This window comes from Myxococcus sp. AS-1-15 (genome assembly GCF_020037055.1).
In the GTDB taxonomy this organism is placed as follows: domain Bacteria; phylum Myxococcota; class Myxococcia; order Myxococcales; family Myxococcaceae; genus Myxococcus; species Myxococcus fulvus.
The window spans coordinates 282843-337176 of the sequence record NZ_JAIQDF010000002.1; the positions used below are offsets into that span (position 1 = coordinate 282843).

General features: G+C 69.3%; 53 protein-coding genes and 9 tRNA genes (2 of these 62 only partly in view). 32 read left to right on the plus strand and 30 right to left on the minus strand.

Annotated elements, in window-relative coordinates; genetic code table 11:
* The 5 genes in view from K8625_RS06775 to ileS are tightly spaced (at most 36 nt apart) and all read left to right on the plus strand, a layout consistent with a single transcriptional unit that may run on beyond the window.
* Positions 1–471, plus strand: partial view of a TadE/TadG family type IV pilus assembly protein gene (locus tag K8625_RS06775; protein ID WP_141324166.1) — the 3' portion only. It extends 1185 nt beyond the left edge of the window; the window shows 471 of its 1656 coding nt (coding positions 1186–1656); the start codon falls outside the window, past its left edge; its stop codon occupies positions 469–471.
* The gene (locus K8625_RS06780) at positions 468–1499 is read left to right on the plus strand and encodes a pilus assembly protein (protein ID WP_141324165.1); all 1032 of its coding nucleotides are present in this window, start codon (positions 468–470) and stop codon (positions 1497–1499) included. The genes K8625_RS06775 and K8625_RS06780 overlap by 4 nt, the downstream gene beginning before the upstream one ends.
* A 1-nt stretch (position 1500) precedes the next feature.
* The gene (locus K8625_RS06785) at positions 1501–1812 is read left to right on the plus strand and encodes a hypothetical protein (protein ID WP_223782213.1); all 312 of its coding nucleotides are present in this window, start codon (positions 1501–1503) and stop codon (positions 1810–1812) included.
* 12 nt (positions 1813–1824) lie between these two features.
* Positions 1825–2520 (plus strand): hypothetical protein, encoded by a 696-nt coding sequence (locus K8625_RS06790; RefSeq protein WP_223782214.1) that lies wholly within the window; start codon positions 1825–1827, stop codon positions 2518–2520.
* A gap of 36 nt (positions 2521–2556) precedes the next feature.
* On the plus strand, positions 2557–5457 hold the full coding sequence (gene ileS, locus K8625_RS06795; RefSeq protein ID WP_223782215.1) for an isoleucine--tRNA ligase: 2901 nt from the start codon (positions 2557–2559) through the stop codon (positions 5455–5457).
* 132 nt (positions 5458–5589) lie between these two features.
* Here the strand turns inward: ileS and K8625_RS06800 are convergent, their stop codons facing one another.
* The 7 genes from K8625_RS06800 to K8625_RS06830 form a co-directional block, all read right to left on the minus strand.
* A complete protein-coding gene (locus K8625_RS06800; RefSeq protein WP_223782216.1) occupies positions 5590–6249 on the minus strand; it encodes a Tfp pilus assembly protein FimT/FimU in 660 nt (219 codons plus the stop codon).
* A gap of 5 nt (positions 6250–6254) precedes the next feature.
* Positions 6255–7466 carry a prepilin-type N-terminal cleavage/methylation domain-containing protein gene (locus K8625_RS06805; protein WP_223782217.1) on the minus strand — a complete coding sequence of 404 codons (1212 nt, stop codon included), beginning with the start codon at positions 7464–7466 and terminating at the stop codon, positions 6255–6257.
* Complete coding sequence (locus K8625_RS06810) at positions 7463–7990, minus strand: prepilin-type N-terminal cleavage/methylation domain-containing protein (RefSeq protein ID WP_223782218.1); 528 nt, start codon at positions 7988–7990, stop codon at positions 7463–7465. Before K8625_RS06810 ends, K8625_RS06805 begins: the two co-directional genes overlap by 4 nt.
* Positions 7987–12237: a DUF4114 domain-containing protein gene (locus K8625_RS06815; protein WP_223782219.1), complete on the minus strand. Its 4251-nt coding sequence runs from the start codon at positions 12235–12237 to the stop codon at positions 7987–7989. The genes K8625_RS06810 and K8625_RS06815 overlap by 4 nt, the downstream gene beginning before the upstream one ends.
* Complete coding sequence (locus tag K8625_RS06820; RefSeq protein WP_141324158.1) at positions 12234–12710, minus strand: cytochrome c family protein; 477 nt, start codon at positions 12708–12710, stop codon at positions 12234–12236. The genes K8625_RS06815 and K8625_RS06820 overlap by 4 nt, the downstream gene beginning before the upstream one ends.
* 29 nt (positions 12711–12739) lie before the next feature.
* Entirely contained in the window at positions 12740–13486 is a 747-nt protein-coding gene (locus K8625_RS06825; RefSeq protein WP_223782220.1) for a hypothetical protein, read from the minus strand.
* A 191-nt stretch (positions 13487–13677) separates the two neighbouring features.
* Positions 13678–14388, minus strand: coding sequence for a Mut7-C ubiquitin/RNAse domain-containing protein (locus tag K8625_RS06830; protein WP_223782221.1), 711 nt, complete (start codon positions 14386–14388; stop codon positions 13678–13680).
* A gap of 211 nt (positions 14389–14599) precedes the next feature.
* On the opposite strand from K8625_RS06830, the gene K8625_RS06835 reads away from it, so the two are divergent.
* The gene (locus K8625_RS06835; RefSeq protein WP_223782222.1) at positions 14600–16177 is read left to right on the plus strand and encodes an endonuclease/exonuclease/phosphatase family protein; all 1578 of its coding nucleotides are present in this window, start codon (positions 14600–14602) and stop codon (positions 16175–16177) included.
* Positions 16178–16229: 52 nt separating this feature from the next.
* Here the strand turns inward: K8625_RS06835 and K8625_RS06840 are convergent, their stop codons facing one another.
* Positions 16230–16514: a hypothetical protein gene (locus K8625_RS06840; protein WP_223751423.1), complete on the minus strand. Its 285-nt coding sequence runs from the start codon at positions 16512–16514 to the stop codon at positions 16230–16232.
* Between the two features lie 212 nt (positions 16515–16726).
* Between K8625_RS06840 and lspA (K8625_RS06845) the strand changes: the two genes are divergently transcribed.
* The 6 genes from lspA (K8625_RS06845) to K8625_RS06870 all read left to right on the plus strand — a co-directional run bounded on the left by lspA (K8625_RS06845) (position 16727) and on the right by K8625_RS06870 (position 21657).
* Positions 16727–17353, plus strand: coding sequence for a signal peptidase II (gene lspA / locus K8625_RS06845; protein ID WP_223782223.1), 627 nt, complete (start codon positions 16727–16729; stop codon positions 17351–17353).
* 33 nt (positions 17354–17386) lie between these two features.
* Entirely contained in the window at positions 17387–17998 is a 612-nt protein-coding gene (gene lspA / locus K8625_RS06850; RefSeq protein WP_223751421.1) for a signal peptidase II, read from the plus strand.
* A 120-nt stretch (positions 17999–18118) separates the two neighbouring features.
* A complete protein-coding gene (locus tag K8625_RS06855; RefSeq protein WP_223782224.1) occupies positions 18119–19426 on the plus strand; it encodes a prolipoprotein diacylglyceryl transferase in 1308 nt (435 codons plus the stop codon).
* 41 nt (positions 19427–19467) lie between these two features.
* Positions 19468–20583 (plus strand): MXAN_5187 C-terminal domain-containing protein, encoded by a 1116-nt coding sequence (locus K8625_RS06860; protein ID WP_223782225.1) that lies wholly within the window; start codon positions 19468–19470, stop codon positions 20581–20583.
* Between the two features lie 11 nt (positions 20584–20594).
* Positions 20595–21098: an HAD family hydrolase gene (locus K8625_RS06865; protein WP_046710569.1), complete on the plus strand. Its 504-nt coding sequence runs from the start codon at positions 20595–20597 to the stop codon at positions 21096–21098.
* Positions 21099–21276: 178 nt separating this feature from the next.
* Positions 21277–21657, plus strand: coding sequence for a lipoprotein (locus K8625_RS06870; protein WP_046710570.1), 381 nt, complete (start codon positions 21277–21279; stop codon positions 21655–21657).
* Between the two features lie 7 nt (positions 21658–21664).
* On the opposite strand, the gene K8625_RS06875 is transcribed toward K8625_RS06870, so the two are convergent.
* The 5 genes from K8625_RS06875 to K8625_RS06895 all read right to left on the minus strand — a co-directional run bounded on the left by K8625_RS06875 (position 21665) and on the right by K8625_RS06895 (position 25682).
* Positions 21665–22387: a LytTR family DNA-binding domain-containing protein gene (locus K8625_RS06875; RefSeq protein ID WP_223751418.1), complete on the minus strand. Its 723-nt coding sequence runs from the start codon at positions 22385–22387 to the stop codon at positions 21665–21667.
* Entirely contained in the window at positions 22384–23454 is a 1071-nt protein-coding gene (locus K8625_RS06880; RefSeq protein WP_223782226.1) for a sensor histidine kinase, read from the minus strand. The genes K8625_RS06875 and K8625_RS06880 overlap by 4 nt, the downstream gene beginning before the upstream one ends.
* 64 nt (positions 23455–23518) lie before the next feature.
* Positions 23519–24433: an alpha/beta fold hydrolase gene (locus tag K8625_RS06885; protein WP_223782227.1), complete on the minus strand. Its 915-nt coding sequence runs from the start codon at positions 24431–24433 to the stop codon at positions 23519–23521.
* A 136-nt stretch (positions 24434–24569) separates the two neighbouring features.
* Complete coding sequence (locus tag K8625_RS06890) at positions 24570–25013, minus strand: NADAR family protein (protein ID WP_223782228.1); 444 nt, start codon at positions 25011–25013, stop codon at positions 24570–24572.
* 24 nt (positions 25014–25037) lie between these two features.
* A complete protein-coding gene (locus K8625_RS06895; protein ID WP_223782229.1) occupies positions 25038–25682 on the minus strand; it encodes a protein phosphatase 2C domain-containing protein in 645 nt (214 codons plus the stop codon).
* A 180-nt stretch (positions 25683–25862) separates the two neighbouring features.
* Here K8625_RS06895 and K8625_RS06900 point away from each other — a divergent pair, with 180 nt between their 5' ends.
* Positions 25863–26114 (plus strand): hypothetical protein, encoded by a 252-nt coding sequence (locus K8625_RS06900; RefSeq protein ID WP_141331850.1) that lies wholly within the window; start codon positions 25863–25865, stop codon positions 26112–26114.
* A complete protein-coding gene (locus tag K8625_RS06905; RefSeq protein ID WP_223751414.1) occupies positions 26114–27019 on the plus strand; it encodes a tetratricopeptide repeat protein in 906 nt (301 codons plus the stop codon). Before K8625_RS06900 ends, K8625_RS06905 begins: the two co-directional genes overlap by 1 nt.
* Before the next feature lie 9 nt (positions 27020–27028).
* Here the strand turns inward: K8625_RS06905 and K8625_RS06910 are convergent, their stop codons facing one another.
* From K8625_RS06910 to K8625_RS06920, 3 genes are all read right to left on the minus strand, one after another.
* Positions 27029–27952, minus strand: a complete 924-nt coding sequence (locus K8625_RS06910) for a hypothetical protein (protein WP_223782230.1) — start codon at positions 27950–27952, stop codon at positions 27029–27031.
* A gap of 28 nt (positions 27953–27980) precedes the next feature.
* Complete coding sequence (gene mgtE / locus K8625_RS06915) at positions 27981–29312, minus strand: magnesium transporter (RefSeq protein WP_223751412.1); 1332 nt, start codon at positions 29310–29312, stop codon at positions 27981–27983.
* Positions 29313–29493: 181 nt separating this feature from the next.
* Positions 29494–30861 (minus strand): hypothetical protein, encoded by a 1368-nt coding sequence (locus K8625_RS06920; RefSeq protein WP_223782231.1) that lies wholly within the window; start codon positions 30859–30861, stop codon positions 29494–29496.
* Positions 30862–31087: 226 nt separating this feature from the next.
* Between K8625_RS06920 and K8625_RS06925 the strand changes: the two genes are divergently transcribed.
* The 8 genes from K8625_RS06925 to K8625_RS06960 all read left to right on the plus strand — a co-directional run bounded on the left by K8625_RS06925 (position 31088) and on the right by K8625_RS06960 (position 32069).
* Complete coding sequence (locus tag K8625_RS06925) at positions 31088–31240, plus strand: hypothetical protein (RefSeq protein WP_170300441.1); 153 nt, start codon at positions 31088–31090, stop codon at positions 31238–31240.
* A 108-nt stretch (positions 31241–31348) separates the two neighbouring features.
* A tRNA-Gly gene (locus K8625_RS06930) sits at positions 31349–31420 on the plus strand.
* Positions 31421–31446: 26 nt separating this feature from the next.
* A tRNA-Gly gene (locus K8625_RS06935) sits at positions 31447–31518 on the plus strand.
* A 14-nt stretch (positions 31519–31532) separates the two neighbouring features.
* Positions 31533–31604, plus strand: a tRNA-Ala gene (locus K8625_RS06940).
* A 32-nt stretch (positions 31605–31636) separates the two neighbouring features.
* Positions 31637–31710: transfer RNA gene (locus tag K8625_RS06945), tRNA-Leu, on the plus strand.
* Positions 31711–31720: 10 nt separating this feature from the next.
* A tRNA-Pro gene (locus K8625_RS06950) sits at positions 31721–31796 on the plus strand.
* A 24-nt stretch (positions 31797–31820) separates the two neighbouring features.
* Positions 31821–31895: transfer RNA gene (locus K8625_RS06955), tRNA-Pro, on the plus strand.
* 103 nt (positions 31896–31998) lie between these two features.
* A tRNA-Ala gene (locus K8625_RS06960) sits at positions 31999–32069 on the plus strand.
* Positions 32070–32075: 6 nt separating this feature from the next.
* Here K8625_RS06960 and K8625_RS06965 read toward each other — a convergent pair.
* Positions 32076–32465 carry a VOC family protein gene (locus tag K8625_RS06965; RefSeq protein WP_223782232.1) on the minus strand — a complete coding sequence of 130 codons (390 nt, stop codon included), beginning with the start codon at positions 32463–32465 and terminating at the stop codon, positions 32076–32078.
* 87 nt (positions 32466–32552) lie between these two features.
* Positions 32553–33320 (minus strand): AraC family transcriptional regulator, encoded by a 768-nt coding sequence (locus K8625_RS06970; RefSeq protein WP_223782233.1) that lies wholly within the window; start codon positions 33318–33320, stop codon positions 32553–32555.
* Between the two features lie 206 nt (positions 33321–33526).
* Here K8625_RS06970 and K8625_RS06975 point away from each other — a divergent pair, with 206 nt between their 5' ends.
* The 3 genes from K8625_RS06975 (at position 33527) to K8625_RS06985 (ending at position 33945) form a co-directional block, all read left to right on the plus strand.
* The gene (locus K8625_RS06975) at positions 33527–33670 is read left to right on the plus strand and encodes a hypothetical protein (protein ID WP_223751408.1); all 144 of its coding nucleotides are present in this window, start codon (positions 33527–33529) and stop codon (positions 33668–33670) included.
* A gap of 109 nt (positions 33671–33779) precedes the next feature.
* Positions 33780–33852, plus strand: a tRNA-Glu gene (locus K8625_RS06980).
* An 18-nt stretch (positions 33853–33870) separates the two neighbouring features.
* Positions 33871–33945: transfer RNA gene (locus K8625_RS06985), tRNA-Arg, on the plus strand.
* A gap of 102 nt (positions 33946–34047) precedes the next feature.
* On the opposite strand, the gene K8625_RS06990 is transcribed toward K8625_RS06985, so the two are convergent.
* Genes K8625_RS06990 through K8625_RS07000 form a run of 3 tightly spaced genes read right to left on the minus strand, consistent with a single transcriptional unit; the run spans position 34048 to position 37064 of the window.
* Entirely contained in the window at positions 34048–35007 is a 960-nt protein-coding gene (locus K8625_RS06990; RefSeq protein ID WP_223782234.1) for an alpha/beta fold hydrolase, read from the minus strand.
* Between the two features lie 36 nt (positions 35008–35043).
* Entirely contained in the window at positions 35044–36201 is a 1158-nt protein-coding gene (locus tag K8625_RS06995; RefSeq protein WP_223749717.1) for an acyl-CoA dehydrogenase family protein, read from the minus strand.
* Between the two features lie 11 nt (positions 36202–36212).
* Complete coding sequence (locus K8625_RS07000) at positions 36213–37064, minus strand: IclR family transcriptional regulator (protein WP_141331840.1); 852 nt, start codon at positions 37062–37064, stop codon at positions 36213–36215.
* 106 nt (positions 37065–37170) lie between these two features.
* Here K8625_RS07000 and K8625_RS07005 point away from each other — a divergent pair, with 106 nt between their 5' ends.
* The 5 genes from K8625_RS07005 to K8625_RS07025 are packed head-to-tail and all read left to right on the plus strand — an operon-like array spanning position 37171 to position 43247.
* Positions 37171–37941 (plus strand): enoyl-CoA hydratase, encoded by a 771-nt coding sequence (locus tag K8625_RS07005; protein ID WP_223749718.1) that lies wholly within the window; start codon positions 37171–37173, stop codon positions 37939–37941.
* 1 nt (position 37942) lies between these two features.
* Positions 37943–39466 carry a 3-hydroxyacyl-CoA dehydrogenase gene (locus K8625_RS07010; RefSeq protein WP_223782235.1) on the plus strand — a complete coding sequence of 508 codons (1524 nt, stop codon included), beginning with the start codon at positions 37943–37945 and terminating at the stop codon, positions 39464–39466.
* Positions 39467–39471: 5 nt separating this feature from the next.
* Positions 39472–40668 carry a 3-oxoadipyl-CoA thiolase gene (locus K8625_RS07015; protein ID WP_223749720.1) on the plus strand — a complete coding sequence of 399 codons (1197 nt, stop codon included), beginning with the start codon at positions 39472–39474 and terminating at the stop codon, positions 40666–40668.
* A 32-nt stretch (positions 40669–40700) separates the two neighbouring features.
* Positions 40701–42119: an aldehyde dehydrogenase family protein gene (locus K8625_RS07020; protein WP_223782236.1), complete on the plus strand. Its 1419-nt coding sequence runs from the start codon at positions 40701–40703 to the stop codon at positions 42117–42119.
* A 33-nt stretch (positions 42120–42152) separates the two neighbouring features.
* A complete protein-coding gene (locus tag K8625_RS07025; RefSeq protein ID WP_223782237.1) occupies positions 42153–43247 on the plus strand; it encodes a Zn-dependent alcohol dehydrogenase in 1095 nt (364 codons plus the stop codon).
* 8 nt (positions 43248–43255) lie between these two features.
* Here the strand turns inward: K8625_RS07025 and K8625_RS07030 are convergent, their stop codons facing one another.
* From K8625_RS07030 to rraA, 9 genes are all read right to left on the minus strand, one after another.
* Positions 43256–43618, minus strand: a complete 363-nt coding sequence (locus K8625_RS07030; protein ID WP_223782238.1) for a hypothetical protein — start codon at positions 43616–43618, stop codon at positions 43256–43258.
* 92 nt (positions 43619–43710) lie between these two features.
* The gene (locus K8625_RS07035; RefSeq protein ID WP_223782239.1) at positions 43711–44628 is read right to left on the minus strand and encodes a transporter; all 918 of its coding nucleotides are present in this window, start codon (positions 44626–44628) and stop codon (positions 43711–43713) included.
* Positions 44629–44670: 42 nt separating this feature from the next.
* Positions 44671–45759, minus strand: coding sequence for a branched-chain amino acid ABC transporter permease (locus tag K8625_RS07040; protein WP_223782240.1), 1089 nt, complete (start codon positions 45757–45759; stop codon positions 44671–44673).
* Positions 45760–45780: 21 nt separating this feature from the next.
* The gene (locus K8625_RS07045) at positions 45781–46674 is read right to left on the minus strand and encodes a branched-chain amino acid ABC transporter permease (RefSeq protein WP_046710593.1); all 894 of its coding nucleotides are present in this window, start codon (positions 46672–46674) and stop codon (positions 45781–45783) included.
* Complete coding sequence (locus K8625_RS07050; RefSeq protein ID WP_223782241.1) at positions 46671–48491, minus strand: long-chain fatty acid--CoA ligase; 1821 nt, start codon at positions 48489–48491, stop codon at positions 46671–46673. Before K8625_RS07050 ends, K8625_RS07045 begins: the two co-directional genes overlap by 4 nt.
* Positions 48488–49258, minus strand: coding sequence for an ABC transporter ATP-binding protein (locus tag K8625_RS07055; protein WP_223749725.1), 771 nt, complete (start codon positions 49256–49258; stop codon positions 48488–48490). The genes K8625_RS07050 and K8625_RS07055 overlap by 4 nt, the downstream gene beginning before the upstream one ends.
* Before the next feature lie 17 nt (positions 49259–49275).
* Positions 49276–50082, minus strand: coding sequence for an ABC transporter ATP-binding protein (locus K8625_RS07060; protein ID WP_074948513.1), 807 nt, complete (start codon positions 50080–50082; stop codon positions 49276–49278).
* Entirely contained in the window at positions 50069–51316 is a 1248-nt protein-coding gene (locus K8625_RS07065) for an ABC transporter substrate-binding protein (RefSeq protein ID WP_223782242.1), read from the minus strand. The genes K8625_RS07060 and K8625_RS07065 overlap by 14 nt, the downstream gene beginning before the upstream one ends.
* A 370-nt stretch (positions 51317–51686) precedes the next feature.
* Complete coding sequence (gene rraA / locus K8625_RS07070) at positions 51687–52187, minus strand: ribonuclease E activity regulator RraA (RefSeq protein WP_223749727.1); 501 nt, start codon at positions 52185–52187, stop codon at positions 51687–51689.
* A 238-nt stretch (positions 52188–52425) separates the two neighbouring features.
* Here rraA and hemL point away from each other — a divergent pair, with 238 nt between their 5' ends.
* Both hemL and K8625_RS07080 read left to right on the plus strand, forming a co-directional pair.
* Positions 52426–53721: a glutamate-1-semialdehyde 2,1-aminomutase gene (gene hemL / locus K8625_RS07075; RefSeq protein ID WP_223749728.1), complete on the plus strand. Its 1296-nt coding sequence runs from the start codon at positions 52426–52428 to the stop codon at positions 53719–53721.
* Positions 53705–54334, plus strand: the 5' end (the start) of a protein-coding gene (locus tag K8625_RS07080) for a serine/threonine protein kinase (RefSeq protein ID WP_223782243.1). It continues 2112 nt past the right edge of the window; 630 of the gene's 2742 nt are visible here — the first part of the coding sequence; it begins with the start codon at positions 53705–53707; its stop codon lies beyond the right edge, outside the window. Before hemL ends, K8625_RS07080 begins: the two co-directional genes overlap by 17 nt.

The window sequence follows — 54334 nt, forward strand, 5'->3', positions numbered from 1 at the left end:
TCGTCGTGCCCGGGCATCTGGCCGCCGTTCCTCGACTACAACGTCGTGCGCATCAACAATGACGACAACAACTACGGGCAGCCGAAGAACTTCGCCGTCGTGCAGCGCGACCTGATGGCACGCAGGCTGGACCCGTGGGACCTGTCCTTCCGCTACCGCTTCGAGTCGGGCGGTGGGGGCAACGTGTATGACGCCCGCAGCTTCAACCTGGCGGACGGCACGCCCAACAACACGCAGACGGCGCTGTCCACGGGCATCGCCTACTACCACCGCGGGCAGAGCCTGGGCTTCCACCACTGGAGCGAGCCGCCCAACCTGCTCAACCCCTACTGGCGCGCCACGCTGGTGGGCGTGGACGTGGATGAGGACGGGGTGGGGGACGCCATCGACACGCTGGGGCTGAGCGCTCCCGTCGCGGCACAGACCTTCCGCGAGCTGCGCAACGCGGGCTTCAAGGGGCTCCAGAGATGAACGCTCGTCACGCACGTCGCTCGAAGTCCCGCGTGGCCCGTGGACAGGCCTTGCTGGAGGCCGCCATCGGCGTCACGCTCTTCGTCACCATCGTCGCCTTCGGCATCCACTTCGCGGAGGTGGGCTTCCTGTCGCTGAAGGTGCAGGAGGCCGCGGTCTCCGCGCTGTGGGACGGCACGCACGGGCAGATGCACCACATCCCCGTCACGTACACGCAGGCGGGCAGCTCCATGCGGGACGCCGCCGCGAGCGCGCAGGAGCGCTACGCGGACTTCAAGGGCCTGTCCTCCACGCCGGGCGGGGGCCGCGTCACCATGGCCTTCACCCGCGGCACCGGCATGCAGGTGAGCTGCGGCATGGACGCGGGCGTGGGCTGGGCGGGCGCCATCGCCACGCGCCTGGTCTACCGGGACAACGGCGGCACCGCGTGTGGTGCCTCGGCCACGTTGAGCGCGTGGCGCTTCCCCCGCTCGTTCCTGGACGGGCCCGATGACGGCGCGCTCTACCAGAAGCAGAACCTGGACGACTCGCTCGCCAACCTGCAGGTGTGCGCGGTGGGCCGCGCGGTGGGCGGCGCATGCCAGGGCCGCTTCTCCATGCTCGTGGACGACTGGGGGCTCGCGGGGGCGCTGGAGTCCGCCACGTGCAACATCCTCATGCAGGACCAGCTCATCCCCTGCACCAACGTGCCCTTCCACGCGGCGGCGTGGTCCACCTACGCGCCCACGACGCTGCCCATCCAGGCGTCCGCGAGCAACCTGGCGGAGGCCACGCTGTTCTGGAACCCGCTGCCGCCGACGGCGCTCGCCATGGTGGGCCTGGGCATGAAGGAGCACACCTTCTGGATGAGCGCCGCGGGTGAGGACGTCGTCAACTTCGTCCAGACGCCCCCGCTGATGGACCCCATCTCCCGCTTCTACCCCACCACGCCCGGCTCCTACATCGGGCTCACCACGTTCCCGTACAGCCTGGCGCACGCGCAGCGCTTCGGCAACGGCGCCTGCTTCCTCGGAAGGGATTGTGATTGAGATGACGCGAGGACTCCTCTCGTGGACCCGGGGTGCCTTCCTCCTCGTCGCCGTGCTGACGGCCGGCCTGGCGCGGGCGGATGGCAGTCAGTGCAGCGCCGATTGCGTCACCAAGTCGGACGCGATGATGCGCTCGTGCATCGACAAGTGTCCCCCGCCCCCGGACGACCCGACCCGGCCCGGGCCCTTCCAGTCCTGCATGGCGCGCTGCCAGGAAAAGCAGGAGAAGAAGTTCGCGGAGTGCTCGGAGCGCTGCGTGGACCCGGAGGGAATCGAGACACCGCGCAAGGGCAAGAGCGGGCGCGTGCGCTAATCGGAGCGAGTGATGACCCACGCGAAGAGCTGGCTGCGATGCGCGGTGATGGGAGTGATGCTTGCGTCCGGTGTCGCGGCCGCGCAGCGCACGCCGTTCAAGTGGGAGGTGCCCGGCGTGGTGGGCGTGGTGGACGTCTCCGCGCCGGTCATCGCCAGCGGCATCCCGGTGAAGATGACGGCGGTGCGCAGCAAGGAGCGGCCGGAGGTCATCCTGCGCTCGCTCGTGGACCGCTTCCTCGTCTGGGGGCTGCACGTGCCCGCGGCCTCGCGCCAGCCGCAGCTCCTGCGTGAGCCGATGATCACCGCGCTCGATACGCGCGAGTTCATCTCGTACACGGCCATCGTCCAGCCCAACCCGGACGGCACGACGACGGTGTTCCTGGGACAGGCGGACCTGTCCAAGGCGCCGCGCGTCCAGTCCAGCGTGGCCCCGGTGTACCCGGGCGGCTCGGGGCTGTTGCAGTCGGAGATGGAGGGAGCGCGCACGCTCGTGTACTCGGCGAGCGCCAGGGCGTTGGACGTGGAGGTCTACTACCGCAACGAGCTTTCGCAGGCGGGCTTCGAGGAGGTGGAGCCGATGCTCTTCCGCTCCTCGCAGGACGAGCTTCATGTCCGGGTGACGCCGGCCAAGGAGGGCAAGGTGTCCGTCGTCGTCGTGCGACGGGGCGTCGCGCCCGAGGAGGCGCCGAAGCCGGCCGGTGATTGAAAGCGCCGCACCGAGCGTGTTACGGGCGCTGTCGACATGAGCGACGCGCCCTCCCAGGACAAGGACTTCAAGGACACCGTCAACCTGCCGCGCACGGACTTCCCGATGAAGGGGAACCTGGCGCAGCTCGAGCCGAGGATGCTCGGCTGGTGGGCGGAGCGGGGCATCTGGGGGAAGCTCCTGGAGAAGAACGCGGCCGGTGAGCCCTTCGTGCTCCCGGACGGTCCGCCGTACGCCAACGGCCACCTGCACGCGGGCCACGCGCTCAACAAGGTCCTCAAGGACATTGTCGTGAAGTACCGCAACCTGGTGGGTCGCCACTGCGACTTCATCCCGGGTTGGGACACGCACGGTCTGCCGATTGAGCAGGCGGTGGAGAAGCGGCTGAAGGACAAGAAGGTGGACAAGCGCACCCTGTCGCGCGACGCCTTCCTGGAGCTGTGCCGCGCGTACGCGCTGGAGTTCATCGACATCCAGAAGACGGAGTTCCAGCGGCTTGGCGTGTTCGGCTCGTGGGAGGCGCCGTACAAGACGCTCGACTTCTCTTACGAGGCGCAGGAAATCAGGGAGCTGGCCGGCTTCGCGCGCCGGGGCATGCTCTACCGCCGCAAGAAGCCGGTGTACTGGTGCCTCCAGGACCAGACGGCGCTGGCCGAGGCGGAGGTGGAGTACGAGGAGCACGAGTCCCCGTCCGTCTACGTGGCCTTCCCCGCGGGCCCCGAGCTGTCGGACCGGGTGCCTTCGTTGAAGGGCAAGGCCGTCGACTTCGCCATCTGGACGACGACGCCGTGGACGCTGCCGGCCAACCTGGCCATCGCCGTCAACCCGGAGCTGGAGTACGTGTTCTACCAGCTGGGCGCGCGCGTCATCTGCGTGGCCAAGGACCTGCTGCCCAAGGTGCTGGCGGAGGTGAAGTCGGACGAGCTGGCGGTGAAGCACGTGGAATTGCCGGGCGGTGAGGTCTCCGCGGCGGCGCTGGTGGACCCCGCGCGCATCCTCGCGTACGCGCGCGGCGAGGAGCTGGAGCACCTGACGTACCAGCACCCGTTCTACGAGCGGCGCGGGCGCATCCTGCTGGGCGAGCACGTCACGCTGGACGCGGGCACGGGCCTGGTGCACACGGCGCCGGGGCATGGCCAGGAGGACTACGAGGTCGGCCTGCGCTATGGCCTGGACATCTACAACCCGGTGCGTCCGGACGGTCGCTACGACGACACGGTGGGCCCGGCGCTCGCGGGCAAGCGCGTGTTCGAGGCGAACCCGCTGGTCATCGCGGTGCTGGTGGAGAAGGGCGCGCTGCTCAACGACGCGAAGGACACGGTGGCGCACAGCTATCCGCACTGCTGGCGCTGCCACAACCCCATCATCCTGAGCGCGACGTACCAGTGGTTCATCCCGATGGATGCGCCCTTCCACGGGGAGAAGACGTTCCGCCAGGAGGTGCTGGCGGAGGTGGACAAGGTGCGGTGGGTGCCCTCATGGGGACACAGCCGCATCCGGGGCATGCTGGAGACGCGGCCGGACTGGACCATCAGCCGTCAGCGCACGTGGGGCGTGCCCATCTGCATCGCGTACTGCGAGGGCTGTGACGAGGCGCTCGTGTCGCCGGAGCTGATGGAGAAGGTGGCCCAGGCGGTGGAGAAGGAGGGCGCGGGCGTGTGGTACCGCACGCCGGTGAAGGACTTCCTGCCGGAGGGCTTCGCGTGTCCACGCTGCGGCAAGGGCGAGTTCCGTCGCGAGACGGACATCCTCGACGTGTGGTTCGACTCGGCGTGCATGTTCTCCGCGGTGCTGGAGCGCAGGCAGCGGCTGCCCGCGGACCTGTTCCTCGAGGGGAGTGACCAGCACCGCGGCTGGTTCCACTCGTCCATGCTGGTGTCGGTGGGGACGCGCGACTGCTCGCCCTACAAGGCCTGTCTCACGCACGGCTTCGTGGTGGACGGCAAGGGCGAGAAGATGTCGAAGAGCCTGGGCAACGTGGTGGCCCCGGAGAAGATCATCAACCAGTACGGCGCGGAGGTGCTGCGCCTGTGGGTGGCGGCGAGCGACTACCGCAACGACGTGCGCCTGTCGGACCAGATTCTCAAGGGCCTGTCGGAGGGCTACCGGAAGATTCGCAACACGGTCCGCTACGCGCTGAGCAACCTGTACGACTTCGACCCGGCGAAGGACGCGGTGCCGTACGAGCGGCTGTCGCCCCTGGACCAGTGGGCGCTGGGGCGGCTGGCCGAGGTCGTGGCCCGGGTGAAGCAGGCGTACGAGGACTACGAGTTCCACCTCGTCTACGCGACGGTGGTGGACTTCTGCGCTGGTGACTTGTCGGCGGTGTACTTCGACATCCTGAAGGACCGGCTCTACACGTGGCGCAAGGACGGGACGCCCCGGCGGGGCGCGCAGACGGTGTTGCATGAGGTGGCGTCCGTGCTGCTGCGGCTGCTCGCGCCGGTGATGAGCTTCACGGCCGAGGAGGCCTGGGGTTTCCTGCCGGGCAAGTCGACGGAGAGCGTGTTCCTGGCGGGCTTCCCGGAGCCGGGGACGAAGCTGTCGCCGGAGCTGGCGGAGCGCTACGCGAAGCTGTTCGCGGTGCGCGAGGCGGTGCAGGGCGTGCTGGAGGCGGCACGGCGCGAGAAGCGCATCGGCGCGTCGCTGGAGGCGCGCGTGTTGCTGATGGCGTCCGCGTCCGTGCGTGACTTCCTGATGCAGCACCTGGACGAGCTGCCCGGGCTCTTCATCACCAGCCAGGTGGAGGTGGTGGACGCGGAGGGCATCGATGCGGCGGTGCTGGACGTGACGCGGGTGTTCGGCGACGGCGCGAAGCTCCTGGCCGAGGTGAAGCCCGCCGCGGGCCACAAGTGCCCGCGCTGCTGGACGTACTCGGAGGCGGTGGGGCAGGGCGGCGACGTGTGCCTCAAGTGTCGCGAGGCGCTGGCGGCGTGAGCGCCGGATGCCCGGTGGGCTCGCGCCAGTCCCAAGCGGACGGCGCGGGCTCTGGGGCGCGCTGAGATGAAACGGGCCCGCGCTTTCGTGAGGAGACGCGGGCCCGGATGTTTCAGGTGGTGTGTCGAACGCCTACGGAGGCGGAGGCGTGGTCGTGCACTCGGCGACGGGAGCCTGGGTCGCCCGGACCGAGTCACAGTCCAGCAGGGAGGCGAGGCCCGTGAGCGGCTCCACCATCAGGAGGCTGCGCGGGCGGCCCGACTTCGCCGAGAAGTTGAGCTGGAGGTTGCCCGGCGCCGCCGCGGTGAGCGCCGCGGTGTTGTCGAGCTGACCGCGCATACAGGTCAGGTTGCTGACGGCCCGGCCCGAGCCCGGCAGGTAGCAGAGCCCATGGACTGGCGTGGCGTTCATGGAGTCCGGGATGACGACGTCCGGGCCCGTCTCGGAACAGCACTCCGGGCTGGCGCGGCACGTGGTGCCGGTGCAGGCATCCTTGGGGCAGGTGTTGTTGTCGAAGTCGTTGTCACACGTCAGCCGCTCCCAACGGGCCACCCGCTTGCGGGTTCCATCGGGCAGCAGCACGTTGTTCTCCACCACGATGCGGACCGGCTGGTTGGTGGCGATGGCCCGCTGACGCGCGCGCAGCGCCGACGACCACAGCTCGCGGGTCGCCGTCGCCTCTCGCTGGCCATCCAGCGGCTTGCTGATGCCCACCACCGCCAGGGTCACCATCATCCCGACGACGGCGATGGCGATCATCAACTCCAACAGCGTCATTCCTCGCGTGCGCATCATCCTCAAGGCCCCGGAGCGGGCTGCAGGCCCGCCGACACGAAGTTCCGGGGAGACACCCGGAGGGTATAGGTCCGGCGCCTGAAGCCGTCCTGGGGGAAGCCGTCCTCATCCGGGATGTTGATCTTCGCCGGGTCCACCACCGTGCGGTCCGAGCGCGGCGTCCGGATGACCAGGTCGATCTCCACCTCGCGAATCCGTCGGCGAAGCAGGTTGCGAAGGTCGGCTTCGTTGGTGGGCGCAGCCTCGATGGGCGCCACCACGTTCACCGCGCATTCCGCATTGCCAGTCGTGCACTGGTCGATGGGCGGGCGAACCCCTTCCTCGGGGTACCACCGGTAGGCGAGGGCCGGCTGGGTCAGGTCGATGACCGCGAATCGAACCTGCATCCGCTCCACGTCCCGGCTCACCACGGCCCAGTTGGCCGCGCCCGGAGCCAGGTACTCCAGCGCCGGGTGGCCGCCCCTCCAGTTCACGCGATACGCCGCGCTGACGGTGCGCATGATGTTCCACCCGGAATCGGTGAACATGCCCACATCACTCGTGCAGGGCCCACTGGTGGTCGCGGCGGCGCCATGGCCTGGAGAGGCCTCGATGACGGAGTCACCGGTGCGGACGTTGGTCACCCGGAAGTGGCAGGCGAGCGCACCATCCGTCGGGTTCGCGACGAGCGCGGGGGTCGGCTGGCCCGAGGTGGGCTGCAGGCGCGTGTGGGGGGCCGGGGCGGTGCACAGGATGTTCCCCGACTTGACGGATGTAATGTTGGGTCTGCCGGGGGCCGCGAATGCGTCACATCGCTCCATCGTCACCATCGTCCGCGGGTCACCCCAGTAGAGCTGCAACACATCAGACGTCATGTCGGCGTAGGGCGTGCCCGCGGGAGGCAGCGCGAAGGTCGCGTCCGCGGCGAACGGCGGGGTGGCCGTCGCCATGTCCAGTGCGGTCCAGCTCTGGATGGCATAGCGCTGGTCGCCTTCCGAGAACTGGATGGGGGAGTTGCCCATGCCGATTCCCGCGCGCTGCACGTCCAGGGTGAGCAGGTCCTTCACCGCCCGCCCCGTCACCTGCGCCACCATCGTCTGTTCCTCGGTGAGGGCGCGCCGCTGCACCTGCATGCCCGCGACCAACCCGATGCCGAGCACGATGACGCCCAGCGCGCTGGCGATCATCACCTCCAGCAGCGTGAAGCCGCCCATGCGACGAAGGGTCTTCCTCATGGCGCCATCCGGGTCTGCATCACCACCACCTGGCGGCCCTGCCGGCCCCGCTCCAACCAGCTCACCGAGACGCGGACATTGGCCACGTTCCCGGCAAGTCCCCCGCCCAACTGCCGGGTGACGGCCGGCAGCCCCGCCGCGCCGTTCTCGATGGAGCCCGGAAGGCCCACACTGGGACTGTCGATGTCCACCGCCACCTCGTACTCCCGCGCGACCACGCCCGCGGCGGGCGCGACGGTCCGCAGCTCTCCTGCCGCCGTCTGCCACACCGTGGTGCGCCGATTGTCCCACGGTGCCAGGTTGGCGCAGGGCGGGGTGGCCGCGCAGCCCTCGGACATGATGGTCTCGAGCGTGCGCTCGGCGATGAGCTGGGCCTGCGTGGCGGTGAGGGTGCGCCGGTTGGACGCGCTGATCTGCGTCACCAGCATCATCACCGCCGCGATGCCCACGAGCATCACGGCCATGGTGGCCAACACCTCCAGGAGCGTGACGCCCCTGGAGGCCTGCAACCGCGACGACTTCATCGAGGCAGTCTCCCGTCCGGAATCGGGTCGTAGATGAGCACTCGCGAGCGGGTCTCTCCCGAGTTCGCCGCCCCATTGTTCCACTTGTTCTTCTCACCCACCAGCAGGGGCTGTCCCGTGGCGGGCAGGATGAAGACGTGCTCGTCGTGCACCACCGGCGCGCTGGTGCCGTGGCCCACCAGGATGGAGCTCGTCATCGTCGTCTTGCCCGCCCCATCCGGCGCCTGGTTCGCCGTGTAGAACCGGCCGCTCGTGGTCTCGCTCAGGTTGCAGACGTCCGCGGCCGCGCCCACCGCGGTGGTGGTGAACACCTTGTCCCCGCTGAGCGACACGCCGCCCCACACCGCCTGGCCCGGGTCGAGCGGCTGCACCCACAAGGGGTCGAGCAGCGCGCAGGGCTTGGAGCCGTCCGGGTTCGGGTCCTCGAAGGCCATCAGGTGGTAGCGGTAGTCCTCCTTGTTCGGGGGGCCATCGCCAATCTCGTCCGGGTTGTCACCCGTGCCGAAGTAGATGCGCACCACGGGCTTGGCCGTGTCGCGCAGCACCTTCACCGCGAGGTTGGAGTGGATCTGCTGGAAGTGGGCCGTCCCCGCCGGGTTCGAGGCCGCGTCCGTGTGGGTCGAGGCCGCGACCGGCGCGCTCGCCACGCGGCAGGTCCGCACCTGCCGGCCATACGTCCGGGTGGAGTCCACCGAGTCCAGGTTGATGCGGTAGACGCTGCCGGCCGTGGTGGGCACGTACATGACGTCGTAGTGACCATCGCGGTTGAGGTCCAGCATGGCGGTCGCACCCGCGATGCCGGAGCCCTCGTCGAGCGTGATGACGCCCGCGTGGGCGCCCTTGCCGGTGCCCCGCTGCAGCGGCTTGCCCGTCTTCATGTCCAGCAGGTAGAGCGTGCCGGCGCGCCCGGCCGTGGGCTTGAAGTCCGTGCCGATGATGGCCGCCCAGGTGCCGGTCGTGTCGCCGGAGCCCCACTGGATGCGCGTGACGGACGCCGGGTGACGTGAGCCGGTCTGGTCCGGCAGCAGCACGTCATCGTCGTCGTCGGCCTCGTCCGTGAACGCGTCCAGCAGGGCGTCGTTCTTCAGGTTGTACTCCCACAGCGGCATCGGGTAGTCGGCGCGCGTCGCGGCCGGGTCCGTGCTGGGGTGGGTGACGTCGAGCGCGAAGATGATGGGGCTGCCCTTGCCCGTGGCCGACACGAGCGTCGTGCGGGCGCCCTTCAGCGGCCGCTGCAGGGCGGTGGTGGCCGTGGCGGGCGTCCACGCCTCGCCGAGCCCGCCGAAGTCCACATTGGCCAGCGTGGGCGAGGCATCCATCGTCGGCTTGGGCTTGGTCCCCGAGCCCGCGTACTTCACGTAGTGGTAGACGTAGTCCTTCAGCAGCCCGCCGGGCATGTACGCGAACAGCTCCTTGCCCGTGCCGTACTGCCGCGGCGCGATGGGCTTGGCGCAGGTGGAGCCCGAGTGCAGGAAGTAGCCGCGCAGCATGATGTCGTCGGAGCACTCGTCCTTCCCGTTGAGCCGGAAGGCGCCCGAGTCGAAGGCGTGCAGCACGCCCGTCATCGTGCCCACGTAGGCCACCGTCGGACGCTCGGAGAGCTTGGACATGAAGTTGCGGCGGTAGACGTCGCGCTCGGCCGGCAGGGCGTTCATCGCCCAGTTGTCGAGGTACGGGGGCACGGCCACGGCCACGGTGGACAGGTTGATGCCGCCCATGGCCCACGGGCGCTTCACGTTCGTCGCACCGGGCAGCTGATGGTCCTCCCAGCCGTAGAGCCACTCGCGGAAGACGTTCCGGTCGTTGAAGCCCTCGGTGATTCGCGCGGCGGGGGCCATGGTGGGCGTGCCGCACTTGCCGTCGCTGTTCATGTCGAAGATCTTCTTGCCGGCATCGAGCTGGTTGCAGAGCGAGTCGGGGAACGCGACGCTGTTCGCGTTGTCCATGTCATCTTTGAGCGTGATGCGGCTCTGGTCCGGCTTCATCGTGTAGATGGTGCGGTTGAGCGGATCCTCGTTGCGCAGGGTCATGGCCATCACCCGGCCACCGTCCCAGCGCTCGACGACGTTGGTCAGGTTCGTGTTCTCGGGGTCATAGAGCGAGCGGAAGTACAGCCGGCCTCGCAGCGAGTAGTCCTTGCGCCCGTCGTACAGCCGGGTGGAGGCCTCGGGCATGCCCACGCCGGGCCAGTTCTTGCCCCAGGCGCTGCCGGGCGTCTCGTTCACACCCCAGAGGATGGCGTTGCCCACCGTGGAGGGCGACGAGCGGGAGTAGCTGCCCGAGCGCACGGCCTGGTAGCCCACGTTGACGTTGTCGACCACGGGGACGCAGCGGTCGTCCGGGCTGGTGATGTCCACCTTCCAGCACAGCTGCGAGCCGGTGAAGCCCATCTCCAGCAGGTCCAGCTCCTTCACGTTCGGGTTGCCCGTGTCGAACTGCACCGGAATCCAGGTGCGGTTGGGGTTGGGCTTCTTCACGTAAACGCCACCCTGGAACTCGAAGGTGTGGCAGTCCACCGCCACCGAGTAGGTGATGGTCGGCGGCGCGCGACCCGGAACCGAGCAGGCCCCCGGCGTCTCCTCGGTCCAGCAGGGCGGGGACGAGCACATGTGGGCGGCGGCGGGCGCGACGTCGTCGTAGCGCGTGAAGCGCACCTTGGTGATGACGAAGTCCTCCGCGTCGCTCAGGTCGATGTCGTTGGACAGGCTGGCGGAGCGGAAGGTGCCGCCGTTCACCTTGTTGATGACGAACACCACGTCGTTGAAGTCGCGGTCACCGCCACCCGGGATGTCCTCGAAGCCGAGAATCCAGCGGAAGGGGTCCGTGGACGGCGCGCCCACGATGACATGGGGCAGGGCGTTGCGTGTGCCGCCGGGCCGGTCGATCTTCGCGCGCTCCTTGGGCATGACCAGGTTGCCGTACGTCGCCTCGTTCTTCAGGCGGTAGAGCGTGTCGTCGTCCAGCCAGCCGCACAGCTTCGTGTTGCTGGTGCCGGCCACCACGCACTGGTTGGAGGCCGTCCCCTGCGGGTTGTCGGCGGTGCAGTTGTCCTGGTAGGGGCAGCCGATGTTGCGCTCGGCCACGATGGGGTCGGCCGACATGTTCTGGTCCAGGTTCCAGGCGGACTTGGAGAAGAACACGTTGATGGGCGTCTGCAGGTGCAACTGGCACTTGCCCGCGCTGTCCTGCTTCAAGCACGGATAGACGGTGCCCTCGTTCGGGCCATGGCTGGAGTTGTAGTAGACGATGAGGAAGAAGACGATCTCCCGATTGCCCTGGATGGTGCCCAGGTCCACCGTGCGGTCGCCGAGGTCGATCTTGTCCGCGGGGTCGGGCGCCGGCAGCGGCACGCCGCGGTTGTCATACCGGCTGACGTTGTAGTCGGGGACGGCGTCGTTATCCGTGGAGCCGTCCTTCACCGGGGTCATTCCGAGGAAGGTGGTACCGTCGCTGTCGTCGTCCGCGAGCAGGAACACCATCTGCCCGATGCCCTTGCCGCCATTCTTGTCGTCCGCGGGCTCCAGCAGGTTGGGGATGCGCGGGAAGAGGCCCTTGTCGGAATAGTCATCGGTGGCGGCGGTGCCGCTGCCCTGGGACGTGCCGACGATGTCCGTGTCGATGTGCGTGGAGCCGAGGCCCGGTCGGGCATCCGCGAGGCCGTTGCTGCCGGTGACGCGCCGATAGGTCTTCGCGCAGCTGGCCTTCATCGAGATGGCCGGCTCGGTGTAGCTCTCGCCATCCGAGGTGAAGGTCACGCTGCCGCAGCGGCGGTCGGCCGGGTCTCCGATGAACTCCCGCGCCTTGGGGCCCGACTGGGGCGCGATGTTGAAGAGGTCCTCGTGCAGGTCGAGGACGCCGTTGCCGTTCGTATCGACCAGGTCTCCGGCCGCGTTCAGGTACTTCGCGGCCTGGTCCAGGTACATGTATCCCAGCGCGTGCGAGGCGCCTGCGGACTCGAACACGTAGCTGATGGTGACGCGCTGGTCGTACGGGAAGACGATCTTCTCGGGGTTGAGCTTCTCGGGCGGCAGCAACTGGATGTCGGCGTCGCCGCTGCGTCCGGTGGGGACGAGCTTCAGCTCCTTGGGGAAGGTCATCTGGCCCAGGTCGTTCTCGGCGTTGCCGAAGCCGGGCTGCTTGTCCTGCGCCAGGTTGTCCTTGCAGAGCTGGGCCAGACCGTCATCGGCGAGCGCGGCGGGCGTGGCCAGCAGGAGGAGCGTCGAGAGTGCTCGGTGGAGGGCTTTCATCGGGACTTCCCCTGGGCCGGCTTGTAGGTCTGGATGCCGTCGGTCCGCTGCTGCGCGCGGCGGGTCTCGAGGTCTTTCTGGAGCTGCTCACGCAGCCGCACGTCCTGAGGCGGCGACGGCGGGCGGGAGCTGGTCTTGAGGTAGGCCAGCAGCGCGTCCATCTCCGTCGGGGACATCCCCCGCGTGTCGCAGCGGGTGTCGTCCTTGACGCGATGGGGGTTGGCAATCCAGGTGCGCAGCTCCGCGCTGGGCGTCTGGCGCACCTTGCTGGTGAGCTCCACCCGCTTCTCACCCGCGGGACGTTGCTGCTGCTTCATGTGCGCGCCCCCCGACTTCTTGAGGGTCGCGGCCGAGGGCTGTGGCGTGAGGGTGTGGCAGCCGACACAGGCCTTCTGGAAGATGCGCTCTCCTTCAGGAGTCGCCGTGGCGAATCCTGGCAGGAGCAACAACGCGAGAAGCAAAGGGCGTTTCATGGATGACTCGCGGGACGGCGAGGAGTTCGTCAGGGAGGCGTGTTGTTGGGGAGCGTTTCGATCTGCGTGGTGTCGGGCGCGTTCTGCTCCCGCGAATTGTTGTAGTTGTTGTCAGAGCCGCAGCCGGCCATGTTGCAGCCGGGGCCGTAGGCCACCGCGCCGCTCTGGTTGGCGATGAGGGCCTGGACGACGGAGCGCGTGGGGCGGCCGTCGCGGCTCAGCACCTCGCCCACCGCGGCCACCCAGATGAGGCCGTTGGAGTCGCTGTTGGGGTTGGAGCCGGCAGGGGTGAAGTCGATGTCGTCTCGCACGAACACGCGGTAGCGGACGTTGTTCTGCTCCGGGTAGTCCGCGTAGGCGACGTTGTCCGCCCCCTGCTTCTCATGGGCGGGCATGTCGTTCGGCGTCAGCCGCAGGTAGTTCCACGGGTCGCCCGGGCTGGCGGGCAGCAGCTCGTACCAGGGGGGATTGGCGCCCGCGAGACCCAGCTCCGTCACCTCGGCGCCCGAGTTGATGATCGGCATCATCGTGTTCTCGTAGGTGGTGGCATCGAGCGCCGTACGAAGCCGGATGGCCTCACGCCCCTCGGCCAGCCCCGCCTCCGCGGCGAAGAACGCCTCCTTCTGCCGGCGCGCGTCCGCCTGGGTGTCCGCCTCGCGGCCCACCACCCGGTAGCTCAGCATCACCGCCATCGTCACCACGAGCACGACGCCCAGCGCGACGAGCAGCGTGAAGCCTCCATTCGCTCGGGTTCGGGCCAGGTCTCGGTGCGTCATCGTCGCGGCTCCTCTGCGCTCCCCCCGTGCGGGGAAGGCTGGAAGTGTCGCGAACTCAGCAACTCACGTGCCCGCTGGGGCATCCCCGCAACCCTCTGAAATCGTTTCGGTGCGGGCTTTCACCCTGGCGTCGCGGGTCATTGGTGACCTCGCAAAAAGTGCGAGGTGCGACTCTTTGCGAGGTGCGGGCTTCAGCTCTCGAGCTCCAGAGCGCGCAGCCGGTCGATCAACGCCTGCATGCGCTCCTGGTGTGTGCCGGGCCAGAACACGCGGCGACAGTCGTTGCACTGCTGGAAGTGGGTGTACCTGCGCGCCACGTCCGGGGGGACGCGATGGGTCACCTCGTGGGGTTGGGCGGGACTCAGGAGCGCGTTGCAGGCGATGCACCGGGAAAACGGCTTCATCCGGGAGCCGAGCCCATAGCGCCGCACCACCTCGACCAGCTGCTCGGCGGGGTCCGTGGCGCGAGGGAAGTAGCCGAGGACGACCTCGCTCCGCTTGAGCACGCCGAGGTCCCGGGTCAGCAGGACGCGCTCCTCGGTGCTCGAGATTCGCGCCAGCTCGGGGTCGTTGAAGTCGTTGCGCCACAGGGTGTCGAAGCCGAGCATCCGCAGGAAGCCCGACAGCCGCCCCAGTCCCACGTCGAGCACGAAGCGCGGCATGCCCTCGACGTGCCCGAGCGCCGGGAAGGCCTCGATGTGGGCTCCGGGCGTCACCCGATGCGCGAGCGCCACCGGGGCACCGTCGACGAGCACCCTGTCCAGCTCGGGATGCGGCGGGCCGAGTGACTCGATGAGGTCTTTGAGCGACGGCGAGCCCTGGGGCGCCACCTGCAGCCGCGTGCCCCGCTTCTCCGGCGCGACGAAGTCGTTCAGCCTTCCATGAAGTCGGACGGTCACCACGGTGGGTTGCTCCCGATTGCGTGACGAGGAGGACTCGGACCCTGGCCCGTGGGACGCCCCCGCTCGCGATTTTCACCGCTGTAAATGTACGATTTGGCGGTACGTAGCGGGACTGCGGGCTTGGCGCACTTCTATACTCCGCGCCCCGTCGGGCCGTCGTCGTCGGCCCGGACCATCTCTCGAATCGTCTCCACGGAAGCAGGCAGAGCGAATGAAGAAGACCCTTTCCTATCTGGCGTGCGCGGTGGTCTCGCTCACGGTTTTCGCTCTGGCGTGTGGGGATTCTTCGGATCCGAAGACACCGCTTCCGTTGCCGGATGGCGGCGTGATGTGGGCCGAGTGCAATCCCCAGCAGGATGGCGGCGGCTGTGGTGCGGGTGAGGAGTGCCGCTTCGTCCCGTTCTACGACCGGTCCATCTGTGTCCGGCCGTGTGATGAGCAGGGCGCCTGTGGTCAGGCCGAGGCGGCGTGCTGTCCCACCGGCGAGGCGCGTGACGGAGGCGACGCCACCTTCTGTCTGCCGACCGAGGTGTGCGAGGCCACGCCGGACGCGGGCGCGGGCGATGCGGGCGAGGACGCGGATGGCGGCTCGCTGACGGACGACGGCGGGACGCTCGAGGACGCGGGACCGGGCACCGAGACCGACGCGGGCACGACGGACGCGGGCGGCCCCGTCATCGTGGACGACGCGGGCACGACGACGGACGCGGGTGGCCCTGTCATCGTGGATGACGCGGGTACGACGACGGACGCCGGCACGACGGACGCGGGTGGCCCTGTCATCGTGGACGATGCGGGCACGACGATTGACGCAGGGTCTCCGGTCGACGCGGGTCCTGGCACGACGGACGACGCGGGCACGACGATTGACGCGGGCTCCCCCATCGACGCGGGCACGGACGCGGGTTCCCCCATCGACGCGGGCACGGACGCGGGTTCCCCCGTGGACGCGGGCACGCCGGACGCGGGCTCGTCGACGGACGGTGGTCCCGCGCCGGGCGGCTACACCAACATCCGTATCATGGCGGCGAACCTGTCGAGCGGGAACGGCCAGGACTACGACCCGGGCCACGGCATCCGCCTGATGCAGGGCGTGGACCCCGACGTCGTGCTCATCCAGGAGTTCAACTACAAGAGTGACTCGGTGGCGGACATCACCTCGCTGGTGAACCAGGTGGGCCCGGGCTTCCACTACTACCGGGAGGGCGGCGCGCAGATCCCCAACGGCGTCATCAGCCGCTGGCCCATCATCGAGTCCGGCGAGTGGAAGGACCCGGAAGTCGACAACCGCGACTTCGCCTGGGCGCGCATCGACATCCCGGGGCCCAAGGATTTGTGGGCCGTCAGCGTGCACTTGCTGACCCGCAGCGCCGGAGCGCGCAACGCCGAGGCAGCTGAAATCGTCGCCAAGGTCAGGGAGAAGGTCCCGGAGAGCGACTACCTGGTCATCGGCGGTGACCTCAATACGGACAGCTTCAGCGAGAGCTGCTTCACCACCTTCAAGAACGTGGTCGTCACCAGCGCCCCGTACCCCGCGGACAAGAACGGCAAGACGGGCACCAACGCCAGCCGTGCGAAGCCCTATGACCACGTCCTGGTCGACCAGGACCTGAACCAGTACCGCACGCCCACGGTCATCGGCTCCAACTCGTTCCCCAACGGCCTCGTGCTCGACAGCCGCGTCTACACCCCGCTGTCGGACATCGCACCTGTGCAGTCCAACGACAGCGGCGCCCCCAGCATGCAGCACATGGGCGTCATCAAGGACTTCCGCGTCCCTGCCCCCTAGCCTGACGCGGCGGGCGCGCGGCGGCGCCGAGACAGGCCGCCGCGTGCTCCGCTCAGAAGTTCCACTTGTGCTTGTTGCGCTCGATGAAGCGCGCCACCGGCGGGATTCGCGCGATGAGCGGCGTGAGCACGAACACCGCCGCCAGCCGCAGGGGCTTCACCACCTGCGACGCCGCGTAGGCCGCCGCCCACGTGCCCGCCTGCTCGCCCGCACCGGACGGCTGGAAGCCCAGCCGGATGGCCGCGTAGAAGCCCACCAGCACCAGGCCGAAGATGACGTAGTTCGTCACCAACGCCAGCGGGCCGTACTCCAGCATCAGCGTCTTGAAGCGGGCCATCAACGACGGCTTCCCGGCCTTCGCCTCGGGAGTCGTTGTGGGTGGGGGCGTGTCGGAGACTGAAGGATTCACGTCGGGCTCAACAGGCGGCATGTCCACACCATGCCCCAAACGAGCGATGTCCGGGAAACAGAGCATGCTGCCCGCCGGGGGCCGGTCGGCCCTCCGGGTTGTCAGGGCTTGGGGGGCGGGTTAAGGGATTGGGACGCGTCATGAAAGCCTCCCTCCGCCTCCTCATTCTCGTGGCCACCACGGTCCTCGTCGCGGACCAGGTGACCAAGTATCTGGCTGTGTCCCGGTTGACGGATGCCCTGGACGGGCGTGAAGGGATGGCCCGGGTGACGGGCTACTTCACCCTCCACAACCTCGACAACGACCCGCCTCGCGAGGACGGCGAGCGCAACGTGCTGCGGCCCCACCGCTTCGTGGAGGACTACTGGCACTTCCGCTACGTGGAGAACCCGGGCGCGGCGTGGGGCATGTTCGCCGACCTGCCCGACAGCGTGCGGCGCACGTTCTTCCACGTGGTGAGCGTGGCGGCGCTGGCCTTCATCTTCCTGATGTACCGCCGCACCCCGCTGGACCAGCAGCTGGCGCGCCTGGCGCTGGCGCTCATCACCGGCGGCGCGCTGGGCAACTTCCTGGACCGGCTGATTCGCGGCTACGTCATCGACTTCGTCGACTGGCATTGGCGCAACCAGCCGGGCATGCGCTGGCCCACCTTCAACGTCGCGGACGCGGCCATCTGCGTGGGCGTGGCCTTCATGCTGCTGGACTCGCTGAAGGTGCGCCGCCCGGAGGCCGTTGCGGCGCCGCTCGCCCAGAGCCCCAATCCGTGACGGGTGGGGGCCGGGTGGTGTAAGCCCAGGCCCGTGCCTCGCAAATACGTCATCCTCCTCGCCGTCACCCTGGGCGTCATCGCCCTGGACCAGTGGACGAAGTATCTCGTCGTCCGTGAGCTGACCTCCCAGATGCAGGGGCAGCAGACGCTGGGCGGCCGGCTGGGCGCCATGTTCAGCGCGCCGCCCGAGCGCGGCTTCGATGGGCTGCACTACCGCTCCCGCCGCAGCATCGAGGTGTCGGAGTCCTTCTTCCGCCTGCGCTACGCGGAGAACCCGGGCGCGGCGTGGGGTCTGTTCAGGAACCTCCCGCCCGAGCAGCGCGGCCCGCTCTTCCACGTGGTGAGCCTGGGCGCGGTGGTCCTCATCGTCTTCTACTTCCGCAAGCTGTCCGGCTCGGACCCGGAGGAGAAGTGGGCGCTGTGGGGCCTGCCGCTCGTCCTGGGGGGAGCGCTGGGCAACTACATCGACCGGCTGGCCCGGGGCTTCGTCATCGACTTCCTGGAGGCCCACTGGTTCGACAAGGCGGCGTGGCCGTCCTTCAACATCGCGGACGCGGCCATCTGCGTGGGCGTGGGCCTGCTGCTGGTGGACGCGTTCGTGCGCAAGGAGAAGCCCGCGCCGGCGCCCACCAAGGCCGCCTGAGCGTCACCTCGCCGGAGGGCCGCCCGAGCGGGCCGGCGTGCTCCCCGCCTTGCTCCGACGCGTGGCGCGGGTAGCCTCCCGAGCGCTCACGCCGCCCCTCTCGTCCGCCGGCAGGTCTCCATGCTCCCCGTCCTCTTCCGCCTCACCTTCACCAGCCTGTGGGCGCAGTTGCTGCTGTACGCCCTCGCCGTGGGCACGGTGGGCTACATCGCCTTCAACGGGTGGCGCGGCGCGGTGGGGGAGGTGGACCCGAAGACGGGCACGCGCAAGGCGGTGGTGCTCGCGGACCGGCTCCTGCGCGCGGCGGGCTTCGGCCTCGCGGGTGCGGGGCTGGCGTGGTTCGGCCTCAAGTACGCGCTGCCGGAGGGCGCCTTCCCCGGTGGAAAGGGCGAGGGCATCCCCCTGCACACCTACGGCGTGCTGCTCGCCACGGGCTTCATGACGGCGGTGACGGTGGCCGGGCGGCTGGCGCGGGACGAGTGGCGCAGGGTCGAGCTCGTTGATGGCCAGTGGGTGGACGTGGAGGGGCCCAAAAAGCGCGAGCAGGTGATGGACCTGGCCTTCTGGGTGCTCATCGGCGGCATCGGCGGCAGCCGGCTGCTCTTCGTGCTGGTCAACTGGAAGGACTACTCGCGCGACTGGACGCAGGCGTTGTCGCTGGGCGGCGGGCTTGTCTTCTACGGAGGGCTCATCGGCGCGGCGGTGGCGGCGTGGTTCTTCGCGCGCGCCCATGGCATGGACTTCCTGCGGCTGGCGGACGTGTGCATCCCCACCGTGTCGCTGGGACAGTGCCTGGGGCGGCTGGGCTGCTTCAGCGCGGGCTGCTGCTGGGGCGACGTGGCACCGGCCCACTCCGCGGCGGCGGTGCACTTCCCGGGCTCGGGGCTGGCGCAGGACCTGTTCGGCCAGGTGGGCAATGCCTCCAGCCTCGCGTACACCTCCCAGCTCGACGACACGCGCTTCGTCGTGGAGGCGACAGGCCAGATTCTGCACCAGGCCGCGCCGGACGCCGTGCGCATCTCCGACTGGGTGGCCCAGCACGGACACACCCTGGGCGTCTACCCCACCCAGCTCTTCGAGTCCCTGGGGCAGCTCGTCCTCTTCGTGGCGCTGCTGTACGTCCGCCGCTTGCGCCGCTTCCACGGGCACATCTTCGCGCTGTGGCTGATGGCCTACGCGGTGCTGCGCACCACCGTGGAGCTGTTCCGCGGGGACGTGGAGCGCGGGACGCTGCACGGCCTGCTCGAGTCGCTGGGGGCCCAGGGGCTGGCGGACGCGGTGCCGTTGGAGGCCTGGTTCAACATTTCCACCAGCCAGTCCATCTCCCTGTGCATGTTCGCCCTCGGGGCGACGCTGCTCTACCAGAAGGGGCGACGAGGGGCGGGCGAGGCGGCGGGCGAGGCCGGACCGACACCGTCGGCGGCGTGAGGTTGATCCCCGGACGCCGGTTGGGGACACTCTGAGACGTCATGCCGCCCCCCGACGCCCGACAGTCCGCCGCGAAGTCCCCCGCCACGAAGGCCCCGGCGGACACCAGCTCCAGCGAGGCCGTCCTTCATGAGTGCGAGGCGCTGGAGGCGGAGCTGGCCGCGCTGCGCAACCTCTTCGAGCAGTACTTCCTGGGCAACGAGCGCAACCCGCCCACGCGCGCCCACGAGGACTTCAAGAAGCGGGTGAACAAGCTGAAGACGTCGTTCATCCGCAGCACCGCGGCCAAGTTCCGCGTGGGCAGCATCCACAGCAAGTTCCTCACGTACGAGCGGCTGTGGGTGCGCACGCTGCAGGAAATCGAAGCGGGCACGTACAAGCGCGACCTGTTCAAGGCCCGGCGTCGCGCGGAGGTGCGCGGAGGCTCGGCGAACAAGGACGCGAAGAAGGGCGTCGTCGAGCTGCCGGAGGACATCTCCGACATGGACTTCGAGGAGGTGGAGGAGGTGCTCCGCCCGCGCCCCGTCAACGAGCCACCCCTGGCCGCGGCCATCGCCGCCGCGGCGGCCGCCGCCTCCACGCCTTCCGCCGGGGGCACGCCCTTCCGTGGCACGCCCGCGGTGGCCAGCGCCTCGGCGGCGCCGAGCGTGGCGCCGGTGGCCGCCCCCGCCGGGTCGCGCGGAGGCATCCCGGGAATCGCCCCGCTGACGCCCGCCGTGGCGCCGGTGACGGGGACGCCCGCGCGCGGACTGCCCACGGTGACGTCGCCGCTCGCGGGCACGCCCGCGCGAGGCTCGGCCGCGGTTCCTCCGGGCATGGCCGCGAAGCCCGCGGGGACCCCCGTGCCGGTGGCACGTCCCTCGGCGGCGCCGGTCGCGGCGTCCAGGCCCGCGGCGCCCGTGGCCTCGGCGGCGCCCAAGCCCGCGGCGGCGGGAGGCGGCGGCATGTCGGACGACAAGCTGCGCGCCGTGTACGACGCGTACGTCACCGCGAAGCGGCGCTGCCAGGAGGACACCTCGAAGATGTCCTACGAGTCGGTGGCCGCCACGCTGCGCAAGCAGGTGCCGGAGCTGCTCAAGCAGCACAACGCCAAGGCGGTGGAGTTCAAGGTCGTCATCAAGGACGGCAAGGCCTCGCTCAAGGCCGTGCCGAAGTAGGCGCCTTCGCGATGAATCAGGACCTGGAATCGCTCAAGACGCGCGTGTCGCGTCTGTCGGTGATGATTTTCGACATCGACGGGACGCTCACGGACGGGCGCATCTTCTGGGTGCCCAACTCCGGCTGGACGCAGATGTACAGCGTGCGCGACGGCATGGGCATCAAGCGCCTGCAGGAGGTGGGCATCGAGGTGGCCGCCATCTCCGGGGGCGACAGCCTGTCCGCGCAGATGCGGATGCAGTCGCTGGGCCTCAAGCACGTGCACTTCGGCAGCCAGGACAAGGTCGCGCACTTCGAGAAGCTGCTCGCGCTGCTGAACGTCTCCGCGGACCGGTGTGGCTACATGGGGGACGAGGTGGTGGACCTGCCGCTGCTCAAGGCGGTGGGCTTCTCCTCCGCGCCGCCCGAGGCCCCTGACGAGGTCCGCGCCCAGGTGCACTACGTCGCACAGAAGCCCGCGGGCTTCGGCGCCGCGCGCGAGGTGTGCGAGTTCATCCTGCGGCACCGCTCGTAGCACCTGTCCGTCCCTCGAATTCCTCCAATCCACGCCTGGGTGCGGCGAATCGTCGGCTCCTGAAAAGTCGACGGGGTCGCTTGCCCGCACGGGTTGTCGCGTCATGGGGCCCTCCCTACCTTGGGCTTCGCACATGAGGCCGCTGGCCGGCGCGAGACACGTGGGAGGCGATGTGGGGATGCAGAGGTGGCTCGGGCTGTCGGTGGTGGTGGGCCTCGTGATGACGACGGGGTGCTCGACGCCGTCTGAAGAATCTCGGGAGCGGCTCGCGGTGCTGGAGGCGGAGGCCGAGGAGCTGGACGCGGTGCTGGACAATGTCGAGGAGCGACTGCTCGGCAACCAGGCCATGCTCCAGACGTGGCAGGAGCTGGGGCGTCGTCATCAGGAGGTGACGCAGCTGCACTGCCAGACGTCGGAGCCGCACATCCTGGCGCGCATGAAGCACTACGAGAAGATGGAGGAGCGCGGACGCCAGACGCGCCGCCGCAACAGCGTGGCGGCGGTGGACCCGGTGCTCACCTCCGGCAAGTCGTCCAAGTCGCAGCACGGCGCCAACTGACGCGCGCTCACAGGCTCATGCGCTCGCGGAAGCGTTGGGACTGACGGCGTGACATCTCTATCTCCGGGCCTCCGCGAAGGCGCGCCACCAGCGTGCCGCCGGGGCCCGGCTCCAGGGTGTCGACGAAGTCCAGGTTGATGAGGTGCTGTCGACTCGCGCGGAAGAACCGCGCGGGGTCCAGCTTCTCCTCCAGGTAGCTCAACGAGCGCAAGAGCAGCGGCTGATGTCCCGCCAGGTGCAGCCGTGAGTAGTTGCCCTCGGACGTGATGAGCGGGACCTGCGAGAGCTGCACGAGCCAGCAGCGCTCGCCCTCCTTCACGAACACGCGCTCCAGCGGCGCTCCCGGGGCCCGCGTCGGCTCGGACGCGCGCTCCGTCTGTCGGCTGCGCTGCCGGACCCGCTCCAGCGCCTCGGTGAGTCGCTCCGCTTCGATGGGCTTGAGCAGGTAGTCGAGCGCGTTGACGGAGAAGGCGCGCACGGCGTGCGCATCGAACGCGGTGGTGAAGATGACGTCGGGAGGTTCGTCGAGCCGGGCGAGTACGTCGAAGCCGCTGCCTCCCGGCATCTGGATGTCGAGCAGGAGCAGGTCTGGCTCCAGCGACTCCACCTGACGACAGGCGTCGTCCACGTGGGTGGCCTCGCCCACGACTTCGACGTCGGGGAATGCGGCGAGCAGTCGGCGCAGCTCCGCGCGGGCCAGGCGTTCATCGTCGACGATGAGGACTCTCATGAGGGCAGGGGGATGCGGACGCGCGCGGTGGTGAGGGCGGCCCCGCTCTGGTCGAGCTGGAGTGACGCGGTGGTGCCGCACAGCAGCCGCAGCCGCTCGCTCGCGTTGTGGAGTCCCACGCCGCCGGAGTGGGGCGCGGGAGGTGTGCCGACGGGCGCGGGGGTGTTGGCCACCTCGAGGAGGAGTGAGCCCTCGCGCACGTGGGCCTGCACCGTCACCGCGCCGCCCTCGGGCGAAGGGGCGATGCCGTGCTTGATGGCGTTCTCCACCAGCGTCTGCACCAGCATCGCGGGCACGGGTACGGCGAGCGCCTCGGGTGACACGTCCTCGCGCACGTGGAGCCGCTCCTCCAGGCGGATGGCCTCCAGGCTCAGGTAGTCACGCACCACCTGGAGCTCCCGCCCGAGCGGCACCGTCTCCGCGTCCTTCGAGGCGAGCGCGTAGCGCAGCAGCGAGGACAGGTGGGTCACCGCCTGCTGGGCGCGGGCGGGGTCCTCGACGATGAGGGCCCGGACGCTGTTGAGGCAGTTGAAGAGGAAGTGCGGCTGGAGCTGGGCCTTGAGGAAGCGCAGCTCCGAGGTCTGCGAGGCGATGTGTTGCTGCAGCCGTTCGTGCTCCGCGGTGCGCGCGCGCTCCACGAAGTGGACCGCGAAGTACGTCAGGAGCCACATCATCATGACCACGGACCAGAAGGCTCCGCCGAAGATGACGTTCGTGAGCGAGAAGTCCTCGAACCCCTGGATGCGGAACACGAAGCGGGACAGGACGTGGGCCACCACGGACTGGGTGGCCCCCATCGCCAGGCAGACGAGCAGCACGCGGGGCGTGAGGCGGGACAGGGACAGCCGGGCCCACTCCCGGAAGCCGAGCCGGACCCGGGCGACGTGCGTGATGAGCACGCCCGAGAGGCTCATCGCGACGAGCCAGAGCATCCTGCGCGCGAACTGCTCATCGGGCCGCTGCATCATCACGACGGACAGCACGGACAGCACGGCATTGATGAGGGCATACAGGCCCCAGCCGCCCGCCTGGCAGGCGGCGTAGACCCGGGCGCGTCGGGATGACATGCGTGCTCCTGCCGTCATGAAGACCTCGAGTCCATCATGCTTCAGCGGTGGGACTCCACGCGCGTCAGCGGGCGTGCTCGTTCAGGAAGCCGTCGAGCGTGGTGAAGAAGCCCTCGGGGTCGTCCCACATGATGAAGTGCCGGGCCGTGTCGTGCATGACGACACGCGCGGTGGACAGGCCCTGGTACTGGCCGCGATAGAGCGCCTCGATGTTCTCGCGAGGGACGCTGCCCTTGAGCGCGGCCCACGAGCCGAAGACGAAGGTGGGCGCGGTGATGCGCGGCAGTTCCGGGCGCAGGTCGGTGGTGGACATCTCGTACATGGCCTGTGCGATGGTCTCCGCGTCGGAGGCGACGCCCCATCGGACGCCGACCTCGCGCCGAGCCTCGTCGGTGGCGTAGATGCGCATCGCCTGTTGAGAGGCCTGCGTGCGCTGCTCCAGCGTCTGCTGGCGCACGTGGGCGCGGCCCTGCTCGGCGAACGGTCGGGCGGTCTCGACGGTGGCGCCGGGGTACATGAGGGCGGGCAGGAAGGGCACGCTGTCCACGATGAAGAGTCCGCCCACCAGGTCGGGCGCCTCGGCGGCCAGCGAGAGCGCCAGCACGCCGCCCAGGCTGTGTCCGACGATGATGGGCTTCTCGAGCTTGTGCTCACGGATGTACGCGATGAGCGCCGTGCGCATGGTGGCGAAGAAGGGCGCGGGGATGGCGGGCTGACCGGCGAAGCCGGCGAGCGTGAAGACGTGGCTGTCGTAGCCGCCCTTCAGGTGGGCCACCGTCTCGTCCCACACCGCGCCGGACGAGGCGAGGCCGGGGATGAACAGGACAGGGCGTCCCTTGCCGGAGCGCTTCACCTGGAATGCGGCCGGGGCGGCGGGCGCGCTGGCGGCCGCGGCGGTGGTGGAGGGGCTGGAGGTGGTGGCGCAGCCGACGAGCAGACAGAGGGTGCAGAGCGCGGTCAAAAGTGGCGTGGGACGCATGGACCTTCCTCGGGTGACGGACGCCGCGGGAGGCGCGGTGTCGGACGAGGAGAAAGGTACGCCCCGGAATCGTGCTCGCTCCGGATACTCCATGAGCGGTCCGTCCCGGGGATGAGCGGTGGGCAGCGGGGACGTGCTACCGCGCGCGGAGCTCCTCGCGAATCTCCATGAGGATGCGGCCGAGCATGTTCTTTCCGCTGCCGTCTCCGCCGTCGCCCCAGTAGCCATCCTGGTCCGTGTGCTCGACGAGCCGTGCGTCACCCGTGTCCAGGAGCAACCGGGCCAGGTCCTCGTGCTGGGTGAACTTGGCGCGCACGGCCTCGCGCATGACGGAGACCTTGATGGACTCCCAGTCCCGACGGAGCTTGCGCTTGCGGTCGCGCCCCATGCGCGCGGCGAGCATGGGCGTGCGCGCCTGACGGAGGGACTCCTGGTCCTCGGGGGACTCGAACTTCCGGGCCTGGAAGTAGTGCTCGCTGGTGGGCCACGTCCTGCCGCCGAGCTTGATGGGGTAGGGCGCGAAGTTCGAGCACCAGCCATGTGCGTCGGTGACGCTGTAGAAACGGATGACCTCGCTCATGGGTGTCCCACCAGTGCCAGGACTTCAGGACCGCGAGACACTCGGACGGCACAGGACGAGGCCCACGTCATCCGGGAGCGCGCCGCTCGCGAGTCGAGGCAGCGCGGCCAGCGCGAGCGCCACGGCCTGCACGTCGGCGAGGCCTACCTGCTCCTGGATGCGACGCAGGTCGACGTACTTGAACAACCCATCTGACGCGACGAGGAGCGTGCCGCCTCGCCACGCGTGCTCGAAGGCGACGGGCCGGGCGCCACCGCTGCCGAGCAGGGGCTTGCGGTGTTGATGCTCCGTGAGCGCGTGCGCCTGCTCGCCCTGGAACCACCACAGCTCCGAGTCCCCCACGCTGGCGCCCTCCACGCGTCGCGGAGTGACACAGGCGACCACGGCGGTGGTTTCACCTCCCTGCCCCGAGGACACCAGCTCCGCGTCGCACCGCTCCAGTACGGCGCGCCAGGTCTCCGCGCGCTCCAGTCCGGCCCCGGACGCCACGGCATCCTGGACCCCACGGAGCACCGCCTCCGCTGCCTCCGCACCACGACGTGAGTTCCCCGCGCCATCCGCCACCACCAGCACCGTCGCGTCACCGTGCGTCAGCGCCAGCACCCGGTCCGCACCCGGTTTGCCGTTGCTCGCCGGTTCCACATGCAAGGCCGTCTCGAATTCGCCCATGTGTCGCTCTTTTGGGAGTGCCAACAGGCGTCATGACCCGCGTCATGGCGGGTACTTCATGACACGCTCGCTTTCCAGACTTCACCCCCTGTGGAGCCGGGTCGCAAGGGATTCCGCTGGGCAGGCGAGCGGGCACACCGGTCCGTGACGACGTGGTCGAATCCAGGTAGAACCGCCGCCGTGACACGCACCGCGCACACGGTCCTCGCAGCCCTCGGGGCGGGGTTGCTGGGATGCAACGACCTGGAGGTCTGTGGCTCGACGTCCCAGGACGTCACCCGTGATGACGGGAGCGTCTATCGGTGTGTCACCTCCGAGGACTGTCCGCGGACCTCCCGTGTCGATGTGTGCGTCACCGACGTCTCGCCCATCGCCGAGTGCGTGAGCTGCGTGGAGTCGCGCTGCGTCACCATCATCCCGGAGAAGTGCTAGTGCGGACGCTGCGACTGTCGCTCGTGGTGCTGGCCCTGGCGGGTGCCGGGTGTCGCGACAAGCCGGTGGACCACCTGCAGCGCGCTCGCGACGCCACCTTCGAGAAGCGACCGGATGAGGCGCTCGTCGAGTACCGCAAGGCCTTCGACATGTTGCGCCACGACAGCACGCCGGAGGCGCTCGTCCTGCGTGCCCGCTCGCTCAAGGGCGCCGCGGACGTCTACTGGCTGGAGCAGCGCAAGGTGAAGGAGGCCGTGGGCGTCTACCGCGAGCTCATCCAGCAGTGCCCCGAGTCCCCCGAGGCGCTCGAGGCCCGCATCATCCTGGCGGAGCTGTTGCGCGTGCACTACCGCGACCTGCGCGGCGCCATCGACCAGCTCACCGCGGCGCTGCAGCGCAACCCGCCGCAGGGCGCGGAGCTGCACTACCAGGTGGCCAAGCTCTACTTCGAGCTGGGTGACTATCAGCAGTGCGAGCTGGAGACGCGCCGCCTCGTCGAGCGCTTCGCCACCAGCGTCTTCGTGGACGACACGCTGTTCCTCCAGGCCCAGGCCATCGCGATGATGGAGGGCCGTCGGCAGGAGGCCTCGCGCGCCTTCGCGGACCTGCGCACGCGCTTCCCGGACTCGGAGCTGTCCCCGCACGCGCTCTTCGAGATGGGCAAGCTGCGCTCGGACGCCGGCGAGCACGAGAAGGCCATCGAGACGTGGGTGGAGACGCTGAAGACGCATCCCGACCCCACGCTGGTGCAGGACTACATCGCCCGCGCCCGCAAGCGCATCGCCAACACCACCGCCGAGGGTGTGGGCCAGCGCGAGGTGGCGTTCGACCGCGCCCGTCCCGCGCGTTCCTCGCTCGAGGCCGTGGGCGGCAGGCCCGAAGAAGCCGCGCACGAGCACGACTGACCGGCGCCGCTACGCCGGGACGTCCAGCACCGCTTCCAAGAGGGGCGCCGCCACGGACGGGTCATCCGCGTCCGCCACCAGCAGCAGGTGCACGCGTCCACCCTCCACGCGCGCGTCCACGCCCTCCAGCTTCACCTTCGCGTCGACGACGTCCAGGAACAGCGGCGTCCCATCCGGCGCCAGCAGGCCCACCGCGGAGCCCGCCACCGCGCCGTCCGAATAGGTATCCGGCGAGGCCTCCGCCGTCGCGGTGAAGATCATCCGTCCATCGGGCAGGGGCGAGGCGTCCGTGAAGGACAGCCGCACGCCGCCCGTGCGGCCCAGCTCCCAGCGCAGCGTGGTGCGCACCACCTCCGGCCCCAGCGCGCCCACCTCGATGGCGCGCATCGCGCGCTCCCGGTCCAGGTCCACCAGCGCATCCACGCCCGCGTCGCCGTTGCCCCGCTGGAGCAGCCGCAGCCGTCCACCCACCATCGCCGCGCCCTCGATGTTGAGCGAGCCCAGCTCCCGCGAGAGCTGCTGGTACATCGTCGCGCAGTCCACCGTCCGGACCTCGCCCGTGAGCGAGCCATCCGCGCCCAGCGTCACCAGCGCCCCGCGCATGCGCGCCGAGGTGGAGCCCGAGGGCAGCGCCAGCAGGGCCCCATGAGGCGCACCCGCCAGGGGACCCAGCAGACAGAGCGCCTCCAGGTCCGGCTTGGCCGCCTTGCGTGCGGCGGGCTCCTCGGGCAGCTCACCTTCGAACAGTCGCGACAGCCGCCCCGGTGCATCCCCGCGCGCGGGGAACGTCGCCAGGTGCAGCGAGTCATCCGCGACGACGTGCAGCCAGTCTCCGACGCGCACCAGGCCGCTGGCGGCGCTGACATGCGCGGGGAGGCCCGGGGACTCGGGGGCCTCCAGGGTGAGGGTGCGCCGTGGGGTGGTGCGAATCATGGCCGGGCTCCCGTCGCGGCAGGCGCGTTCAGAGCAGCGTACCGCGCAGCAGGAGGCTGGCGACGGTGAAGTAGATGACGACGCCGCTGACGTCCACCAGTGTGGCGACGAAGGGCGCCGAGGCGCTCGCGGGGTCGAAGCCGAAGCGGCGCAGCACCAGGGGCAGCATGGAGCCCGCGAGCGTTCCGAACGTCACCACGCCCAGCACGGACAGCGCCACCGCGCAGCCCAGCAGGAACGCGTGCTCGCCATACGCGCCGGACACCTCCTGCCACACGACGATGCGCGCCAGGCCCACCGCGCCCAGCACGAAGCCCAGCACCAGGCCGGACAGCACCTCGCGCCGCGCCACGCGCCACCAGTCCTTCAGCCGCATCTCGCCCAGGGCGAGCGCGCGGATGATGAGCGTGGAGGCCTGGCTGCCGGAGTTGCCGCCGGAGGAGATGATGAGCGGCACGAAGAGGCTGAGCACCACCGCGCGCTCAATCGCACCCTCGAAGCTGCTCATGGCGGTGGCGGTGAGCATCTGCCCGAGGAAGAGCACCAGCAGCCAGCCGATGCGCTTCTTGAGCATCCCGAAGAAGCCGACCTCGAAGTAGGGGGCCTCGAGGGCCTCCATGCCGCCGACCTTCTGGATGTCCTCGGTGGCCTCTTCCTGGACGACGTCGACGATGTCGTCCACCGTGACGATGCCCTTCATCCGGTTCTGCTCGTCGAGCACGGGCAGCGCCATGAAGCCGTGCTCGGTGAACAGCTGGCTCACCACTTCCTGGTCCGTGTTCTCCGACACCGTGACGACGTCGTGCTGCATGACGTCCGCGACCTTCTTGTCGCTGGCGGCCTGGAAGAGCTGGCGCAAGGACAGCACGCCCTGCAGGCGCTGCTCGGCGTCCAGCGCGTACGCGTAGTAGACGGTCTCCACCTTCTCGCGCGCCTGCTTGCGCAGGTAGCCGATGGCCTCGTCGATGGTCATCTCCGGCCGCACGCGCGCGAAGCGCGGGTTCATCAGACCACCGGCGTCGTCCTCCGCGTACGCGAGCAGGACGTTGACCTCTCGACGGCTGGCGTCGTCCAGCTGCGCGAGGATGGCGTCCGCCTGCCCCGGCTCCACCGCCACCGCCTGCACCAGGTCCGCCAGGTCGTCCGGCGGCAACAGACGCACCCAGGTGCGCCGCTCGCTGGCGGGCAGGTGGGTGATGAGCTCCGCCTGTTCGCGCGCGGACAGGTCGAGGAAGAAGTCGTCCGCCACCGACGTCGGCAGGAGCCGGAAGCCCTCCAGGCGCTCGTCGATGGAGAGCACCGGCCACACCTCATGGAGCTCCTCCACGGAGAGGGAAGCGCTCTGAGGGCTGTCCATCATGGGGCTCGCCTCGGCTGGTGTACGCGCGCGGCCAGTCGCGACGCGCCGGCCTCTCTACACCCGCACGGCGAGCGCGGCGAGAGGCAGGCAACCATCCCCGCGCGCTTTTTCCACGGACGTCACCGCCTCGCGTGGAAAGCTCGCCCGTGTGGGCTCCAAGGGAGGGTCTCGGCGGGGCCTCTCAGGGCCAGGCCTGCTCGTAGACGGTGGTGAAACCTCCGAGGGGACGCGAATCGCCACTCCAGTGGAAGCGGGGGGAGGTGTCGCGAGAGCCCTCGGAGAGGGGGAAGTGGGTGGGCAGCAGCTCCAGCCCGAGCACGGGCTGTCCGCTCAGCCGACGGGGCTGGGACAGGCGGGGCTCCCCGGTGGTGGAGTAGAGGGTGGGCACGGTGGGGCCCAGGTGGAGGAACGCCTCGGTGACCCCCAGCGACAGCTCCAGGCCGAGCGCGCCGTCCTGCTCCAGTCGGCCTCCCTCGAGTGTCCATCGGTAGAGCGTCCGCTCGGGGAACAGGGGCTGGGCGGAGCCGAGCAGGGTCCACAGGGCGCCGTCTTCCAGGCCCACGGGGCGGCCTCGCAGCGGCGCGCAGGGCTCGTCCGTCACCGGCAGGAGGCTGCCCTCGACGGAGGGCTCGAAGGGGCAGGCCTGGCTGTCCTGTGCGCCACGGAGCATCGACAGGACGAGGACGCGCCGCGCCGACGCGCGCACGAGCAGCCCCGTCGACTGGTCCCTCCCGAAGCGCCCCGGAGTCGCCGTCCCCCACCAGGGCGTGGACGGTGGCGCGGTGAGCACCCCGGCGTCGGTGAGCACGAAGCGGTGGAGCCGTTCGCTGTCGAGCACCACCAACTCGTTCTCCGAGGCCAGTCGCGCCTGGAGGGGCCGGGTGCCCAGCGCGTCCGTGAGCAGCGAGTCCGTGAGCTCCAGCTCGGTGCCGGTGTCCACGTAGCGGCGCACGCGCCCGTCTCCCACCACCCAGACGACGTTGCCGGAGACGGAGACGTCGGCGGGGGTGGTGGCGGTGCCCAGGCGCAGCGGGCGGTCCTCGGCGCCGCGCACGGCCACGCCATCACACAGCCACAGGCCTCGCGCGGTGCGGTCCAGCTGACCGCACCTGGGCAGCGGCAGGGTGACGGGCGTGGGGCTTCCACGCCACGCGCCGGCCACATGGACGCCGAGCTGGCGCACGCCGCCCACGGGCGCGAAGGAGAGCAGGACGTGGTGACGTCCCACGGAGGTGGGAGTGAAGCTCACCGTGGCCTCGCCGCCCATGTCGCTCAGGGAGACTTCCGCGGGGACCCGGTGGTTCTCCGGGTCCAGCACCTCGGCGGTGGCGGTGTCGGGGGCCTGGGCGGGACTGCCGTTGTCGCAGGCCAGCATCAGGGTGGCGACGTCCATCCGCAGCGAGGCGGCGGTGCCCAGGGGGACCACCACCGGGTCGCGGGTGAACAGCCCCGTCGCGGGGCTCACGGTGCACAGGGGCGCCTGGTCGTCCGCCGAGCAACCGACGCTGGCGAGCACCGCGGCCAGGGTGAGGGGGAGGGAGGTCTTCATCCAGCGGCCATCTCACCCGACGTCCGAGCCTCCCCCGGCCAGGGAGCGCTGCGACGCGGGCTTCCACGAACCTCATAGCGCGAACGGGGGACGCGGTCAGCCCTGCTTCCGGGGTGGGTGTCACCTCGTGGATGCCCGGGGCTCTGGCGCGTGACGGGATGGGAATCACTCGCATGTCAGGGATGAAATATCCGCGCGTCTCTTTTCGCTGAAAGGAGCGGTGACCATGACGACGGCGAACCTGACGAGCCCGATGAACCCCGAGATCCTGAACGACACTGTCAGCGGCATCGATGCGCTCGCGCCCGCCGCGCTACGTCCCGCTCCTCTTCCCGCCCTGCTGGGCGATGCCGCCGGCGGTCGACCGCCCGGAACCTGAGACCCCAGGCCCGTCCCCTCGAGGACGTGGCCGAAGGTACCAGGGCCGGGCTCCCCTCGAGGGAACCCGGCCCTTCTCATGTTCCGGGCCTCCCGCCCCCCAGCACACGCAGCCTTGGCCGAGAGGCGAGGCACCTGAGCGCCACTCAGGACCACGCGGGTTCGACTCCCGCAGGCTGCTTCACGAGCACACCGCAGGGACGCAACGCAGCCTTGGCCGAGGGGAAAGGCACCTGAGAGCCACTCAGGACCGCGCGGGTTCGACTCCCGCAGGCTGCTTCACGAAACACATTGGGGTCGTAGCTCAGCGGGAGAGCGCTCGGTTCGCATCCGAGAGGTCCCGGGTTCAATCCCCGGCGGCTCCATTCCATCACAGTCGTTGTCGTCTGTTTCAAACGCCGCGGTAGCCCAATTGGTAGAGGTGCTGCGCTCAGAACGCAGAGGTTGCGGGTTCGACTCCCGCCCGCGGCATGGTGCTTCACGGGACGTAGCTCAGCTTGGACAAGAGCGCGCGCTTGGGGTGCGCGAGGTCGCTGGTTCGAATCCAGTCGTCCCGACTCGTTGCAGGCAGTGGTGGTTTCCTGGATGTAGCTCAGTCTGGCCAGAGCGCACGGTTCGGATCCGTGAGGTCGCAGGTTCAAATCCTGTCATCCAGATGTGAAGTGTTTCATGCTCCGGGATGCGATTGGATCGCAGCACGGCCGTCTACCGTGTGAACAGGGTTCGATTCCCTGTCGGAGCGCTGGAAGCACCCCTTCAGGGACCGTGGTTCAACGGGAGAATGCTCGGACGGCATCCGAGCGGTCCGGGTTCGATTCCCGGCGGTTCCATTCACCTCAGGCGGAGATGGGGGAGCAGATCTCCACCAGCACGCCGTTGAGGTCCTGCACGTAGGCCACCGACTGTCCCCAGGGCTTCTGCTTGGGTGGTTGGACGGGGCTTGCGCCTGCCTTCACCGAGTGCTCGTAGGCGCCCGCGACATCGGGCGTGACGAGCGCCACCTCCACCGCGGCGGGAGTCTCCTTCGGCCGGTGGAAGCGCACGGTGAGCCCGTTCTGTCCGGCCATCTCCTCTGCCGCGAAGGCCAGCGCGGTGGTGCCCGTGTCCAGCTCTCCGTACGTGTTGCTCTCGTGGAGGAAGCGCCGCTTGAGGCCGAAGGCCTTCTCGTAGAACGCGAGGGTGGCGGGGACGTCCGGGACGTAGAGGATGACATAGCCGAGCTTCATGAGAGGGCTCCGAGGTGGGAGTGAGGACGCCGATGGAGGCGGTCTCTCATGGGCCCGCTGGGGTGTCTTGAAGAAATCGGACGCGGCTCATTCCAGCAGGCCGGTGGGAGACACTCCCGCCAGCTCTCGGACCTCCCGGGTGAAGTGGGCCTGGTCCGAGTAGCCGCAGTCGAGCGCCACGGTGCTCAGCGCGGAGTTCCCCGCGCGAAGCTGCCCCAGTGCTCGCTGGAAGCGCAGCACCCGGGCGAGCAGCTTGGGCGCGGTGCCTGCTTCCTCGAGGATGTCGCGGTGCAGGGTCCGCTCGCTGATGCCCAGTTCGCGCGCCAGCGTGGACATGCGCACCTGTCCCGAGGACGACTGGAGGCACTGGAGCGCGTGGGCGGTCCGGGCCTTCGGCAGGTGTCGCGGCGAGGCATTGCGGCGCAGGAGCTCTTGTTGGAGCAGGGCCTGGGCGTGCTCGAGGGAGCGGCAGGCGGACAGCCGTTGCTGGAGGGCGACGAGGACTGGCGCGCAGTCCTTCACGGGGACGTTGAGGTTGCACAGCTCGCGAGGGCTCACGCCGAGCAGCGCGAGCGCCCATCCGGGCTTGAGCCGGATTCCGAGGCTCACCGAGCCGGGGGCCTCCTTCACGAGCGCGAAGGACTCCATGGGGCCGACCACCGTCACGCGGGGTTCGTCGCCACGTCCCAGGGTGCGCATGTCCGAGAAGCGCACGATGAGGTCCGTGCAGCCGTCGGGGAGGATGCGGTGGAGGCCTGGCGTGGCGGTGGAGGGCGTGACGTAGCGCCAGAGCGCGTCCACCCGGTCGGCCATGAAGGCCGGCGGCGCCAGCTCCGTGTATCCACCCTCGAGCATCCCTCGGTCTCCTCCTGGGGAGAGGATAGTACCGGGCGGCTCATTCCGCGCGGGCCTCGAGCCGGGCGAGGGGGATGGCGCCAGAGGGCTCGCGGGCCGCTGTGCACGGTGTGCTCGCATTGAAGACACATGTCTTTGTCAGGGCGAGAAGTCGAGCGCGTCTGTCGTTGGCGAAAGGAGCGGTGAATCTGCCGATGGTGAATCCGATGAGCCCGATGAATCTCAAGCGCAAGAACGACACTGTCCGCGGCATCGCCGTGCTGTTCGCGAACACCGAGCAGGACACCGTCTCCGAGGACGAGCTGTGGGAGGGAATCGCTTCCTTCCGTAGCGCTCCACCCGGCCGTTGAGCTTCCTGGCCACGTCTCGATGACGTGGCCGGGCGGTTTCAGAGGCCGGGCTCCCAGAGGGGACCCGGCCTCTTCTCGTTTCCGGGTTCCCTCTCTCGCAGTACCTGCCGCCCCGTTCGTCTATCGGCGCAGGACACCGCACTCTCGATGCGGGAAGACGGGTTCGACTCCCGTACGGGGCACTCTTCGCGACATCTTCAGGTCCTGTAGCTCAGCGGATTCAGAGCGCTCGGGTGCGAACCGAGAGGCCGCAGGTTCGATTCCTGCCAGGACCACTGTTTCATCTGTTTCATGCACGCCGAGCCAGCGGGCGACGGCATCGGTTCGACATACCGACTTGGCCGGGTTCGACTCCCGGGGCGTGCACTCCCGAAGCCTCACGCGGTCGCGGACGGTCGCTCCGGCAGCCGTTCCATCGCGGGCAGCGCGTCGGGCCGGTCCCACAGCACGAAGTGGCTGCACCCGTCGAGCGTCACCACCTCGAGCTCCGGACGGCCCTTCTGCGCGCTCTCCAGCATCGACCTGGACTCCAGGACCCGGTCCTTCCCCGGGACGAGCACGGTGCCGCGCCGCACGTTGCGGAACAGCGACTCATCGCGCTCCTCGAACCAGCGCGCCAGGTCCACCAGGTTGGTCAGCATGGTGGACACCCGCTTCGGGTTGAACGGGAACGCCATGATGAGCTCGCGCTTGCGCGCATCCTCCAGCGGCCCCCACGCCCCCCGGTTGTGCCGGGAGATGGGCGCCAGGCGCCACAGCGGGATGAAGAACGGCAGCAGCCACAGCTGCGCCCGCGTCAGGCGCGTGTACGCACGAGCGCGCGGGAGCACGGGCGCCTCCAGCACCACCTCCACCTTCTCGAACAGGTCCGGCCGCAGCTTCGCCGCCTCCAGCACCACCGCGCCTCCGCGCGAATGCCCATGGACGCGCACCTGGTCCGTCCTCGGCAGATGCTCCAGCGCCTGCACCAGCACGGCGGCGTCGTGGGCAATCGTGCCCTCCGGAGCGCTCGGCACCTTCGCCCAGGGCGCTGGCACCTCGCGAGGACCTGTAATCGGCAGGTGGTAGTCGCAGCTCGTCACCAGGATGAGCTGGAGCCCCGGGTCCTCGTAGTGGCGCGTGAAGTAGCGCATGTCCGCCACGAAGCCGTGCATGCACAGCACCGTGGCACGCGGGTTCTCACAGCGCCGCTCCGCGATGACCGCCTTGCCCACCCGGTGGATGTGCCCGTCGAAGGCCTCGCTCGGACAGGGCGTGCACTCGCGGACGAGCAGCCACTGCCGCAGGGCGAGCACGAGAACGACGATGCCGACGAGGACTGCGATGGCCACGGACATGCAGACTCCCAGGGGGCCAGGCCTCGAACGGACGGCTCAGGTCGCCTCGCGCATCATATTTCGCGCGATGACCAGTTGCTGAATCTGGCTGGTGCCCTCATACAGGCGGAACAGGCGCACGTCGCGGTAGAAGCGCTCGATGCCGTAGTCCGCGATGTACCCCGCCCCTCCGAAAATCTGCACCGCGCGGTCCGCGACGCGCCCCACCATCTCGCTCGCGAACAGCTTGCAGCAGGACGCCTCGGTGCTGATGTTCTGGCCCGCGTCCCTGCGCCGGGCCGCGTCCAGCACCATGCAGCGCGCCGCGTAGGCCTCCATGCGGCTGTCCGCCAGCATGGCCTGGATGAGCTGGAACTCCGCGATGGGCTTGCCGAACTGCTCACGCTCCATGGCGTAGCGAAGGCTCTCCCGGATGAGCCGCTCGGCCACACCCACGCACACCGCCGCGATGTGGAGCCGGCCCCGGTCCAGCACCTTCATCGCCGTCTTGAAGCCCTGTCCCTCCACGCCGCCCAATAGCTGCGTCGCTGGGACACGACAGTCCTCGAAGAGCACGTCCGCGGTGTGTGTCCCCTTCTGTCCCATCTTCCGGTCCGACGGACCGATGATGAGCCCCGGGGTGCCCGCCTCGACGAGGAACGCGGAGATGCCCGCGGCCCCCTTCTCGTCCGGGTTGGTGCGCGCCATCACCGTGAACAGCCCCGCCTCGGGCGCATTGGTGATGAAGCGCTTGGTGCCGTTGAGCACGTACACGTCGCCCTCGCGCCGGGCCGTGGTCCTCAACGAGGAAGCATCCGAACCCGCGTTGGGCTCCGTCAGCGCGAACGCACCGACAATCTCTCCCGAGGCCAGTCGAGGAAGGTACTTGCGCCGCTGTTCCTCCGTGCCATCCAGGATGATTCCCTGCGAGCCGATGCCGTTGTTGGTGCCGATGAGCGAGCGGAAGGCGGGCGACGTCTGTCCAAGCACGAAGGCCACCTGCACCTCCTGGCTCATGTTCAGCCCGACGCCGCCGAACTCCACGGGTGTGGACAGGCCGAACAGGCCAAGGGCGCGCATCTCCTCGATGATGTCCCGGGGGATGGCATCCTCGTCCGCCACGCGGTGCTCGTTGGGAATCAGGCGCTCCTTCACGAAGCGCTCCAGCATGGAGAGCAGCTGCTCCAGGGTCTCGTCCTCGCGGGCGGTGAGCATGGTGGTCCTTGTCAGCGGTGCTGCAGTGCCGCCTCGACGTTGCGCACCAGGTTCACCAGCCGGGGACCGATGTCCAACAGCAGTCGCTGACGCGGCAACAGGAACGACGGCCCGCCACAGTTGAAGGCCAACAGCCCGCTGCCATCCGGCGCGATGAACGGCACGCCCACCGCGTTGACGTCCCGGTCCCAGTCTCCGACGGAGAGCGTGAAGCCGTGCGTGCGGTACTCCTCCAGCGCCTGCTCGATGCTCGCCTGGAGGCGCGGCCACTTCTCCGGCTCGCGCTTGGCCATGTGTCCCATCAGGTAGCGACGCTCGCCCTCGGGGAGCGCGGCGAGCAGCGCCCGTCCCATCGCCGTGGTGGCGAGCGGCAGCCTGGAGCCGATGTCCAGCCGCAGCGTCACCGCCGCGGTGGAGCGACAGTGCTCCACGTACACCACGTTGAGCCGGTCCCGACTGCCCAGCGACACCGGGACGTTCGCGTAGTCCGCCAGGTCCTGCATCAGCGGTCGGGCCACGTCGCGCACGCCCATGTTGGAGAGCGCCGCGAAGCCGAGCGCGAGCACCCGCGTGCCGAGCTGATACTTGCCCAGCCGCTCCGAGTACGTGAGGTAGCCCAGCCGCGTCAGCGTATGCGTCAGCCGCGAGATGGTGGGCTTGGGCAGCCCCGTGCTCGCCGCGAGTTCTTGGTTGCCGAGCATGGGGCGCTGCGGGGTGAAGGCCCTCAGAATCTCCAACCCACGCGCGAGCGCCGTCACGAATTGACGGTCCTTCACTTCCTCTTCGCTCACCTGCTCCAGCGACTCCACGAACGGGGCACCGGCGTCACTGGGCGGAGATGAGGGGGCTGCGAAGCGTCTCATGACAGTCCTGACAAGAGCGGGATTGCCATCACGATAAACAGACAGTACAAATGGGTCAAGGTCTGCGAAATTCAGTTTCGCATAGCGAAACAAGGAATATCCAACCATGTCCCACGTGCTCGTCGAGAGGCCCGAGGAAGGCATCGCCTTGGTGCGACTGCATCGTCCCGAGGTCCGCAATGCATTGGGATTGGAGCTGCGCCAGGAATTGTCCGTGGCCTTCCGGGAGCTGGGCGCGGACGCGGCGGTGCGTTGCATCGTGCTGACGGGCGGACCGGAGTTCTTCGCGGCGGGTGCGGACCTGCGGGCCCTGGTGGACGCGACGCCGGTGGACCTGCTGCTGCGGGACACCCAGTGGCTCTGGCAGTCCCTGGCGGAGTGCCCCGCGCCGGTCATCGCCGCGGTGAATGGCTTCGCGCTCGGAGGTGGCTGCGAGCTGGCGATGCACGCGGACATGATTGTCGCGGGAGAGAGCGCCAGCTTCGGTCAGCCGGAGATTCGGGTGGGCATCATGCCGGGGGCGGGAGGCACGCAACGGCTGACGCGCGCGGTGGGGAAGTTCAAGGCGATGAAGCTGCTGCTCACCGGCGAGCCGATGACGGCGCGGGAGGCGGAGGCCATGGGCCTGGTCACCGAGGTGGTCCCCGACGCGGAGGTGTTGGAGCGGGCGCTCACGCTCGCGCGGAAGGTGGCGAACATGCCGCCCCTGGCCGTGCGACAAATCAAGGAGGTGGTCCTCGCGGGACAGGACGCGTCCCTCGCGGAGGCGCTGCTCCTGGAGCGCAAGGCCTTCCAGCTCCTCTTCGCCACGCGCGACCAGAAGGAGGGCATGCGGGCCTTCCTGGACAAGCGCAAGCCCGCCTTCGAGGGACGCTGACATGGTCGACGTCCAAGCACCCTCGCTCACGTTGGGACTGGTCGGAACGGGCGTCATGGGTCGAGGCATCGCCCAGCTCGCCGCGCAGGCGGGAATCACCGTCCGCTTGTTCGATGCGCGTCCCCAGGCCGCGGAGGAGGCCCGCGCGTCTGTCGCGTCGACGCTCGAGATGCTGGTGACGAAGGGTCGCCTGTCGCCCGAGGAGGCGCGCGCGGCGACGGCTCGGCTCGAGCCTGTTCCCTACGAAGCGTCGCTCGCGGGCTGTGACGTGGTGGTGGAGGCCATCGTCGAGGACCTCGGTGTGAAGCAGGCGCTGTTCACCCGCCTGGAGGGCATCGTCGGGCCGGAGTGCCTGCTGGCCACGAACACCTCGTCGCTCTCGGTGACGGCCATCGCCTCGGCGTGCGAGCGCCCGGGCCGCGTCGGTGGCTTCCACTTCTTCAACCCGGTGCCGTTGATGAAGGTGGTGGAGGTCATCGAGGGGGCGCGCACGGAGCCCTGGGTGGGGGAAACACTCGTGCTGCTCGCGAGGCGGCTGGGCCACCGGCCGGTGCGCGCGGCGGACACCCCGGGCTTCATCGTGAACCACGCTGGGCGCGGCTTCGGCACGGAGGCGCTGCGCATCCTCCAGGAGGGCGTGGCCTCGTTCGAGGTGATTGACCGCGTGCTGCGGGACGCCGCGGGCTTCCGGATGGGGCCGTTCGAGCTGCTGGACCTCACGGGGCTTGATGTCTCGCACCCGGTGATGGAGTCCGTGTACGAGCAGTTCTACCAGGAGCCGCGCTTCCGTCCGTCGTACGTGCTGCGTCAGCGGCTCACGGCGGGACTGCTCGGGCGCAAGAGCGGGCAGGGCTTCTACTCCCACGAAGGGGGACGGCCTCACGCCGTGCCGGAGCCCGTGCTTCCGAAGGGAGAGCAGCGGCCGGTGTGGGTGGCCGCCGATGAGCCCGGCTGGAGGGAGGCACTGCTGTCCCTGGTTCGTGCGGCGGGTTGGTTCCCGGACGACGGAGAGCATCCCGCACCGGAGTCGCTGTGCCTGCTCGCGCCGCTGGGGCGGGACGCCACGACCACGGCACTGGCACTGGAGCTGGACCCCGAGCGCACGGTGGCGGTGGACCTGTTGTTCGGTCCGGAGCGTCGGCGCACGGTGATGACGACGCCGGTGACGCGGCCCGCGTTCCTGGACTCGGCGCTCGCGCTGCTCGGGGCGGATGGGACGCCGGTGGCGCGCATCCACGACAGCACGGGCTTCGTCGCGCAGCGGGTGCTCGCCACCGTGGTGAACATCGCGTGCGACATCGCGCAGCAGCGCATCGCGAGCCCGGAGGACATCGATGCCGCGGTGACGCTCGGGCTGGGTTATCCGCTCGGACCGCTGGCCTGGGGTGACGCGCTCGGTCCGCGACGCGTGTTGAAGGTGCTGGACGCCATCCACGCCGCCTCCGGAGACCCGCGCTATCGCGCGAGCCCATGGTTGTCCCGCCGAGCCCGGCTCGGTGTCTCCCTCCTCACGCCGGAGAGGTGATTCGCATGAGCGCCTATATCTACGATGGGTTGCGCACGCCGTTCGGTCGTCACGCGGGAGCGCTGGCGCCTGTTCGCCCCGATGACCTGCTCTCCGGAGTCATCCGCGCGCTGCTCACGCGCGGCCCGTTCGAGCTGGGGGACATCGAGGATGTCGTCATCGGGTGCACCAACCAGGCGGGGGAGGACAGCCGCAACGTGGCACGGCACGCCGCGCTGCTCGCGGGGCTGCCCATCGAGGTGGGCGGTGTGACGGTGAACCGGTTGTGCGGCAGCGGGCTCGCGGCGGTGCTGGACGCGGCGCGCGCGGTCATGACGGGGCAGGGAGAGCTCTTCGTCGCCGGGGGCGTGGAGAGCATGAGCCGTGCGCCCTTCGTGCTGCCCAAGGCCGAGTCGGCGTTCAGTCGCGACACCCAGGTGTTCGACACGACGATGGGTGCCAGGTTCCCGAACCCCCGCGTGGTGGCTCGCTTCGGTGGTGACACGATGCCGGAGACGGCGGACAACATCGCGCGCGACCTGGGCATCGGCCGCGCGGCCTCGGACCGGTTCGCGCTGGCTTCGCAGCAGAAGTTCGCGACGGCGCAGGCCCGGGGGTTCTTCGCGGGAGAGCTGGTCCCCGTGGAGCTGCCGGGACGCAAGGGGGCGGTCACCACGGTGACGGTCGACGAGCATCCCCGTCCGGACACGACGCTCGACAAGTTATCCACACTCAAGCCGCTGGCCGCGGAGGGCGTCGTCACGGCGGGCAACGCCTCGGGCATCAATGACGGCGCGGCGGCGCTGCTCGTCGGCTCGATTTGTGTCGGCGAGTCCGTGGGGTGCAAGCCGCTGGCGCGCATCGTGTCGGCCGCCATCGCGGGAGTTCCGCCGCGCACCATGGGACTGGGGCCCGTGCCGGCCGCGCGCAAGGCGCTGGAGCGCGCGCAGTTGGCGTTGTCGGACATGGACATCATCGAAATCAACGAGGCCTTCGCCGTGCAGGTGCTCGGCTGCCTCAAGTTGCTGGAGCTGGGCGAGGACGACAGCCGGGTGAACCCGAACGGTGGAGCCATCGCCGTGGGGCATCCGCTGGGCGCGTCGGGGGCGAGACTGGCCCTCACGGCGGCGCGACAGCTCCAGGTCTCCGGTGGGCGCTACGCGCTCGTCAGCATGTGCATCGGGGTGGGACAGGGCATCGCCGCGGTCCTCGAGCGTGTGTGAGTGGCTTCCTCTTCTGACGTTGGGAGAATCGAATGCAGGTCTACGACAAGCTCTACATCCAGGGTGAGTGGGTGGCGTCGCGAGGCGGTGGGCACATCGACGTGCTCAGCGCCTCCACCGAGGAGGTGATGGGGCGCGTTCCCGAGGGCACGGCAGAGGACGTGGACCGCGCGGTGCGCGCGGCGCGTGGTGCCTTCGAGGCATGGGCCTCTTTGCCCGTCCCGGAGCGGGCGGCGTTCTTGCGGAGGCTCCAGGCGGGGTTGACGGAGCGGCAGGATGCGCTCGCGAGGACGATGACGGGCGAGGTGGGCATGCCCCTGGCGCTGTCGAAGGCCATTCAGGTGGGCACGCCCATCACCGTGACGGGGACCTATGTGCAGCTCCTCCAGGAGCACGCCTTCGAGGAGCAGGTGGGCAACTCGCTGGTGGTGCGCGAGCCGGTGGGCGTCGTCGCCTGCATCACACCGTGGAACTATCCGCTGCATCAGATTGTCGCGAAGGTGGCGCCGGCGCTGGCGGCGGGTTGCACCGTGGTCCTCAAGCCCAGCGAGGTCGCGCCGCTCAACGCGTTCATGCTCGCGGAGATTCTCCACGAAGCGGGATTGCCTCCGGGCGTCTTCAACCTCGTGTCCGGAGCAGGGCCCGTGGTGGGCGAGGCGCTCGTGCGCCACCCCGAGGTGGACATGGTGTCCTTCACGGGCTCGACGCGAGCGGGGCGCCGGGTGTCGGAGCTAGCGGCGGCCACGGTGAAGCGCGTGTCGCTGGAGCTGGGTGGCAAGTCCGCGTCCATCGTCCTCGCGGACGCGAACCTCAAGAACGCGGTGAAGCGGACGGTGGGCAACTGCTTCCTCAACTCGGGTCAGACGTGCACGGCGCACACGCGCATGCTGGTGCCGCGGGCCTTGCACGATGAGGCGGCGCGCCTCGCCGTGGAGGTGGCCACGAGCTTCACCGTGGGCGACCCGTTCCAGGGAGAGGCGAAGCTCGGTCCCGTCATCTCCGAGGCGCAGCGTGCGCGCGTTCGTGAGTACATCCAGCAGGGCATTCGCGAGGGCGCGAAGCTCGTCGCCGGTGGGCCCGAGCAGCCCGAGGGCCTGCCGAAGGGCTACTACGTGAAGCCCACGGTCTTCGCGGGCGTGACGCCGGAGATGACCATCGCGAGGGAGGAGATCTTCGGCCCCGTGCTCGCCATCCTGCCGTACGACGACGATGACGACGCGGTCCGCATCGCGAACAGCACCATCTACGGTCTGGCCGGAGGTGTCTGGTCGGAGGACGTGGAGCACGCGAAGCGAGTCGCGCGTCGGATGCGCACCGGACAGGTGGACATCAACGGCGGACGCTTCAACCCGTTGGCCCCGTTCGGTGGCTACCGACAGTCCGGGAACGGTCGAGAACTCGGCCGCTACGGGCTGGAGGAGTTCCAGGAACTCAAGGCGATGCAGCTCTGAATCAGTCCCCCCTCATCCGAGTCAGGAGTCCCCATGAAGGCCGCGGTGTGTTTCGAGAAGGACGTGCTGACCATCACCGACGTGAGCTTCGAGCCGCCGAAGGCGCGCGAGGTGCTCGTTCGCATGGTGGCCTGTGGTGTCTGTCACACGGACCTGTCGGTGGTGAACGGCACGGTGAAGATGAAGCTGCCCTGTGTGCTGGGGCACGAGGGCGCGGGCATCGTCGAGGAAGTCGGGGAGGAGGTCTCCCATCTGCGGAAGGGGGACAAGGTCGTCCTCTCGTGGGTGGCGCAGTGTGGCGAGTGCTACTTCTGTCGCATCCAACGGCCGAACCTGTGCGAGCTCGGCGAGCGCATCAACGCGGGCAACCGGATGCCGGACGGGAGCACGCGACTGCGCAAGGACTCGCGCGAGCTGAACGTGTTCTCCGCGCTGGGGGCGCTGTCGGAGTACGCGGTGGTGCCGGCGCGGGCGGCGGTGAAGCTCCCCGAGGACGCGCCGCTCGACAAGGCGGCGCTGGTGGGCTGCGCGGTGACGACGGGCGTGGGGGCGGTGTTCAACACGGCGCAGATGCCGCCAGGGGCGACGGTGGCGGTGTTCGGCACGGGCGGCGTGGGATTGAACATCATCCAGGGCGCGGTGATTGCCGGCGCCGAGCGAATCATCGCGGTGGACGTGCACCCGAAGAAGCTGGAGTTCGCGAAGGTGTTCGGCGCGACGGACGTCATCGACGCGACGAGCGTGGACCCGGTGGTGGGCATCCGCGAGCTGACGCGGGGTCGAGGCGCGGACTATGCGTACGAAGCGGTGGGCCGCAAGGAGACCATCGAGCAGGCCTACCAGTGCACGCGAAAGGCGGGCACGTGCGTCGTCGTCGGCGTGGGGAGCGTGAAGGAGCAGATCTCCCTCAACGTCTTCGTGCTGCCGTTGTTCGAGAAGCGGCTGCTCGGCTCCTGGTTCGGCACCGCGGATGTGCACCGCGACATGCCTCGGCTCTTGGACCTCTACAAACAGAAGAAGCTCAAGCTGGATGAGTTGGTGACGACGACCTACAAACTGGACCAGCTCGACCAGGCCTTCACGGACATGAAGAACGGAGTGAATGCCCGGGGAGTGGTCTTGTTCTGACGGGGCGCTCAGTCGGCTACGTGCCATTCTGGCCCTGGGGGGACTTTGGCGGTCCCCAGGGCCTCGAGCGCGAATGATTCCAATGCCTCAAGGATTTCCGTGCGACGCACCCAATCGGGACCACCATGTTTTCCGGCCCGCGCCTCCCACTGGCCTTTGTGGTGGTGCAGGTAGACTGCCCTGTCGAAGTACCAGAAGTCGGCTGGATTGGACTCGCTATCACTCGATGCCGTCTCGAATGCCGCACGTTTGGGCTGCGTGGTGACGAGAATGCCTGAGGGAACGAAATAGGTTCGTCTCAGAATGCGGAAGCCCCTGGCTTCGAGACGTCGTCCGAGCTCATCGAGGAGTTCCTGGTACTGGGTCGTCATAGGGGCTCACGACCGACGCTATGACGTCCGGTGGCATGGGCACCAGGGGCAAGGCATCGAGCCCACTGGTGCCGCACTGACTCACGCCAGCTCTAGAAGAACACGTGCGTGAACCGAGCGCCGATGAACTGGCTCTTCGTCACGCCCTCGGACGCGGCGACGTCCGGCTGGAACTGGAGCATCAGCGTGGAGGCCTTCTCCAGCCGGATGCCCATCGTCAGCCGCAGCGACTGCACCGTGGTGCTCTTGGCGATCTCCAGCTCACCCGCCGGCGTGTCGATGGTGCGCTTGCCCGACGCCTCGACGATGTAGCCCGCGCCCGTGAAGAACGTGGACGACAGGTCCATGCCCAGATGGAAGATGCCGCCGAACGACGGCGCCTGGCTCATCACCACCTTCGAGCCACCCTCCGCGCTCGGAATCAGGAACTCGTCGTTGTCCCCCTGGAACGCCACGCTGCCCATCAGCTCCGCCGTGAAGATCTTCTTGAAGCGCTGACCCGCGACCAGCTGCGGACGTACCACCCACCGGTTCGCCCCGATGTTCACCAGCCGGTTGCTGTCATAGCTGCCCACCGGCACCGTGACGTACGGCGTGAGCGCGAACCACGTGTGCGTGTTGTCCTCGGCGTTCTGCACCAACCCATATCCAATCGTCGGGATGTACGTCACATCGCCCACGCCCGAGGCGCGCAGCGCCGTCTTCGGACCCGCGGGCGACGCCGGGTTCGCCTGGAACACCGTCACGTCCACCACCGGCAGGCTCAAGTCCAGCGGCACCACCACCAGGTCGCCGAACTTCAGCACGTACGTGGCGCGGAAGGCCGCTTGGAGTTGTGAGAAGTCACGCTCGCCAGACGCGGAGACGTGACGCAGATACATGTTGGTGATGATGCCCCGGTGCGGGACGAAAAATCCCGCCTCGTAGTCTCGCAGGTCCGCCTGCTGGGCCTGGGCCCCGGTGGTCGAGAACAGCACTGCGAACAGGACACTGAGCAGCATGCGCTTCATGGTGATTCCCTCCCTCGAGGAACGTCGTCGATACGGTTTGCGTCAGTAACGGAACGGCCACGCCTGGAAGTACCGGCGGACCCGCAGCCACACGCCGAAGAGCCCCAGGGGCTCGAGCACCAGCACCAGCACCACCACCAGCGACAGCAGCACCGTCGACTGCTGCGCGGACGTGAGCTGATTCACGAAGGGAATCGCGCCGCCCACCGTCTCCGCCAACGGGCTCAGGAACGTGAACGCGAGCGCGCCGCTGACGGCGCCGAACACCGTGCCCACCCCTCCCAGCACAATCATCGCGATGTACTGGATGGAGAGGTTCAAATCGAACGGCGGCTCCACCGTGATGTATTGCTGCTGGAACGCGAACATCGCCCCCGCGATGCCCGCCAGGAACGACGACACGCCGAACGCCTGCAGCTTCGCCTGCGTCGTCCCCACCCCCAGCACCTCCGCCGCCAGGTCCTGGTCCCTCACCGCCATCATCGCCCTGCCACTGTCCGAGCGCTGGAGGTTCTTCGTCAGCCACACCGTGAACGCGGCGAGCCCCGCGAAGAGGAAGTACAGCTTCCGCTCGAAGCCGAAGCGCACGCCGCCCACGCTCCACGCGGTGCTCATCGACGCCGCCGCGCCCGTCTCGTCGCGGAACCACCAGTACATCGGCACCGCCGTCCCGCTCAGCCCGCTCGTCACCTCCGGATACGCGAGCAACACGTGCTGCGTCAGGAACACCAATCCCAACGTGACGATGGCCAGGTACAGCCCCTTGAGCCGCAGCGCGAACGCGCCAATCACCACGCCCACCAGCGCGGACACACCGCCCGCCAGTGGCAACGCCAACCAGAACGGCCAGCCCAGCTTCGTGCCGAGCACCGCCGCCGTGTACGCGCCCAGCGCCAGGAACGCCGCGTGCCCCAGGCTCACCTGTCCCGCGAAGCCCGTGAGCACCATCAGCGACGCGGCGCCCACGATGGCCACCAGCCCCAGGTTGCCCACCGTGAGCCACCGCGTGCTCACCAGCCACGGGTAGCTCAACCCCACGGCCAGCGTCAGCAGCAGCCCCGCCCGCTGCCACAGGCCGGGAAAGAGCTTCAGGTCGTCCTCGTACCGAATCACCAGGGGGCGCGTTGGCATGATGTCGTCTCGCGCGCGTCGTCAGACGCGGCGCACCTCGTGCTCGCCCCACAGCCCGCGCGGACGCAGGACCAGGAACAGAATCATCGCGGCGTAGGGGAAGACGGCGTGGAAGTTGTGCCCGAAGGCGCCCAGGTGTGGATTCACATACGCCTGGGACAGCACCTCCAAGAGCCCCAGCATGAACGCGGCCACCACCGCGCCCACCACCGACTCCAGTCCTCCGACGATGATGGCGGGGAACGCCCTCAACGCCACGTAGCCCAGGTTCGAATCCACCGAGCGCGGGAACATCCCCAGGAACACGCCCGCCACCGCCGCCGTCGCTCCCGCCAGGAACCACGTGAAGCCGAGCACCCGGCCCACCGGAATCCCCAGCACCAGCGCCACCTCCTGGTTCTCGCTTGCCGCGCGCATCGCTACGCCCAGCGGCGTGCGCTGCACCAGCGCGTGCATCCCCACCAGCACCACCGTCGTCGCGCCCAGCGACACCAGCGAGGACAGCAGCACGGTGGCGTTGCCCACCTGCACCTCCGCCATCGCATCCCACGGCGTGGGCATTCCACGCGTGTCCGTGCCGAATGCGATGACGATGCCCGCGCGCAACAAGAGCCCCAGGAACAGCGTCAGGATGATGGTGGTGAAGACAGGGCGCCCCACCATGCGGCGCAGCACCGTGCGCTCCAGGAGCGCGGCCAGGCCACCGGTGAGACACGCGGACGCGGCGAGCGCCAGCCACCAGGGCAGCACCTCCACCAGCGCCGTCATCAGGAACGCGCCCAGCGCGAGCAGCTCGCCGTGCGCGAAGTTGAAGAGTCGGGAGGCCCGATACACCACGGAGAAGCCCAGGGCGATGAGCGCGTAGCTCGCCCCGAGCGCCAGTCCGGAGATGCCGAGCTGGAGAAGCTGCGTCATTCGCGTGTCCTCGCGTACATCTCTTCCACCAGCTGGGAGTGCAGCTCGAGCACCGCCTTGCGGCGCACCTTGAGGGACGCCGTCACCTCGCCCGCGTCCTGCGTCATCTCGCGCTCGAGCAGTCGGAACGCCCGCACCTGCTCCACGCGCGCCAGCGTCTCGTTCGCGCGGGTGACTTCCTCCTCGATGAGCTTGCGCACCTCGGGCCGCTGCGTGAGGTCCGTGTACGAGGTGAAGGCCAGCTTGCGGCGCAGCGCCCAGTCCGCCACCGTCTCCGGGTCCACCTGCACCAGCGCGGTGACGAAGGGCCGCCGGTCGCCGATGGCCACTGCCTCCTTGATGTACGGACTGTTCTTCAGCGCGTTCTGGATGCGCTCGGGCGACAGGTTCTTCCCACCCGACGTGATGAGGATTTCGCGCTTGCGGCCGGTGATGCGCAGATACCCGTCCGCGTCGATTTCGCCCAGGTCCCCCGTGCGCAGCCAGCCCTGCGCGTCACGCACGTCGGCGGTGGCCTCCGGCTTGTTGAGGTAGCCGAGGAACACGTTGCTGCCGCGCACCAGCACCTCGCCGTCCTCGTCCAGCCGGCACTCCACGCCCGGCACCGGACGTCCCACGGTGCCCAGTCGCGTCGCGCCCGGGATGTTGAGGTGGCTGGTGCCCGCGCTCTCCGTCTGCCCGTAGCCCTCGTAGATGCGAACGCCCACGCTGTCGTACCAGGCGAGCAGCTCCGGAGAGATGGGCGCCGCGCCGGAGATGGGGAAGCGGCAGCGCCTCAACCCCAGTCGCTCCTGGAGCGGGCGGTAGACGAGCAGGTCGCCCACGCGCCACAAGAGCGCGTCCCACCAGCGACGCTGTCCTGTCCGCTCGCGCTCGCGAATCCCGGCGCCCAGGCGGGTGAAGGTCTCGAACAAGGTGCGCTTGAGCCACGATGCGTCGCGCATCTTCACCATCACCACCGCGTGCATCTTCTCCCAGATGCGCGGCACGCCCAGGAACACCGTGGGGGACACCTCGGCCACGTCCTGCTGCACCGTCTCCAGCGCCTCGCCGAAGTGGACCTTGCCTCCAACGGCCAGGGGCAACAGCAGGCTGAACAGCTTCTCCGCGACGTGACACAGCGGCAGGTACGAGACGACGCTGTCCTCCTGCCCCAACCCGAGCTGCGCGGTGAAGGTCGCCGAGCCCTCCAGCATGTTGCGGCTCGACACCAACGCGCCCTTCGGCGAACCCGTGGTGCCCGAGGTGTAGATGACCATCGCCGGCTCATCCGGACTGCGCGCCGCGAGCTGCGCCTTCAGCCACCCGGGCTCCCGCTCCAACAGCGCGCGGCCTTCCTCCAGGAAGCGCTCCCAGAGACGCAGGCGTGAATCCTCCACGCCGCGCAGGCCCCTCGGCTCGACGACGAGCACGTGCTCGACGGAGGGTGTCTCGTCGACGACGGCCGCCACCTTGTCGTACTGCTCCTGGTCCTCGCAGAGCACGACGCGACAGCGCGCGTCGTTGAGGATGTACGCCACGTCCGCGGCGGGGTTCGTCTGGTAGATGCCCACGCCGCGAGCGCCGAGCACCTGCGCGCCCAGGTCCGTGAACAGCCACTCCGGCCGGTTGTCGCTGAGGATGGCCACTGAGTCACCGGCGCGCACGCCCAGCTCCCACAGCATCCTCGCCGTCCACCCGACGCGCTCCAGGTAGTCCTGGAAGGACAGCTCCCGCCAGATGCCCAGGCGCTTCTCGCGAATGGCCACTGCTTGCGGATGTCGCTCCGCGCGCAGGTAGAGCTGGCCCGGCAGGCTCAGCGGCAGCGCCGTGCTCATGCCGCCACCGCCCCGCCGACGTACGCGCTGAGCACGCGCGAGTCCTCACGCAGCGCCGAGGGCGGCCCGTTCGCGATGACACGCCCCCGGTCCAGCACCGTCACCTGCGTGGCCAGGTCCATCACGAAGCGCAGCTCGTGGCCGATGAGCACCTGCGTCACCCCCAGCTCGTGACGGATGTCGAGCAGGTGGTTGGCCATGTCCTCGGTCTCCTCCTGGTTGAGCCCGGCGGTGGGCTCGTCCAGGAGCAGCAGCTTCGGCTCCATGCACAGCGCGCGGCCCAGCTCCACGCGCTTGCGGATGCCGTAGGGCAGCACCGACACGGGCATCCACCGGTAGTGCTCCAGGGAGAGGAAGTCGATGACCTCCTCGGCCTTCTCGCGGTGACGAACCTCCTCCTGCCTCGCGCCGCGCGTCCAGAAGAGGTGACGCAAGAGCCCCGTGCGGTACTTCGGGTGGCGGCCGAGCAGCAGGTTCTCCAGCACCGTGAGGTGCTCGAAGAGCGCCAGGTTCTGGAACATCCGCGACACACCGCGCCGGGCAATCTCCGGCGGCTCCAGTCCCGTGAGCGCCTGTCCTTCCAATCGCACGCGTCCCTCCATGTGCCGGTGGATGCCGCTGACGCAGTTGAAGAGGCTGCTCTTGCCCGCGCCGTTGGGACCAATCACGGCATGCAGCGCGCCGGCCTCGATGGAGAACGAGACTCCATCCAGGGCTCGCACCCCGGAGAAGGACAGGCCCACGTTGTCGAGCTCCAGCAAGGCCATGCTTCACCCTTCACGTTTCAGGACAACCAGCGACGCTTGCGGCGGTAGCGCTTCAGCTCGTGGTAGCCGCGCTGCCCCTCGCGGCCGAAGCCCAGGTAGAACTCCTGCACGTCCGGGTCCTCGCGCAGCTTCTCCGCCGGCCCGTCCAGCACCACCTTGCCCGTCTCCAGCACGTACCCGTGGCTGGCCATGCCCAGCGCCACGCGCGCGTTCTGCTCGACGAGCAGCACCGACACGCCCTCGGCGGCGATGCGCTGAATCAGCTCCGACACCTCGCCCACCGCCTTCGGCGACAGGCCCAGGAAGGGCTCGTCCAACAACAGCACCCGGGGCCTGCGCATCAGCCCTCGACAGATGGCGAGCAGTTGCTGCTCACCGCCGGAAAGGTAGCCCGCCTTCTGTCGCCGCCGCTCGCGCAGCACGGGGAAGCGCGAGTAGGCGGACTCGACCAGCTCCTTGCGCGCCTGCGCGCCCATGCCGAAGCCGCCCGCGAGCAGGTTCTCCTCCACGGACAGCTCGCCCAGGATTCGCCGACCCTCCAGCACCTGCACCACGCCCGCGTGCACCCGGCCGTCGGTGGACAGGGCCAGCAAATCCCGCCCGGACAATTCGACACGGCCCTGGGTGATGGCGCCGTCGTGCAGGTCGAGCAGGCCGCTGATGGCGCGCAGCGCGGTGGACTTGCCCGCGCCGTTGGGTCCGAGGAGGGCCACCACGCCCTGGTGGGGGACCTCCAGGGTGATGCCTCGCAAGGCACGTACCGCCGAGTGGTAGACGACCTGGAGGTTCTGCACGCGCAGCAGCGGAGGACTACTTGCTGTCATCGGCGGCCTTCGCGGCGGGCGTGCCCAGCGCCTTGGGCGGCGCGTAGCCCGCGACGACACTCCAGCTCCCCTGGTCCAGCACGGGCTTGAGCACCCGCACCTCCAGCGCCGTCGCGTAGGGGAAGCGGGATAGGTCCACCGGCTCCGCCGTCAGGCCGCCCGCGGTGGTGCGCTGGATGTTCCTGAGCGCCTTGAGGTAGCCGGCGCGCGTGACGTCCTTCGCCTCGATGGCGGCCTTCAGCGCCTCCAACTGGACGCGGCCCTGGACGTAGGACGCCAGCGTGTAGAAGTCCTTCGGCGTGTCGGGATACTTCGCGTGCAGCGCGATGAAGTCCTTCATGCCCGGCACGTCGTCGCCCCAGAAGGTGAGCCCGGTGGCCCAGTAGAAGTTGGCGAAGACGGGCGCGGGGATGACCTTCGGGTCGAAGAACCGGTCCACCCACGCGGGCGTCTGTCCAATCCAGGTCGGCTGATACTTGAGCTGCGCGGCGGTGCCGAGGATGGGCCCCGAGGCCCCGGGCAGCACCGTGAGCAGCACGTAGTTGGCGCCGGACTGCTGGAGCGCGGTGACGACGGCGGCGAAGTCCTTCTGCCCTGGCGCAACGCTCTGCTGCGAGACGACGGTGACGCCGTGGTGCTTCGCGGCCTCCGTCCAGCCCTCCAGCCCGTCCTTCCCGTAGTCGTCGCCCTGCGCGACGATGGCGGCCTTCACCTTGTCCGCGCCGCCCGCGTGCTCCACCGCCCAGTCGAGGGCGCGCATCGCCTCCAGCTTGTAGGACGCGCCGATGGGCGGCGTGTACTGGTGCCGCGCCATCTCCGACGACTGTGACGCGGGGAAGGCGACCACGTTGTCCGCCGTGAGCTTGTCGCGCAGGGGCAGGGTGTTGGGCGTGCCGAAGCTGGTGCCCAGGAACAGCACCTGCTCGTGGAGGTCGCTGTACGCCTGCACCGCGTTCTGCGGGTTGTAGGCGTGGTCGCGCTCCACCAGCTCCACGCGCCAGCCCGGCGGCAACAGCCCCGAGTCCCCCGCGTTCACCTGCCTCGCGAGCAGCCGCTTGCCCGCGGCGAAGGGCTTGCCGATGGCGGCGCCAGGGCCGCTCTCGTCGTTGAGCGCGCCGATGTAGACGACCTTCTTCTCCAGGTCGACACCCTTGTCTGTCTTGATGTCCGACAGGGCGGCGGGACGCGTCTGCGTGCCCTCCGGAGCCGGAGCTTCTTCCTTCTTGCAAGCCATCAAGCAGAGAGCTGTCGCCAGGAGTCCGACCACGAGCCGTTGCATCGCAACCTCCCCGTCAGATTCGTGGCGGCACAGTAACCACACTCGCTCGGAAGAGAAAAGACAGTCACCGGTAATTCGATGGCTGTATTTCGCAGGGCGGAACTTCTCGGCGGCGTGTTTTGACTGTGTTTCGCACGGCGAAATGTCTCGCGCGGATGATGCATCGCGCAAGGCGCGCGGCGCGCAGCCTGGATGTGCTTTGTCAGGAGGAGCGGACGGGGACACGCCGGTGGCGGCGGTCCTCCCAGTCCAGCGAACACGTGGCCCACCCGGGCGTGTGGTTTCCCACCTGGTGGAAAGCCACGTGTCCCGCACGCGGGGCGCTTCAGTCCAGCGACGACTCCGGCAGCGCGGTCTCCGACGTGACGATGCCATCCGCGTCCGCGTAGAGGTGGTGTCCGGGGCGGAAGGTGACGCCCGCGAAGCGCACCTCCACGTCGCGCTGGCCCTCGTTGCGCTTGAAGCTCTTGAGCGGGTGCGTGCCCAGCGCCTTCACGCCGAGCGCCATGCGGCCCACCTCTTCCGAGTCACGGATGCAGCCGTTCACCACCACGCCCGCCCAGCCGTTCTGCTGCGCGAGCAGCGCCAACTGGTCCCCCACCAGCGCGCAGCGGCGGCTGCCACCGCCATCCACCACGAGCACCCGGCCGTTGCCCTTCTCCTCCAGGGCCTTGCGCACGAGCGAGTTGTCCTCGGGGGCGCGCACGGTGCTGATGGGGCCGGTGAACGTGGTGCGTCCGCCGAAGTCGATGAAGCCGGGCTCGGCGACCTGGAAGTGGGCCGTGCCCGCGTGCGTGTCACACAGGTCCGCCGTCTTGAAGTCCATGGGGCTGCTCTCCTGGGAAGGGTGGCCTCGGGGCCGTCGTCGTCACAGCGCTGTATCACCCCCGTGTCCAGCCCCCGGGACATCGGCATCACGCCGATGTGCGTTCTGGTGTGATTCCCCGGGGATACGTTGACGAAGGGTCAACGCGGGCGGCGGTCGATGGGCCGTAGAAGGGGCGGGCATGGGGGCAGGCTACTCGGAGGGAGGCTCGCCTCGCGGCGCGTGCTATGGAACCCACATGAATCACGCTCACAGCCAGTCCCTGTTCGCCCGCGCGCAGGCGCGCATCCCGGGCGGAGTGAACTCCCCGGTGCGCGCCTTCCGTGGCGTCGGAGGAGACCCCGTCTTCTTCCGCGAGGGCTCGGGCGCCTGGCTCACCGACGTGGACGGCAACCGCTACGTCGACCTGGTGGGGAGCTGGGGGCCGCTCATCCTCGGCCACGCCTACCCGCCCATCGTCGAGGCCATCATCGAGTCGGCCCGTCGCGGCTCGTCGTTCGGCGCGCCGCACGCGGGCGAGGTGGAGTTCGCGGAGCTCATCTGCGCGACGATGCCGGCGGTGGAGATGGTGCGGCTGGTGTCCAGCGGCACCGAGGCCACCGTGGCCGCCATCCGCGTGGCGCGCGGCTTCACCGGCCGCGAGCACATCCTCAAGTTCGAGGGCTGCTTCCACGGCGCCGGAGACCCGTTCCTGGTGAAGGCGGGCAGCGGCGTGGAGACGCTGGGCCTGCCGGACTCGCCGGGCGTGCCGTCGGCGCTGGCGAAGCTCACGCTCACCGCGCCCTTCAACGACCTGGCCGCGGTGGAGCGCATCTTCGAGGAGAAGGGCCAGGACATCGCCTGCGCCATCATCGAGCCGGTGGTGGGCAACATGGGCGTGCTGGTGCCCAAGCAGGGCTATCTGCAGGGCCTGCAGGCGCTGTGTCAGAAGCACGGCGTGCTGCTGGTGCTCGACGAGGTGATGACGGGCTTCCGGCTGGCGCGCGGTGGGGCGCAGGAGCTGTACGGGCTGAAGCCGGACCTGACGACGATGGCGAAGGTGATTGGCGGCGGCATGCCGCTGGGCGCCTACGGTGGCCGCGCGGACGTCATGCGCAAGGTGGCGCCGGCCGGGCCGGTGTACCAGTCCGGCACGTTGTCGGGGAACCCGGTGGCGGTGGCGGCGGGGCTCGCGTGCCTCAAGGCGCTGGCGGCGCCGGGGACGTACGCGCGGCTGGAGCAGGTGAGCCGGATGTTGGAGGAGGGCTTCATCGCGGAGGCGAAGGAGGCGGGGGTGCCCGTCACCGTCAACCGCGTGGGCAGCATGCTGACGGTGTTCTTCACCGAGCAGCCGGTGTTCGACTACACGAGCGCGAAGACGTCCGACACGGGGCGCTTCGGTCGCTTCTTCCACGCCATGTTGGATGCGGGCGTGTACCTGCCGCCGAGCCAGTTCGAAGCGGCCTTCGTCTCGCTGGCGATGGGCGAGGCGGAGGTGGCGCACGTGCTGGGAGCGGCGAGAAAGGCCTTCCGCGCGCTTGGCCAGACCGGTTGAGCCTCCGCCCCTGGAGGGGCCTGTTCGTTTCGGTCCCTACACCCTGGTGCGCCGCATCGGCGCCGGAGGGATGGGGGAGGTCTTCCTCGCGCGCGAGGAGGGCCCTCGGCGCGCCTGTGTGGTGAAGAAGGTCCTGCCGCAGTTGATGGAGAGCCCCCAGTTCGTGGGGCGCTTCCGCGACGAGGCCCGGGTGGTGGTGCGGCTGACGCACCCGAACATCGCCCGGGTGTACGCGATGGGCGAGGTGGAGGGGCAGCTCTACCTGTCGATGGAGTACGTGCGCGGCAAGACGCTCAGCCGCCTGTCGTATCGGCTGCGGCAGCTGGCGCGGATGATGCCCTTGGGCATCGTGCTGCACCTGGGCGAGCGGCTGTGTGAGGGATTGGCGTACGCGCACGACGCGACGGACGAGGAAGGGCATCCGTTGCACCTGGTGCACCGGGACTTGTCTCCGGCGAACGTGTGCATCAGCTACGCGGGCGAGGTGAAGATCATCGACTTCGGCGCGGCGCAGTCCACGCTGAAGGAGCAGCAGACGGCGCCCCGGGTGGTGATTGGGAACCTGACGTACATGTCGCCGGAGCAGGCGCGCAAGCGCTTCGTGGACCGGCGC

Bases quoted from the DNA above. Each gene is read 5' to 3' on its own strand.
- K8625_RS07010 (WP_223782235.1), top strand. From the start codon at position 37,943: ATGGTCGACGTCCAAGCACCCTCGCTCACGTTGGGACTGGTCGGAACG.
- K8625_RS06785 (WP_223782213.1), top strand. From the start codon at position 1,501: ATGACGCGAGGACTCCTCTCGTGGACCCGGGGTGCCTTCCTCCTCGTC.
- K8625_RS07065 (WP_223782242.1), bottom strand. From the start codon at position 51,316: ATGGCTTGCAAGAAGGAAGAAGCTCCGGCTCCGGAGGGCACGCAGACG.
- K8625_RS06825 (WP_223782220.1), bottom strand. From the start codon at position 13,486: ATGACGCACCGAGACCTGGCCCGAACCCGAGCGAATGGAGGCTTCACG.
- K8625_RS07025 (WP_223782237.1), top strand. From the start codon at position 42,153: ATGAAGGCCGCGGTGTGTTTCGAGAAGGACGTGCTGACCATCACCGAC.
- K8625_RS06880 (WP_223782226.1), bottom strand. From the start codon at position 23,454: ATGTCATCCCGACGCGCCCGGGTCTACGCCGCCTGCCAGGCGGGCGGC.
- mgtE (WP_223751412.1), bottom strand. From the start codon at position 29,312: ATGATGGACAGCCCTCAGAGCGCTTCCCTCTCCGTGGAGGAGCTCCAT.
- K8625_RS07000 (WP_141331840.1), bottom strand. From the start codon at position 37,064: ATGAGACGCTTCGCAGCCCCCTCATCTCCGCCCAGTGACGCCGGTGCC.
- K8625_RS06835 (WP_223782222.1), top strand. From the start codon at position 14,600: ATGAAGAAGACCCTTTCCTATCTGGCGTGCGCGGTGGTCTCGCTCACG.
- K8625_RS06790 (WP_223782214.1), top strand. From the start codon at position 1,825: ATGACCCACGCGAAGAGCTGGCTGCGATGCGCGGTGATGGGAGTGATG.
- K8625_RS07045 (WP_046710593.1), bottom strand. From the start codon at position 46,674: ATGACGCAGCTTCTCCAGCTCGGCATCTCCGGACTGGCGCTCGGGGCG.
- K8625_RS07055 (WP_223749725.1), bottom strand. From the start codon at position 49,258: ATGGCCTTGCTGGAGCTCGACAACGTGGGCCTGTCCTTCTCCGGGGTG.
- K8625_RS06970 (WP_223782233.1), bottom strand. From the start codon at position 33,320: ATGCTCGAGGGTGGATACACGGAGCTGGCGCCGCCGGCCTTCATGGCC.
- K8625_RS06875 (WP_223751418.1), bottom strand. From the start codon at position 22,387: ATGAGAGTCCTCATCGTCGACGATGAACGCCTGGCCCGCGCGGAGCTG.
- K8625_RS06995 (WP_223749717.1), bottom strand. From the start codon at position 36,201: ATGCTCACCGCCCGCGAGGACGAGACCCTGGAGCAGCTGCTCTCCATG.
- K8625_RS06925 (WP_170300441.1), top strand. From the start codon at position 31,088: ATGACGACGGCGAACCTGACGAGCCCGATGAACCCCGAGATCCTGAAC.
- K8625_RS06965 (WP_223782232.1), bottom strand. From the start codon at position 32,465: ATGAAGCTCGGCTATGTCATCCTCTACGTCCCGGACGTCCCCGCCACC.
- K8625_RS06815 (WP_223782219.1), bottom strand. From the start codon at position 12,237: ATGAAAGCCCTCCACCGAGCACTCTCGACGCTCCTCCTGCTGGCCACG.
- K8625_RS06855 (WP_223782224.1), top strand. From the start codon at position 18,119: ATGCTCCCCGTCCTCTTCCGCCTCACCTTCACCAGCCTGTGGGCGCAG.
- K8625_RS06810 (WP_223782218.1), bottom strand. From the start codon at position 7,990: ATGAAGTCGTCGCGGTTGCAGGCCTCCAGGGGCGTCACGCTCCTGGAG.
- K8625_RS06805 (WP_223782217.1), bottom strand. From the start codon at position 7,466: ATGAGGAAGACCCTTCGTCGCATGGGCGGCTTCACGCTGCTGGAGGTG.
- K8625_RS06820 (WP_141324158.1), bottom strand. From the start codon at position 12,710: ATGAAACGCCCTTTGCTTCTCGCGTTGTTGCTCCTGCCAGGATTCGCC.
- K8625_RS07020 (WP_223782236.1), top strand. From the start codon at position 40,701: ATGCAGGTCTACGACAAGCTCTACATCCAGGGTGAGTGGGTGGCGTCG.
- K8625_RS06990 (WP_223782234.1), bottom strand. From the start codon at position 35,007: ATGTCCGTGGCCATCGCAGTCCTCGTCGGCATCGTCGTTCTCGTGCTC.
- K8625_RS06860 (WP_223782225.1), top strand. From the start codon at position 19,468: ATGCCGCCCCCCGACGCCCGACAGTCCGCCGCGAAGTCCCCCGCCACG.
- K8625_RS06975 (WP_223751408.1), top strand. From the start codon at position 33,527: ATGAGCCCGATGAATCTCAAGCGCAAGAACGACACTGTCCGCGGCATC.
- K8625_RS07015 (WP_223749720.1), top strand. From the start codon at position 39,472: ATGAGCGCCTATATCTACGATGGGTTGCGCACGCCGTTCGGTCGTCAC.
- K8625_RS06800 (WP_223782216.1), bottom strand. From the start codon at position 6,249: ATGCGCACGCGAGGAATGACGCTGTTGGAGTTGATGATCGCCATCGCC.
- K8625_RS06910 (WP_223782230.1), bottom strand. From the start codon at position 27,952: ATGATTCGCACCACCCCACGGCGCACCCTCACCCTGGAGGCCCCCGAG.
- K8625_RS06895 (WP_223782229.1), bottom strand. From the start codon at position 25,682: ATGGGCGAATTCGAGACGGCCTTGCATGTGGAACCGGCGAGCAACGGC.
- hemL (WP_223749728.1), top strand. From the start codon at position 52,426: ATGAATCACGCTCACAGCCAGTCCCTGTTCGCCCGCGCGCAGGCGCGC.
- K8625_RS06840 (WP_223751423.1), bottom strand. From the start codon at position 16,514: ATGGCCCGCTTCAAGACGCTGATGCTGGAGTACGGCCCGCTGGCGTTG.
- K8625_RS07030 (WP_223782238.1), bottom strand. From the start codon at position 43,618: ATGACGACCCAGTACCAGGAACTCCTCGATGAGCTCGGACGACGTCTC.
- K8625_RS07035 (WP_223782239.1), bottom strand. From the start codon at position 44,628: ATGAAGCGCATGCTGCTCAGTGTCCTGTTCGCAGTGCTGTTCTCGACC.
- K8625_RS06890 (WP_223782228.1), bottom strand. From the start codon at position 25,013: ATGAGCGAGGTCATCCGTTTCTACAGCGTCACCGACGCACATGGCTGG.
- K8625_RS07050 (WP_223782241.1), bottom strand. From the start codon at position 48,491: ATGAGCACGGCGCTGCCGCTGAGCCTGCCGGGCCAGCTCTACCTGCGC.
- K8625_RS07060 (WP_074948513.1), bottom strand. From the start codon at position 50,082: ATGACAGCAAGTAGTCCTCCGCTGCTGCGCGTGCAGAACCTCCAGGTC.
- K8625_RS07040 (WP_223782240.1), bottom strand. From the start codon at position 45,759: ATGCCAACGCGCCCCCTGGTGATTCGGTACGAGGACGACCTGAAGCTC.
- lspA (WP_223782223.1), top strand. From the start codon at position 16,727: ATGAAAGCCTCCCTCCGCCTCCTCATTCTCGTGGCCACCACGGTCCTC.
- K8625_RS07005 (WP_223749718.1), top strand. From the start codon at position 37,171: ATGTCCCACGTGCTCGTCGAGAGGCCCGAGGAAGGCATCGCCTTGGTG.
- K8625_RS06865 (WP_046710569.1), top strand. From the start codon at position 20,595: ATGAATCAGGACCTGGAATCGCTCAAGACGCGCGTGTCGCGTCTGTCG.
- ileS (WP_223782215.1), top strand. From the start codon at position 2,557: ATGAGCGACGCGCCCTCCCAGGACAAGGACTTCAAGGACACCGTCAAC.
- K8625_RS06780 (WP_141324165.1), top strand. From the start codon at position 468: ATGAACGCTCGTCACGCACGTCGCTCGAAGTCCCGCGTGGCCCGTGGA.
- K8625_RS06920 (WP_223782231.1), bottom strand. From the start codon at position 30,861: ATGAAGACCTCCCTCCCCCTCACCCTGGCCGCGGTGCTCGCCAGCGTC.
- rraA (WP_223749727.1), bottom strand. From the start codon at position 52,187: ATGGACTTCAAGACGGCGGACCTGTGTGACACGCACGCGGGCACGGCC.
- K8625_RS06885 (WP_223782227.1), bottom strand. From the start codon at position 24,433: ATGCGTCCCACGCCACTTTTGACCGCGCTCTGCACCCTCTGTCTGCTC.
- K8625_RS06870 (WP_046710570.1), top strand. From the start codon at position 21,277: ATGCAGAGGTGGCTCGGGCTGTCGGTGGTGGTGGGCCTCGTGATGACG.